Annotated in this window: 56 protein-coding genes and 2 pseudogenes (1 of these 58 cut by a window edge); 36 read left to right on the top strand and 22 right to left on the bottom strand. The window is 50.4% G+C overall.

The window, feature by feature from the left end; translation table 11 throughout:
- On the bottom strand, positions 1–286 hold the beginning of the coding sequence (gene carA, locus C1752_RS21735; protein WP_110988151.1) for a glutamine-hydrolyzing carbamoyl-phosphate synthase small subunit. It extends 878 nt beyond the left edge of the window; 286 of the gene's 1164 nt are visible here — the first part of the coding sequence; it begins with the start codon at positions 284–286; the stop codon falls past the left edge of the window.
- A gap of 238 nt (positions 287–524) precedes the next feature.
- On the opposite strand from carA, the gene C1752_RS21730 reads away from it, so the two are divergent.
- The 8 genes from C1752_RS21730 (at position 525) to C1752_RS21695 (ending at position 5820) form a co-directional block, all read left to right on the top strand.
- The gene (locus C1752_RS21730; RefSeq protein WP_110988188.1) at positions 525–1811 is read left to right on the top strand and encodes an alkaline phosphatase PhoX; all 1287 of its coding nucleotides are present in this window, start codon (positions 525–527) and stop codon (positions 1809–1811) included.
- Positions 1812–1907: 96 nt separating this feature from the next.
- Positions 1908–2177, top strand: coding sequence for a phosphoribosylformylglycinamidine synthase subunit PurS (purS, locus tag C1752_RS21725; protein ID WP_110988187.1), 270 nt, complete (start codon positions 1908–1910; stop codon positions 2175–2177).
- Complete coding sequence (gene purQ / locus C1752_RS21720; RefSeq protein ID WP_110988150.1) at positions 2174–2863, top strand: phosphoribosylformylglycinamidine synthase subunit PurQ; 690 nt, start codon at positions 2174–2176, stop codon at positions 2861–2863. Before purS ends, purQ begins: the two co-directional genes overlap by 4 nt.
- A gap of 84 nt (positions 2864–2947) precedes the next feature.
- Positions 2948–3166: a DUF3285 domain-containing protein gene (locus tag C1752_RS21715; protein WP_110988149.1), complete on the top strand. Its 219-nt coding sequence runs from the start codon at positions 2948–2950 to the stop codon at positions 3164–3166.
- Between the two features lie 2 nt (positions 3167–3168).
- Positions 3169–3666, top strand: coding sequence for an rRNA maturation RNase YbeY (gene ybeY, locus C1752_RS21710; RefSeq protein ID WP_110988148.1), 498 nt, complete (start codon positions 3169–3171; stop codon positions 3664–3666).
- 205 nt (positions 3667–3871) lie between these two features.
- Positions 3872–4327, top strand: coding sequence for a diacylglycerol kinase (locus C1752_RS21705; RefSeq protein WP_110988147.1), 456 nt, complete (start codon positions 3872–3874; stop codon positions 4325–4327).
- 71 nt (positions 4328–4398) lie between these two features.
- Positions 4399–4995 carry an anthranilate synthase component II gene (locus C1752_RS21700; protein ID WP_110988146.1) on the top strand — a complete coding sequence of 199 codons (597 nt, stop codon included), beginning with the start codon at positions 4399–4401 and terminating at the stop codon, positions 4993–4995.
- 39 nt (positions 4996–5034) lie between these two features.
- The gene (locus tag C1752_RS21695; protein ID WP_233501809.1) at positions 5035–5820 is read left to right on the top strand and encodes an MBL fold metallo-hydrolase; all 786 of its coding nucleotides are present in this window, start codon (positions 5035–5037) and stop codon (positions 5818–5820) included.
- Positions 5821–5827: 7 nt separating this feature from the next.
- Here the strand turns inward: C1752_RS21695 and C1752_RS21690 are convergent, their stop codons facing one another.
- Positions 5828–6568: a M15 family metallopeptidase gene (locus C1752_RS21690; protein WP_110988145.1), complete on the bottom strand. Its 741-nt coding sequence runs from the start codon at positions 6566–6568 to the stop codon at positions 5828–5830.
- 90 nt (positions 6569–6658) lie between these two features.
- Here C1752_RS21690 and fabD point away from each other — a divergent pair, with 90 nt between their 5' ends.
- The 3 genes from fabD to C1752_RS21675 all read left to right on the top strand — a co-directional run bounded on the left by fabD (position 6659) and on the right by C1752_RS21675 (position 9492).
- Positions 6659–7540, top strand: a complete 882-nt coding sequence (gene fabD / locus C1752_RS21685; protein WP_110988144.1) for an ACP S-malonyltransferase — start codon at positions 6659–6661, stop codon at positions 7538–7540.
- A gap of 19 nt (positions 7541–7559) precedes the next feature.
- Positions 7560–8198, top strand: a complete 639-nt coding sequence (locus tag C1752_RS21680; RefSeq protein WP_110988185.1) for a lysophospholipid acyltransferase family protein — start codon at positions 7560–7562, stop codon at positions 8196–8198.
- 442 nt (positions 8199–8640) lie between these two features.
- The gene (locus tag C1752_RS21675; RefSeq protein ID WP_199464479.1) at positions 8641–9492 is read left to right on the top strand and encodes a phosphodiester glycosidase family protein; all 852 of its coding nucleotides are present in this window, start codon (positions 8641–8643) and stop codon (positions 9490–9492) included.
- A 29-nt stretch (positions 9493–9521) separates the two neighbouring features.
- Here C1752_RS21675 and lpxD (C1752_RS21670) read toward each other — a convergent pair whose 3' ends face one another.
- The 4 genes from lpxD (C1752_RS21670) to C1752_RS21655 form a co-directional block, all read right to left on the bottom strand.
- Complete coding sequence (lpxD, locus tag C1752_RS21670; RefSeq protein ID WP_233501808.1) at positions 9522–10616, bottom strand: UDP-3-O-(3-hydroxymyristoyl)glucosamine N-acyltransferase; 1095 nt, start codon at positions 10614–10616, stop codon at positions 9522–9524.
- Positions 10559–11575, bottom strand: a complete 1017-nt coding sequence (gene lpxD / locus C1752_RS21665) for a UDP-3-O-(3-hydroxymyristoyl)glucosamine N-acyltransferase (protein ID WP_110988142.1) — start codon at positions 11573–11575, stop codon at positions 10559–10561. The genes lpxD (C1752_RS21670) and lpxD (C1752_RS21665) overlap by 58 nt, the downstream gene beginning before the upstream one ends.
- Positions 11565–12950 carry an NYN domain-containing protein gene (locus tag C1752_RS21660; protein ID WP_110988141.1) on the bottom strand — a complete coding sequence of 462 codons (1386 nt, stop codon included), beginning with the start codon at positions 12948–12950 and terminating at the stop codon, positions 11565–11567. The genes lpxD (C1752_RS21665) and C1752_RS21660 overlap by 11 nt, the downstream gene beginning before the upstream one ends.
- A 74-nt stretch (positions 12951–13024) precedes the next feature.
- Complete coding sequence (locus tag C1752_RS21655) at positions 13025–15166, bottom strand: IMS domain-containing protein (protein ID WP_110988140.1); 2142 nt, start codon at positions 15164–15166, stop codon at positions 13025–13027.
- A 306-nt stretch (positions 15167–15472) separates the two neighbouring features.
- On the opposite strand from C1752_RS21655, the gene pdhA reads away from it, so the two are divergent.
- From pdhA to C1752_RS21630, 5 genes are all read left to right on the top strand, one after another.
- The gene (gene pdhA / locus C1752_RS21650; RefSeq protein WP_110988139.1) at positions 15473–16501 is read left to right on the top strand and encodes a pyruvate dehydrogenase (acetyl-transferring) E1 component subunit alpha; all 1029 of its coding nucleotides are present in this window, start codon (positions 15473–15475) and stop codon (positions 16499–16501) included.
- Between the two features lie 41 nt (positions 16502–16542).
- A complete protein-coding gene (locus tag C1752_RS21645; protein ID WP_110988138.1) occupies positions 16543–17331 on the top strand; it encodes an ABC transporter ATP-binding protein in 789 nt (262 codons plus the stop codon).
- 46 nt (positions 17332–17377) lie between these two features.
- Positions 17378–18631 carry an MlaD family protein gene (locus C1752_RS21640; protein ID WP_110988137.1) on the top strand — a complete coding sequence of 418 codons (1254 nt, stop codon included), beginning with the start codon at positions 17378–17380 and terminating at the stop codon, positions 18629–18631.
- Between the two features lie 45 nt (positions 18632–18676).
- Complete coding sequence (locus tag C1752_RS21635) at positions 18677–18871, top strand: hypothetical protein (protein WP_110988136.1); 195 nt, start codon at positions 18677–18679, stop codon at positions 18869–18871.
- A 134-nt stretch (positions 18872–19005) separates the two neighbouring features.
- Positions 19006–19434: an ATP-binding protein gene (locus C1752_RS21630; RefSeq protein ID WP_110988135.1), complete on the top strand. Its 429-nt coding sequence runs from the start codon at positions 19006–19008 to the stop codon at positions 19432–19434.
- A gap of 16 nt (positions 19435–19450) precedes the next feature.
- Here C1752_RS21630 and C1752_RS21625 read toward each other — a convergent pair whose 3' ends face one another.
- The 3 genes from C1752_RS21625 to C1752_RS21615 form a co-directional block, all read right to left on the bottom strand.
- Positions 19451–20338 carry a M48 family metallopeptidase gene (locus C1752_RS21625; RefSeq protein WP_110988134.1) on the bottom strand — a complete coding sequence of 296 codons (888 nt, stop codon included), beginning with the start codon at positions 20336–20338 and terminating at the stop codon, positions 19451–19453.
- A gap of 144 nt (positions 20339–20482) precedes the next feature.
- Positions 20483–21904 (bottom strand): undecaprenyl-phosphate glucose phosphotransferase, encoded by a 1422-nt coding sequence (locus C1752_RS21620; RefSeq protein WP_233501806.1) that lies wholly within the window; start codon positions 21902–21904, stop codon positions 20483–20485.
- A gap of 404 nt (positions 21905–22308) precedes the next feature.
- The gene (locus C1752_RS21615) at positions 22309–23472 is read right to left on the bottom strand and encodes a SpoIID/LytB domain-containing protein (protein WP_110988133.1); all 1164 of its coding nucleotides are present in this window, start codon (positions 23470–23472) and stop codon (positions 22309–22311) included.
- Between the two features lie 301 nt (positions 23473–23773).
- On the opposite strand from C1752_RS21615, the gene C1752_RS21610 reads away from it, so the two are divergent.
- The 4 genes from C1752_RS21610 to C1752_RS21595 all read left to right on the top strand — a co-directional run bounded on the left by C1752_RS21610 (position 23774) and on the right by C1752_RS21595 (position 26895).
- Positions 23774–24745: a ribonuclease Z gene (locus tag C1752_RS21610; RefSeq protein WP_110988132.1), complete on the top strand. Its 972-nt coding sequence runs from the start codon at positions 23774–23776 to the stop codon at positions 24743–24745.
- A gap of 63 nt (positions 24746–24808) precedes the next feature.
- Positions 24809–25198 (top strand): hypothetical protein, encoded by a 390-nt coding sequence (locus C1752_RS21605; protein ID WP_110988131.1) that lies wholly within the window; start codon positions 24809–24811, stop codon positions 25196–25198.
- Positions 25199–25373: 175 nt separating this feature from the next.
- Positions 25374–26003: a universal stress protein gene (locus C1752_RS21600; RefSeq protein WP_110988130.1), complete on the top strand. Its 630-nt coding sequence runs from the start codon at positions 25374–25376 to the stop codon at positions 26001–26003.
- A 289-nt stretch (positions 26004–26292) separates the two neighbouring features.
- Positions 26293–26895 (top strand): cyclic di-GMP-binding domain-containing protein, MshE-related, encoded by a 603-nt coding sequence (locus C1752_RS21595; RefSeq protein ID WP_110988129.1) that lies wholly within the window; start codon positions 26293–26295, stop codon positions 26893–26895.
- Positions 26896–26917: 22 nt separating this feature from the next.
- On the opposite strand, the gene C1752_RS21590 is transcribed toward C1752_RS21595, so the two are convergent.
- The gene (locus tag C1752_RS21590; RefSeq protein WP_110988128.1) at positions 26918–28486 is read right to left on the bottom strand and encodes a GAF domain-containing protein; all 1569 of its coding nucleotides are present in this window, start codon (positions 28484–28486) and stop codon (positions 26918–26920) included.
- Positions 28487–28700: 214 nt separating this feature from the next.
- A complete protein-coding gene (gene lpdA / locus C1752_RS21585; RefSeq protein WP_110988127.1) occupies positions 28701–30149 on the bottom strand; it encodes a dihydrolipoyl dehydrogenase in 1449 nt (482 codons plus the stop codon).
- A gap of 188 nt (positions 30150–30337) precedes the next feature.
- Between lpdA and C1752_RS21580 the strand changes: the two genes are divergently transcribed.
- Both C1752_RS21580 and C1752_RS21575 read left to right on the top strand, forming a co-directional pair.
- Positions 30338–30916 (top strand): Uma2 family endonuclease, encoded by a 579-nt coding sequence (locus C1752_RS21580; RefSeq protein WP_110988126.1) that lies wholly within the window; start codon positions 30338–30340, stop codon positions 30914–30916.
- A 145-nt stretch (positions 30917–31061) separates the two neighbouring features.
- Complete coding sequence (locus C1752_RS21575; RefSeq protein ID WP_110988125.1) at positions 31062–31736, top strand: hypothetical protein; 675 nt, start codon at positions 31062–31064, stop codon at positions 31734–31736.
- A 15-nt stretch (positions 31737–31751) separates the two neighbouring features.
- Here the strand turns inward: C1752_RS21575 and C1752_RS21570 are convergent, their stop codons facing one another.
- Entirely contained in the window at positions 31752–34013 is a 2262-nt protein-coding gene (locus C1752_RS21570) for a slr1591 family oxidoreductase (protein ID WP_110988124.1), read from the bottom strand.
- Between the two features lie 156 nt (positions 34014–34169).
- On the opposite strand from C1752_RS21570, the gene C1752_RS21565 reads away from it, so the two are divergent.
- Both C1752_RS21565 and C1752_RS30360 read left to right on the top strand, forming a co-directional pair.
- A complete protein-coding gene (locus C1752_RS21565; protein WP_110988123.1) occupies positions 34170–34442 on the top strand; it encodes a type II toxin-antitoxin system HicA family toxin in 273 nt (90 codons plus the stop codon).
- Between the two features lie 2 nt (positions 34443–34444).
- Positions 34445–34787, top strand: a pseudogene (locus C1752_RS30360) (type II toxin-antitoxin system HicB family antitoxin).
- A gap of 203 nt (positions 34788–34990) precedes the next feature.
- Here the strand turns inward: C1752_RS30360 and C1752_RS21555 are convergent.
- The gene (locus tag C1752_RS21555) at positions 34991–35467 is read right to left on the bottom strand and encodes a CRR6 family NdhI maturation factor (RefSeq protein WP_110988122.1); all 477 of its coding nucleotides are present in this window, start codon (positions 35465–35467) and stop codon (positions 34991–34993) included.
- Between the two features lie 262 nt (positions 35468–35729).
- Here C1752_RS21555 and C1752_RS21550 point away from each other — a divergent pair, with 262 nt between their 5' ends.
- Positions 35730–36098, top strand: a complete 369-nt coding sequence (locus tag C1752_RS21550) for a Fur family transcriptional regulator (protein WP_110988182.1) — start codon at positions 35730–35732, stop codon at positions 36096–36098.
- Here C1752_RS21550 and C1752_RS21545 read toward each other — a convergent pair.
- Entirely contained in the window at positions 36087–37442 is a 1356-nt protein-coding gene (locus C1752_RS21545; RefSeq protein WP_110988121.1) for a cobyrinic acid a,c-diamide synthase CobB, read from the bottom strand. The genes C1752_RS21550 and C1752_RS21545 overlap by 12 nt on opposite strands.
- A 217-nt stretch (positions 37443–37659) precedes the next feature.
- Here C1752_RS21545 and C1752_RS21540 point away from each other — a divergent pair, with 217 nt between their 5' ends.
- A complete protein-coding gene (locus C1752_RS21540; protein WP_110988120.1) occupies positions 37660–37980 on the top strand; it encodes a GIY-YIG nuclease family protein in 321 nt (106 codons plus the stop codon).
- A 30-nt stretch (positions 37981–38010) separates the two neighbouring features.
- Here the strand turns inward: C1752_RS21540 and C1752_RS21535 are convergent, their stop codons facing one another.
- The 4 genes from C1752_RS21535 to C1752_RS21525 form a co-directional block, all read right to left on the bottom strand.
- Entirely contained in the window at positions 38011–38844 is an 834-nt protein-coding gene (locus tag C1752_RS21535; protein WP_233501804.1) for a M23 family metallopeptidase, read from the bottom strand.
- Positions 38845–39458: 614 nt separating this feature from the next.
- Positions 39459–39617, bottom strand: coding sequence for a hypothetical protein (locus C1752_RS28560; protein ID WP_158535162.1), 159 nt, complete (start codon positions 39615–39617; stop codon positions 39459–39461).
- Positions 39618–39686: 69 nt separating this feature from the next.
- The gene (locus tag C1752_RS21530) at positions 39687–40484 is read right to left on the bottom strand and encodes an RNA polymerase sigma factor SigF (RefSeq protein WP_110988119.1); all 798 of its coding nucleotides are present in this window, start codon (positions 40482–40484) and stop codon (positions 39687–39689) included.
- A 450-nt stretch (positions 40485–40934) separates the two neighbouring features.
- Positions 40935–41390 carry a peroxiredoxin gene (locus C1752_RS21525; protein ID WP_110988118.1) on the bottom strand — a complete coding sequence of 152 codons (456 nt, stop codon included), beginning with the start codon at positions 41388–41390 and terminating at the stop codon, positions 40935–40937.
- A 140-nt stretch (positions 41391–41530) separates the two neighbouring features.
- On the opposite strand from C1752_RS21525, the gene C1752_RS21520 reads away from it, so the two are divergent.
- Positions 41531–42784 (top strand): MFS transporter, encoded by a 1254-nt coding sequence (locus C1752_RS21520; RefSeq protein ID WP_110988117.1) that lies wholly within the window; start codon positions 41531–41533, stop codon positions 42782–42784.
- Positions 42785–42821: 37 nt separating this feature from the next.
- Here C1752_RS21520 and C1752_RS21515 read toward each other — a convergent pair whose 3' ends face one another.
- Positions 42822–43283: a DUF2808 domain-containing protein gene (locus tag C1752_RS21515; RefSeq protein ID WP_158535161.1), complete on the bottom strand. Its 462-nt coding sequence runs from the start codon at positions 43281–43283 to the stop codon at positions 42822–42824.
- A 303-nt stretch (positions 43284–43586) separates the two neighbouring features.
- Here C1752_RS21515 and C1752_RS21505 point away from each other — a divergent pair, with 303 nt between their 5' ends.
- A complete protein-coding gene (locus C1752_RS21505) occupies positions 43587–46814 on the top strand; it encodes a valine--tRNA ligase (RefSeq protein WP_110988114.1) in 3228 nt (1075 codons plus the stop codon).
- A gap of 217 nt (positions 46815–47031) precedes the next feature.
- On the top strand, positions 47032–48705 hold the full coding sequence (locus C1752_RS21500; protein WP_110988113.1) for an MHYT domain-containing protein: 1674 nt from the start codon (positions 47032–47034) through the stop codon (positions 48703–48705).
- Here the strand turns inward: C1752_RS21500 and C1752_RS21495 are convergent.
- Positions 48692–49021, bottom strand: coding sequence for a transposase family protein (locus tag C1752_RS21495; RefSeq protein ID WP_110988112.1), 330 nt, complete (start codon positions 49019–49021; stop codon positions 48692–48694). The two genes, C1752_RS21500 and C1752_RS21495, sit on opposite strands and share 14 nt — an antisense overlap.
- Before the next feature lie 345 nt (positions 49022–49366).
- Between C1752_RS21495 and C1752_RS21490 the strand changes: the two genes are divergently transcribed.
- From C1752_RS21490 to C1752_RS21480, 3 genes are read left to right on the top strand one after another with little or no spacing between them, the layout of a single operon-like run.
- Positions 49367–50218 carry a diguanylate cyclase domain-containing protein gene (locus tag C1752_RS21490; RefSeq protein ID WP_233501803.1) on the top strand — a complete coding sequence of 284 codons (852 nt, stop codon included), beginning with the start codon at positions 49367–49369 and terminating at the stop codon, positions 50216–50218.
- Positions 50219–50269: 51 nt separating this feature from the next.
- Positions 50270–50860, top strand: a complete 591-nt coding sequence (locus C1752_RS21485; protein ID WP_110988111.1) for a slr1658 family protein — start codon at positions 50270–50272, stop codon at positions 50858–50860.
- A 48-nt stretch (positions 50861–50908) separates the two neighbouring features.
- Entirely contained in the window at positions 50909–51250 is a 342-nt protein-coding gene (locus C1752_RS21480) for a slr1659 superfamily regulator (protein ID WP_110988110.1), read from the top strand.
- A 31-nt stretch (positions 51251–51281) separates the two neighbouring features.
- Here the strand turns inward: C1752_RS21480 and C1752_RS21475 are convergent, their stop codons facing one another.
- A complete protein-coding gene (locus tag C1752_RS21475) occupies positions 51282–51815 on the bottom strand; it encodes a hypothetical protein (RefSeq protein WP_110988109.1) in 534 nt (177 codons plus the stop codon).
- 352 nt (positions 51816–52167) lie between these two features.
- On the opposite strand from C1752_RS21475, the gene C1752_RS21470 reads away from it, so the two are divergent.
- The 4 genes from C1752_RS21470 to C1752_RS21455 all read left to right on the top strand — a co-directional run bounded on the left by C1752_RS21470 (position 52168) and on the right by C1752_RS21455 (position 56404).
- Positions 52168–54222, top strand: coding sequence for a glycosyltransferase family 2 protein (locus C1752_RS21470; RefSeq protein ID WP_110988108.1), 2055 nt, complete (start codon positions 52168–52170; stop codon positions 54220–54222).
- A gap of 88 nt (positions 54223–54310) precedes the next feature.
- Complete coding sequence (locus C1752_RS21465) at positions 54311–55159, top strand: DUF547 domain-containing protein (protein ID WP_110988107.1); 849 nt, start codon at positions 54311–54313, stop codon at positions 55157–55159.
- A 163-nt stretch (positions 55160–55322) separates the two neighbouring features.
- Entirely contained in the window at positions 55323–55976 is a 654-nt protein-coding gene (locus tag C1752_RS21460) for a DUF6940 family protein (protein ID WP_110988106.1), read from the top strand.
- 173 nt (positions 55977–56149) lie between these two features.
- The gene (locus C1752_RS21455) at positions 56150–56404 is read left to right on the top strand and encodes an extracellular matrix/biofilm biosynthesis regulator RemA family protein (RefSeq protein ID WP_110988105.1); all 255 of its coding nucleotides are present in this window, start codon (positions 56150–56152) and stop codon (positions 56402–56404) included.
- 757 nt (positions 56405–57161) lie between these two features.
- Here C1752_RS21455 and C1752_RS21450 read toward each other — a convergent pair.
- Positions 57162–57490 (bottom strand): annotated as a pseudogene (locus C1752_RS21450) (photosystem II q(b) protein); the annotation flags it as partial.

Genomic DNA, 57490 nt, shown 5'->3' with positions numbered 1-57490 from the left:
GCCAGTTGCTCGGATGCTCACAAATATTGCGGGCAATGGCACCGCTGACCTGCGGTCTAGCAGATTCTTCATCTTCTGGATTGACGCCGGTATTGCCCAATTCAGGGTAGGTGAACGTTACTAATTGGCCGCAGTAACTCGGATCGGTGAGCACTTCTTGGTAACCTGTCATTCCAGTGTTGAAGACAACTTCACCAATCGTGGTGCCAACCGCACCGAAGGACCATCCTCGGTAGGATGTACCATCTGCCAACATAAGAAGAGCTGGTTTTGCATCTGCAAGCATGGTGGTTATCGCAAAATTCTTATTTGTGGTGAGCGGAATGCGCTATCAGAAGTTCATTCGAAGCTCTGTAGACTGCTGTGCGACAGCATAGCATCTTCATTTAGCTTCCTAGCGGCAGATGTGTAAATTGGGTTGGAGGGGGGCTGGATCTCCGAGTGAGGAAACATTCAGGTGTGGCAAAATAATTTGCCTTTATATAAAGTAGTTGCAGCCTTTTCATCAATTGCTGGAGTACTCTGTGGCCTTTTCTCGAAGACAATTTTTAACAGTGGCCGGTGTAACCGCAGGAACCGTTGTGGCGGATCCATTGCGCAGATTTCACCTGCGCGCTAGCCATGCTCGGTCACTGCAAGGGAAAGGCTACGGCCCATTGATCCCCGATCCACAAGGGATCCTGGATTTGCCTAAGGGATTTCAATATCGTGCTTTCTCTCGGACAGGTGAACGAATGAACGATGGCAACTTGGTGCCTGCAGATCATGACGGGATGTCGGCATTCTCTGGTCCGAACAATACGATTGTTTTAGTCCGTAACCATGAGCTAAGCCCAAGTGAAACGCCCGGTGCCGTAGGACCGAAGTATGACTCAGCCTGCGCGGGGGGCACGACAACGCTGACTCTCAATGCAGATCGGCGACTGCTGCGCCATCATGTCTCCTTGGCTGGAACCTACCGCAATTGCTCAGGTGGTGCGACACCCTGGGATTCATGGATTAGCTGCGAGGAGGATACGTCTACGCCTAGGAGCAATCCCATCCTTAGCCGGCGGCATGGCTACAACTTTGAGGTACCGGCTTTGCTCACTGAGCCAGTGATCCCGGAGCCTCTGGTGGCAATGGGACGGTTTTACCACGAGGCGATCGCGGTTGATCCCAGCACCGGTATCGTCTACCAAACTGAAGATCGCGGCGACGGCTTGCTCTATCGCTTTATCCCTCATGAGCCAGGGAACTTGAAGGCAGGGGGAGTATTGGAGGCGCTGAAAATCAAGGAAAAACCTCAGGCGAATACTAAAGTCGGCTTCGCGCTCGAACAGTCAATGGCGGTGGAATGGGTGCGGATTGAAGATCCAGATCCGGCTGAGGATACCGTTCGTCAGGAGGGCTTCGCAAAGGGAGCAGCTCAGTTTAGTCGTGGGGAGGGGCTGTGTTTTGACGGTCAAGATCTATATGTCTGCTGCACCAGCGGGGGCAAGGCGGGTCTCGGTCAGGTGTGGCGCTATCGGCCTGAGGAAGATGGAGGGCAGCTCACTTTATTTGTGGAGTCAAGTGGGCGATCGCAACTCGACTACCCGGATAACATCACGGCTTCATCCTTCGGAGATTTATTCGTTTCAGAAGATGGTTGGGGTGAGCAGTTTGTGCGCGGCATTCAAAGAGATGGAAAGGTGTACGATTTTGCTCGTAATGCACTCAACACTAGTGAGTTCGCAGGGGTGTGTTTTGCGACAAATCCTTTGACAATGTTTGTCAATATTCAGTCTCCTGGAATAACATTGGCAATTTGGGGTCCGTTTATTTCATAGATTGATTCCCTGCAATCATCTTTGTTCAACGGGTCGCTTTAGAGGAAAACTGGCTTGATTCGGGTAGAGTCAAAGAGACGTGATCGCAACCCAACCGTGACTCAAACCTATCAGGCCAAAATCTACGTAACTCTCAGACCCTCTGTCCTGGACCCCGCTGGCACAGCAGTGCAGTCGGGCCTCAGCCATATGGGCCACGACAACGTCGAAAAAATTAGAATTGGTAAGTACGTCGAGCTAACGCTCACGGCAGCAGATACCAGGGCCGCAGAGACCCAGCTTGATCAGATGTGTGATCAGCTTTTAGCAAACCCTGTGATTGAGAACTATCGCTTTGAGCTAGAGCCGGTGGGAGTTGCGGCATGAACTTTGGCGTCGTTGTTTTCCCAGGGTCGAATTGCGATCGCGATGTAGCCTGGGTCACTCGAGATATTTTGCAGCAGCCCACCCGCATGGTGTGGCACGAAGAGACAGACATCAGCGATCTAGACGTGATTGTGGTGCCTGGTGGGTTTAGCTACGGCGATTATCTGCGCTGTGGTGCCATCGCTCGCTTTGCCCCCGTCCTGCAGTCGATTAAGGATCATGCCGCTCAGGGAAAGTGGGTGCTAGGAATCTGTAATGGGTTTCAGGTGCTCACCGAATCGGGGCTGTTGCCAGGGGCGCTGGTGCGGAATCGGGATCTGCATTTTATTTGCGATCGCATCCCCTTAAAAATCGAGCGTCACGATTTACCCTGGACCACTGCCTACCAAAAGCAGAACGTCATCACCTTGCCCATTGCCCACGGAGAAGGCTGCTACTACGCAGACTCGCAAACCCTCGCCGACCTAGAAGCCCATCAACAAGTCCTGTTCCGCTATAGTGACGCCCGCGGCACCATCAACGCAGCAGCAAACCCCAACGGCTCCTTGAACAACATTGCCGGGATTTGTAACCGGCAAGGCAATGTTCTCGGGATGATGCCCCACCCCGAACGTGCATCAGATGCCGCCCTGACCTATACAGACGGCCTCAGCCTGTTTAAGGGGCTACTAGGGACAAAGGTTTAGAAAACGGCGGTTAGAAAAAGCCTTTAGAGTCAATCGATGCCGTGGGTTCGCTACACTAAATCTGTACTTGCGTCAGCATTGACTATGACCTCACCAACAGAGTCATCACCAGAGACTCAATCTTCAAATCCCTCAGCGGCTGAAGAGGCGGCACCGGTCGCAGCAGAACCCCCACCCAGTTATGTGAAGCTTGCCATGCGGAACATGGTCAAAAAACGCGCCCAGTCTCTCTTCCACTTCGGCCTGACTGCCACCGGCCTGCTCGCTCTGCTAATTGGTCTGTCCTATCTGACTCGATCGTAAAGATGGAGACAGAGGTTTACGTCCAGTATTCTGGCCCTTCGATTACAAAAGAGGCCGGTCTTATGGGTGAGCAAACCTGGCAGCAGTGGTTCAACCATTGGCTGACACAGCTAGACCCAGCGCTATCACCCATCGACGCCTATTCTCTGTGCTTGCGGTTGACTGACGATGCAGAGATACAGCAGTTGAATGCGACCTATCGCAGCTATAACCAACCCACAGATGTCTTGGCCTTTGCTGCCCTGGAAAACCTTGTCGCCGATACCCCACCCCCCGTCCAGTGGCAGACGGATCCCGTAGAGCTAGGGGATATCATCATCTCCTTAGAGACCGCGTCACGTCAGGCCTCAGAGCATCAGCACTCTCCTGAGCAAGAGCTTGCTTGGCTCGCCAGCCACGGTCTGCTCCACCTGCTCGGCTGGGATCACCCTGACGCCGCATCCCTTGAACAAATGCTGCAGCAGCAGGATAATCTGTTAACCTCAATGAATATTCTCTAGATTAACTTTTATATCATTCACGGTTGCTGCTGTTGTTCAGCCCTGGAGATCAGCACAGTCGAGGAGAAACTTATCATGAGCGTCATGCTGAAATATTTCTTAGGCAAAAGCGTTGCGAACCCCGTATTCCCGTCCACTCACTTTGGACCTTCGTTCGCTAAATGCCTCGTTCCGTCAGCTTGCGTAGAGTGAGTCAAGATCTGCCGTGAAGAAAGAACTTCCCTCAGCAATCCCGCTGGATCAAGAGTCGCAGTCCCCTCTACGTCGGGCACTCTCTTTCCAGGTTGCCGACAACCTGTTTGCCAGCTTTCGATATGCCTGGGCCGGTGTAAGCTATGCCTTCGTTACGCAGCGTAATTTCAGAATTCATACGCTGATTGGCTCCATTGCCCTGGGGCTGGGAGTCTACTTGAAGCTTCCCTCTGTTGAGCTAGCCGTGGTCGGTCTCACGTCCGGCTTGGTGCTGGTCATGGAACTGCTGAATACTGCGCTAGAAGCCGTCGTCGATCTGACCGTGCAGCAGACCTATCACGAACTTGCCAAGATTGCTAAGGATTGCGCGGCTGCCTCTGTCTTGATCTCAGCGCTGGCCGCCGTAATTGTGGCGAGTCTACTCTTACTGCCGCCGCTTTGGGCTGTTCTATCTGCCACAATGGGGTAGCTTGGCACGGTCTAGCCGTGGTTACCATTCAATTTCTGCCACCGTGGAGACATCAATGAGGGAGCAAGCCATTGATCATCGTCGTTGACAACTACGACAGCTTTACCTACAACCTCGTACAGTATCTCGGGGAACTGGCCTCAGACTTCCCTGTAGCAGAGGACCTGCAGGTTTATCGCAATGACAAAATTTCTCTAGCACAGGTCAAGGCATTAGCACCTGACGCCATCGTGATTTCTCCCGGTCCCGGTCGACCCGAGGATGCAGGAGTCTCAATGGAGCTGATTCAGGAGCTGGGCAGCAGCACCCCCATTCTGGGCGTTTGTTTGGGACATCAAAGCATTGGAGAGGTGTTCGGCGGCAATATCGTCTCAGCTCCGGTGCTCATGCACGGCAAGACCTCAAACGTTGAGCATGCTGCAGTGGGGGTGTTTGAGGGACTCGACAATCCGTTTACGGCGACGCGATATCACAGTCTCGTGATCGAGAAGGACACTTGCCCCGAAGTTCTAGAGGTGACGGCCTGGACTGCTGACGGCACGATTATGGGAGTCCGGCATCGGAACTATCCTAAAGTTGAGGGCGTCCAGTTTCATCCAGAGAGTATTCTCACAACATCGGGGAAGCTGCTGCTAAAGAATTTTCTGCGTCACTTGACTCAGGATTGAGCAGGTAGCTGCTAAAGTCATAGCGTTACTGAGTAAAGAATGAAGAAGATGGTCAATCGGCGACAGTTCATGCGCTATGCGCAGGCAGGATTAATTGCGAGTCTCGGCACAGGGTTGGTGTCTAAATGGCAACAGCCGTCTCAGGCGCAGTCCGGCTCTCTGGGCATTCGCTGGTTGGGACACACCTGCTTTCTGTTCACCGGTAGCGGGCAGACGGTGCTGGTGAACCCTTTCCGCTCAGCGGGCTGCACGGCTAATTATCGAGAGCCCAACGTCAGCGCCAACTTAGTCATGATTAGCAGTCGCCTTTTAGATGAGGGAGCCGTTGAGGGCCTCAAAGGGAAGCCCAAGCTACTCTCTGAACCCGGCAGTTACCAAACCAATGGTTTAGCAATTCAGGGGATTCGCACCCTCCACGATCGCGTCAATGGGTATCGATATGGCACCAATGTGGCCTGGAAATGGACACAGGGGGGCGTCAACGTGGTGCATCTGGGCGGTATTGCGTCACCCATTACGATTGAGCAGAAAATTCTGATGGGCACCCCGGACGTGCTCATGATCCCGGTGGGGGGCAGCGATAAAGCTTATACGCCAGAAGAGGCAAAGGTTGCGATCGCAACCCTAGAACCGAAGCGCGTCATTCCAACCCACTACCGAATTGCCAGCACCATCACCGAAGGCTGCTCGCTGCAGCCCATTGAAGATTTCTTATCGATTATGCAGGGCAGCACCATTCGCCGCGTCGGCAGCAACAGCCTTTCAGTCAGCAAAAGCAATACACCCAGCACTGGCCCCGTGATTGAAGTGCTTAGCTATAGCTAGCTGCAGCTCAAATCCTTCCGTAACGAGCAACGACTGTCGAGCCAGCCTGTTGCTGACGCGTCAACCAAGCCCACATCTGGTCTCCGAGACAAAAGTGCCACCACTCGCCCAGATGGCGCTGAAAACCTGCGCTTTGCATAGCATCGTAGAGAATTTGACGATGATGAGCTGCAGTTTGGGCTAGTGTACGCTCGGCCTCGCTGAGGTGGGGAGCTTGAGCTAGTTCTGCAAAATGTTGGGGTTGCGATCTCATCGACATTTCATCAATGGGCGACCCCATTTCAATGAGCTGCTGAGCATTGCGGTCGTAGAGTGTTACGTCTACCGCCCCGCCTGTACTATGGGGCGGTGGCGTTTTCGGGTCTAGACTGGGCAAGGCCCAAATCTGCAGCACCTGCTCCCAAAGCGATTCTTTCTTGAGAGGCGTCAGCTGTTCCAGCTTCAGATTTTGCTGTGCCAGTGCCTCTTGAAACGCATAATTCACCATAAATTCCTGCACTGCCACGGGGCGATAGGCATCAAAGAGAAAAATCTGCCAGTGGGGCCGCTGTTCCTGAAGCCCTTTCTGCGCCTTAACTAAAGCGTCGAGAACCTGCTCCCGGACAAAATAGGGAGAGGCTTCACCATAGGGGGCCCCCAATGCTTCGTAGGCGTGTGGTGTTTGGTGGGCAAACTGCACCTTCGGAACCGGCAGCAATGTCTCCCCCGACTCGACGATGGGGATCTTTAGGTAGGGCTTCGTGACCATCGCATCACTATGAACAGCAAGATTAAAGTACCTAAGGTTACCATTCGATGCCAAACTGGTTTGTGGAACCAATGACCACCAAGATCAGCAATGACAAAAACCGCATGGGTATTTCCGGGGCAAGGGTCCCAGGCTCTGGGAATGGGGCTAGATTTGACGGAGACAGAGCACGGCCAAAAACGCTTTCAAGAGGCGGCTGAGATTTTGGGCTGGTCCGTTGTTGATGTTTGCAAGGGGGATGAAGAACGTCTTTCTCAAACAAACTATACTCAGCCTTGCCTATACGTTATTTCAGCAATCTTGGCCGATTTACTACAGGAGCAGGGAATTAGACCTGCGGTGGTGGCGGGCCACAGCCTAGGGGAATACGTGGCGCTCTATGTTGCTGGGGTCTTTGACTTTGCGGCGGGCCTATCACTAGTGAAGCGTCGATCTGAGCTGATGAGTCAAGCCTCTGACGGCAAGATGGCGGCTCTGATGGGATTCGACCGTGAACAGCTCGATCTCCATGCCCAAAAAATTGACGATGTTGTGCTGGCCAATGACAACCATAGCGGACAGGTGGTTATTTCTGGCTCCCCCGCTGCGGTGGATGAGCTTTTGAGCAATATTAAGGTCAAACGCGCAATGACACTCAAGGTCGGCGGTGCCTTCCACTCGCCCCTAATGGCCGCCGCCGCCACAGAGTATAAGGCCGATTTAGATGCGGTCGCATTTCAACCGGCTCAAATCCCCGTGATCTCCAACGTAGAGCCAGCCCCGGAGACAGATCCTGAAGTGCTAAAAGACCGCCTAATGAAGCAAATCACAGGTCCAGTCCGCTGGCGTGAGACCTGTCTGCAGTTTAACGATCTCGGCATCGAGCAGGTCACGGAAGTCGGCCCCGGCAAAGTGTTAACGGGACTCGCCAAGCGCACCTGTAAAGGTGTGGACCTCGTCAACGTGAATTCGGTTGCTGACTTGCCAGCGTAAGTACATGACAGCGGAGAGCATGACGAAAGAGCGAGAACCCGCGATCAGCCTAGCGCTTTACCACCTTTTTAAATGGTCGGTGGTGAACCCGATGCTTCATACCTATTTCCGAGGCCGAATTTATGGCGCAGAGAACGTTCCTCGGGTCGGCCCGCTGCTGGTGGTCAGCAATCATGCGAGTGACTTTGATCCGCCCATTGTCTCTAACTGTGTGCGGCGTCCGGTAGCTTTTATGGCTAAGCGAGAGCTGTTCGAAATTCCAGTATTTGCAACGCTAATCCGCTGGTACGGAGCCTATCCCGTCAATCGGCAAGGTGGGGCTAGGAGCGCTATCCGAGCCGCAATCGCATCCCTTGAATCAGGCTGGGCCACAGGAGTCTTTCTGCAGGGCACACGCACTAAAGACGGCCGCATTACTAGCCCTAAACTGGGAGCTGCCATGATCGCGAGCAAAACCCAAGCGCCTCTATTGCCAGTTTCTCTCTGGGGCACAGAGAAGGTCATCGTCAAGGGGAAGAAGCTACCGCAAATCACCCCAATCACCGTGCGGATCGGCCACCCCATTGCGCCACCCACCTCAGGCAATCGAGATCAGCTCAATGCAGTCACAGAACATTGTGCAGAAGTCATCAACGCCATGCACGACTTGGGTCGCTAAATTCTCAAACAGGCTGGTAAGGACTACCTCGTGATTTCAAGGTAGTGCCCAGATTCTAGCCAATCCGTTGACTCTATATCTGAATCAATCCATAGCTTTGACACAATCGCAAAGGCTCTGATTCTCCGTATCAGTAACACGACTGCAAAAAAGATTGAAATTGCTAAAGAAATAGCAATCGTTCCGACCATAAACAGCATTTATTCACCCTCCCCCAGATACTAAATATTGATGCTTACGGAAAAAGTAACGGGCGCAGCTAATATCGACGCCCCTTGTAACAAAATCGGATAAACCCACCGCACTGATTTATCATCTTACGTCTGTACTTCACTTGTCAGTCTTTTGAATCATATTTATGCAAAAATTTAAAAAACAGTGAGATTGTAAAGCGTTGCGACAAAAAATACTCCATCACCTCTGTTTTTTAGGGATTTTTCTTTTGACAGCCTGCCGAGATGCTCCTCCCCATGCAGCTCCCGTCCCTAAGATAGCAAGTACCGAGGCCCAAGAGCTTGAATATCGAGTCTACGAACAACCTCAGGCCATTATCCATACGCTTAAAGTTCCCAACAATCGCCGCTATCGTATGAATACTGCCGCTTCAGATCAACTGGTAACGGTTGAGGGCTTTGCTCAAAAATATCAGGCGGTTGCTGTTATCAATGGTGGCTTTTTCGACCCCGTTAATCAACAGACGACATCCTATATTCTCGTTAACGGCGAGACGGTTGAAGACCCAAGTCAAAATAAACGTCTGACTAAAAATCCCGATCTGAGTCCCTATCTTGCGAAAATCCTCAATCGCTCGGAATTGAGACAGTATCAGTGTGGTGACGTCACTCGCTACGAAATTACATTTCATGATTCGGCAGTATCAGAAGGCTGTAATCTGAAGTTTGCGTTGGGGGGCGGACCCCAGCTTTTACCGCAACAAACCCTGATAGAAGAAGGATTTCTTGACTACGCTGACGGCGCGGTAACGCGTGACCCTTTAGGAAGTCGTCAGCGCAATGCCCGCAGCGCCGTTGGGCTGACAGAAAAGGGGCTCCTATGGGTAATGGTGGCTCAAAAACAGCAGTCGTCTGCCGCCACAGGAATGTCTTTTGACGAGCTCTCTACGTTTATGAAGCAGCTAGGCGCCACTCAAGCGATCAATCTAGATGGAGGGACTTCTTCATCTTTGTTCTATCAGAACAAAGTTTACACAGGGAAATCAGACTCGTCGGGGGAGCCTATTCTGCGGCCTGTTAAGTCGGTGTTGATGCTGCAAGACAATCGTTCAAGCTTCTAATCGCTTTGCCCTCAATTGGGTGAAATCGTTCACAAACCAATTTTTTTCTCAACCTCGCGCAGTCTTTTGAACAGTTGAGGTAGTTTCTTAATCTCAGAAATCACCCTCAGCCACAGGCTATGATCAATTGCCGGATATCCACAGACCTGTGTACTAGGCTCTACCGACTGCAACACTGTGCCGTGGAAGCCCACTGCCGCCCGATCGCCAATGGTTAAATGCCCCGCTGCAGAAGAGCGTCCCCCCATCATCACGTGGTTCCCCACTTTCGTAGAACCGGCCAGCCCCACCATGCCGCAGAGCAAAGTATGTTGGCCAATCTCACAGCCGTGTCCCACCTGGACTAAGTTATCGATTTTTGTTCCTCGCCCCACTCGGGTCACTCCGATCGTGCCTCGATCGACGGCGGTTAAGCTTTGAACTTCAACATCATCGTCCAAGATCACAGTACCGGCCTGCATGATTTTGTAGAGGGTGCCGTCTGCACAGGGAACGAAGCCAAACCCATCAGCTCCGATCACGGCCTGATTCTGCAGGATAACGCGATCGCCAATCTTGACTTCTTCTCTCACCACAGCATGACTGTGGAGAACAGCATGGGCGCCAATAATTGCTCGGTCGTAGACGACGCAGTGGGGATACAGCGTCGCATGATCGCCAATGGTGACCTGATCTCCCACCACTGTATAGGCCCCAATCGACACATTTTCCCCCAGCGTGACGCCCTCTCCCAAAATGGCGGTGGGGTGAATGCGGCGCTCTGGCAGGGGCTTGTGATGGAACAGCTCAATGGCCTTGGCAAAGGCGAGATAAGGTTCTGCCACTCGCAAGCAGGGCATTGGAGTGCTGCCGGTGAAGTCAGAGGCAACTAAAATCGCAGCGGCCTGACTATCTTGGAGCTGAGCAACATATTTGGGGTTAGACAGAAATGTAATCTCACTGGTGGTAGCCTCAGCCATTCCAGCAACTCCAGTAATCTCTAGCTCTAAGTGAGGCGCAACGTCGGCATCAAGGGCTTGGGCGAGGGCTTGAATCTGCATAGGAGCTGGTGATAGGAGGACAGCGACTAAATTTTTGGCTTTGAGACTGGCAGCTTCCGTAGGGCGGCCATCATTTTCAACCATAGTTTGGTGGGCATGGCCGGGAAGCCGGAAACCATCGTGCCTGCTGCCACATTTTTAGTAATACCGGCTTGGGCCGTTGCGATCGCACCTTCTCCAATCTGCAAATAATCTGCAACCCCCACCTGGCCCCCCAGCACAACACCCGCACCCAGCTCAACATGACCGGCCAGCCCCACCTGCCCCACCAACACGCAGTGGGGGCCAATCTGACAGCCGTGGGCCACCTGCACTAGATTGTCGATTTTTGTTCCTTGCCCAATGCGCGTTTCTCCCACCGCAGGCCGGTCAATGGTAGAGTTGCAGCCCACCTCCACCTGATCTTCGAGGACAGTGACCCCAGACTGAGGCACCTTATACCAGCCGTTGTCAGTGGGTACAAAGCCAAATCCCTCGGCTCCGATTACCGCTCCACTATGGATGACGCAGTTTTTGCCAATCTGGCTGCGTTCGTGAATGACGCAGTTAGCGTGGAGGGTGGTGAGATCGCCAATCTGAACCTCTGGGTAAACGACCCCATTGGCATGAATACAGACGCCCTCTCCCACCTGTACCTGCTCATGAATCACCACATGGGGACCAATGCTGACCCCTGCGCCGATACGGGCAGTTGGATGAATGACGGCAGTTGTATCAATCGCGGGAGCAGCCTGCCAGGGTTGATAGAAGTGCGAGAGCGCTTGAGCAAACAGAAGGCGTGGTTGGGCCGTGGCAATCCAGGCGATGTTGCGGGCCGTTGCGATCGCCTGTCGTTCGGGGTCTGACGACAGAATTAAACCGCTGGCCTCGGTGTTATGGATCCACTGAGCGAAGCGATCTCCTTCCATAAAGCTAAGAGCACCTGTCGCAGCCTGATCGATGGCCGCAATGCCGACTAGCGCTGGATCTAAGTCAGGACGTATGGCTAGACTTGTGTCAATCGTTGCCACACCCAACTGTTGTGTTAATTCACTAAACTTCATGCACATCCTTGATCTTCTGTGGCTCAGGCAAAACCGGCGTCTCCGGCAGGGGCGCATCCTCTATCGTCAGCTGATCTAAAAAAGCTTCCCTTTGCTCCGCTAAGGTATCCACCAAACAGAAGCCACCATCCTCTTGACTAATTAAAATACCCACGTCAATCAAGCGCTGTAGCGATTTCCGCAGACTCCCGTGGCTGAGGAAGGCGAGAACACCGCTGGTTTTAGCCCGTGTCACTGACCGCAGCAGCGGTACGAAACTGGGGAGCGGCCTCAGTTCCTGGAAGGCTGTTTCCACTTCACTGACAAACAGAGACCACTGCTGGCGATCCATCTTGCGAGTGGGGGGTGGATTAAATTCTGATTCGTCCTGGGGGTCTTCTTCAATCAGAAATAGCTCTTTGAAACCTTCCGATGTGGTGCGTACACGAATACGCTTTTCTTCCTCAGCGGTCCGAATCAAGTCACTAAAGCGGGCAAAGACGCCGCCGTCATTACGGAGAACCGATGATGCCCCTTCATAGGCTGGATTGATATCCCGCATCATTTTGCTGATCGTTGAGAACTGGGTGCTTTTCTGCTGCTCTAGGGCTTTGCCAATGGCTTCTGCTAGACATGCGATCGCATCTTCATAGCTCAGTACAGCGGAGCGTCCATCGGCAGAAACCTGAGGCTCTTGAGCCTGCAGTCGCTCCGCCGCATCCTTCACCAACCGCTTGAGCGGTATAAACTCATCCGCGCTGAGCAAAAGCTGCTCACTGACATTCTCCGTCCGACCGATCACCGTCACCTGTCGCTCCAGATCTTTCAAAGCATTCACCAACGGGATAAAGTCCTTATCCCCCGTCACAATAATGAACTGAGAGAGAGCCGGATCGCGGTAGGCAGCCTCCAAGCAATCCACCACCAGCTTCACATCAACGCTGTTCGCCTTTCCCATCGAAACGTGAATAGGCTCGAAACCAAGGCTGTATAAAGTCTGGACAATCCGCTCATCCTTCCGCCGCCAGTTTGAATACACCGTCTTCACCCGCAGATGTCCCAAAGACTTTGCATACTCAATCAAAGATTCCGCGAGCGGCGCACTGGCCGCCCCCGCCGGGAACTTCACATTTTCATAATCCCAAAAAACAGCAACCTGTGACGCTGAACTCGGAAGACTCAAGCTGTTCCTCGACGCACCACTTTCCAACATCGAATGCTCAGTTAGCCGTTTTCCTCTGCGCCGGTCTTCAGCCACGGCAACACCAATTGATGCCGATGACAGCGTAATTAAACTCGTCGATACAGCCTGCTTAAGGTCTCTTGTGGTCAGGTAACTGACGCCAAAGCTCATCCCCGTCACCACCGAAGCCAGGATCAGCCACTGTTGCGCCATAATCACAGTCTTGCTCAGAAAATAATGAGGTCCACCAATACTTCACCACGATAGAGAAGTTCAGTCAAAAGAGACTAAGGCAGAACCTTCGCATTCTTGATCCGCCATTCATCATTCTGGCGTATCACATCATACTTAGCGCGATAGGGATCTTGGTAGGAGTACTCGACTTGATCCTGAGCAACAATTTTAGCGTCCTCCTTAATTTGCACGTAGATACTCGCCTGATCTTCGCCCTGAGGCTCTACCTTTTCGACACTAATAGTATCGAGCTGATATTGCCAGTGAGCCGATCGAGCCTTCTCCTGCTGGGCTTTCTGGGTCCACTCTGACAGCATTGGGTCCACCAACACCTGGCTGAGCTGATCAATTTGATGCTCTTCTCCCTTTGCCTTCGCCTTAATAGATTGCCATGACTCAATGACCTGCCGCGCGCTTTCCGTAGAGAGCGGACCGCTAACTGACGGCTCTGGAAGACCTGGGCTGGGAGCAACAGGCTCCACGGTCGTACCTCCGCCCGTGCCGGGGACATCGGTAGAAGCCTCAGGCGAAGGCGCTTCAGAATCAGTTGAGCCGACAACCGCTGGCCGACGTGAGATCAAAGCCCACAGTCCTCCTACTGCTAGCAACCCCAACAACAGGGCACCCACCCAAGGAAGCCAACTTCGCTGGTGATTGCGAGAGGTTCCCGGACGCCTTACGGGTCCTGTGGGGTTACTCTGTCGCACCGCAGGCGCTGCTGTCGTAGCACCTGCGGTGCGCGTTCCAGGATTGACCGCTACCTTGCCAGCGGCCGGGAAGGCTGGTGAGGAGACCGGCACTGCGGCTGTTTCAGGGATAGGGGCCTCTCGCACTTCTGGCGACTTGAGTTCCCTAACATCAACAGACTGCAGTGTCTGCAGCTCCTGTGTAGTGGAAGGTGCTGTGGCCTTTGCCGGAGAGGATCGCTTCCGATCCGATGGCCCCGGTAATCGGACGGCAGTCTTTCCCTGAGACTCTGGCTCAACATTCGGTTCTAACGCACAGAGAGCCGCCTGGATTTTTTTGTCATTAAAGTACCCCTGCAGCAGCACCGGCTGCTCCACTAAATTGCGAAAGTAGGGATAAACTTCTTGCTGAAGCCAGTGTTCGGTATAGAGAAAGAGGCCTGGAATTTCATCTTCCGCCCCTTCTGAATATTGACGAATAAAAGCCAAGGACTCCTCATCTTGGCTCAGGGGAAGTGTCTGAGTCGCAACGTTTGGGTGCCCTAAGAGCAGGGAACACATTGCCTGTTCAACATAGGTGTCCTGGCGATCAGCCAAATGACTCAACCGCGCCTGCGCCTGCTGAATTTTAGCTGGCTGTCCCTCCGAAAATCCCCCAGCAACCAGAGCATAACTTGCTAGGTAAGAGGCCACCGCTGAGGGGCGCTGCGCTTCTCTCTCGAACAGCTCCTGCTGCTCAACAACAGTCAAGTGACTCCGAAGCTGCTGCACAAATCGCAAAAAGTCATCAATGCCTAAGCCCGACAGATCATCTCGCCGACCGTCAATTCCACCCCGCTGATCTAACATTTCCTGCAGCAGCAGCAGACCCTGCTGACGTTCTGGATCATCTGTGGGTAAGGACAGTCGCTCTAGAACTTGGTAGGGACGCAGCTTGTCTAAATCTGTCTGAATTTCCTGCTGCAGCTCTGGGAAACATTGCTCTTGACTCAACAAATTCTTGCCCTTCAGCAGTGCCTCTGAGGCCGGCTCAAAATGCTGCTGCTGCCAGAGTTCTCGTCCTGATTCAAGATGTGCTAAGGCCATGGTTAACACCACATCTTCTTCAGAAACGGGGGCTTGTGTGGGCAACTGATTAAGGTCAATGGAGCGATTAAGGTAAGTACCGCCCAGTTCTAAGATTGTGCTGTATTCACCCAAGTCCTGTAGTAGCAATAGTGCGCCTACGAGCTGACTCTCCTCAAGTTCCATAGCGCTTTCAGCGGGTTTAGCTTCTAATGAGGAGCCACTCTCTGCCAAAATCTTTTGATCATAAGCTGCGCGCAGATCTTCATCGGCAAGTACAGCGTAGGCTTGGTCTAGAAGCTGATTGCGCGTTTTAATCGCAGCTTCAGTATATTGCTGGCGAGGGAGCTGCTGTTTCCGATCTACAAACGCCTGCTCTACCTGTTCTGGCGTGGCCTGAATCGGCACACCCAAAATTTGATAGAGATCGAGGGGGATACGCACAGCTAGTGTCCTTGTGGGCGAAGAAGTCATTAATTCATTTAGGTGGGCAGCAAGTCAATACAGCGATGCAGTTTGGACTATCATAACCTGCGACTTGACAAGGTAAGAACTTGTCTAACTAAGCCATGCGGACGGACAGTAGCAAGCTGTGATCAGCAAACAACAAGAGAAGAGTCGTTCCCAGCCACATTTATCTACTCATTCAAGAGATCCTGATAGACTGGGGGCATCAATCAACAAATCTCTAGGATCTATTCCTACCCCCGAATTCATACCGCATCGTCACCAAGGACATTCTGTATATCAATGGTTCAGGATCGCGTTCTCCCCAAAATTTCAACGACTCCGGTGCAGATCACCCGAGAAGAAGGGCTCAAAATCTATGAAGATATGGTTTTGGGGCGACTTTTCGAAGATAAATGCGCTGAGATGTACTACCGAGGCAAAATGTTCGGTTTTGTTCATCTCTATAACGGCCAAGAGGCTGTCTCTAGCGGCATTGTCAAGGCCATGCGGCCGGACGACTACGTTTGCAGCACCTATCGCGATCACGTCCACGCCTTGAGTGCGGGAGTACCCCCCAACCAGGTGATGGCGGAACTCTTTGGCAAGGCCACGGGCTGCAGCAAGGGACGCGGCGGCTCTATGCACCTGTTTTCCTCAGAGCATAACTTGCTAGGGGGATTTGCCTTTGTTGCAGAGGGCATTCCTGTCGCGACTGGGGCTGCATTCCAAAGTAAGTACCGTCGTGAAGCAATGGGCGATCAGTCGGCAGATCAGGTCACAGCCTGCTTCTTCGGGGATGGGGCCAGCAACAACGGCCAATTTTTTGAGTGTTTGAATATGGCTGTTCTATGGAAGCTGCCAATTCTATTTGTGGTTGAGAATAATAAGTGGGCGATTGGTATGGCCCACGATCGCGCGACGTCTGATACTGAAATCTACAAGAAAGGCAAAGCCTTTGGGATGCCAGGAGTCGAGGTGGACGGCATGGATGTGATGGCTGTGCACACCGTTGCGCAAGAAGCCGTGGCCAGGGCAAGAGCGGGCGAAGGTCCAACACTGATTGAGGCCCTTACCTATCGATTCCGAGGACATTCACTCGCGGATCCAGACGAACTGAGAGATCCGGCAGAGAAAGAGGCGTGGCTAGCCCGCGATCCGATCAAGCAGTTTCAGGCCTATCTAGTTGAGCAAAATCTAGTCGATCAAGCAGAATTGACGGACATTGATCAGAAAATTCAGGCAACGGTCGATGCTTCTGTTCAGTTTGCAGAGGAAAGCCCAGAGCCGGACCCCAGTGAACTGCATCGATATATTTTTGTCGATGATTAAGTCAGTGTGATCGTAGGTTTGATGACCTAAGGTGCAATGTTATGCCTGAGCCACTGATTGAACTCAGAGGCATCTGCCAATCTTTTGATGGGCACGTTGTTCTCAACGACGCAAACCTAACCATCTGTCCTGGTGATGCTGTGGCGATTTTAGGGCCATCAGGAACAGGTAAGTCAACGATTTTGCGGATTATTGCCGGTCTGCAGGTGCCGGATGCTGGCGAGGTCTACATCAACGGCAAGCTTCGAGAGGGACCCGTCGATGATATTGAACATACAATCCGCATGAGCATGGTGTTTCAGCAGGCCGCACTTTTTGATTCTTTGACGGTTTCTGAAAATGTAGGGTTTTTCCTGTTCCAGAATTCGCGGCTGCCAAGTTCGCGGATCTGCCAGCTGGTGAATGAGAAGCTAGAGATGGTAGGACTGCCTGGAACGGGTGATCTATACCCTGCACAGCTTTCGGGTGGCATGCGCAAGCGGGTTAGCTTTGCTCGGGCCATTCTTGATGATCCAGACGATCCGGCAGATGATCCCCAAATTCTCCTGTACGATGAGCCGACGGCAGGGCTGGATCCAATAGCCTCTACCGTGATTGAAGAGCTGATATTGGAGCTGCAGAAAACGTCTGGCTGTGAGACCTATGCGATTGTGACGCATCAACACAGCACGATTCGACGGACGGGACAACGCCTAGTGCTGTTCTACAATGGCAAGGTTCAGTGGGAGGGGAAAGCGGAGGATCTTGATAACCCGACGGATCCCTATGTTCGTCAATTTCTGAGCGGTGAGATTCACGGTCCGATGGAAATTGTAGACCACCAGTTCTAGACTGTTATTTGAAGACCATTGATGTGACGTTCTGAAGAGGTCAACTATGCGATCGCGGGTCGTCCGAGAGGGATCAGTAGGGCTACTAATTCTATCGGGGCTAGGGGTATTCGTTGGCCTATTTGCCTGGATTCGAGGGATAACCTTTGGCGGTAGCTCCTACGCCTTAAAGGTTCAGCTACCTGAGACCCTAGGGCTAGATGTCGGAAGTCCGGTTCGATTCCGGGGTGTCAAAGTGGGCGAAATTACGTCACTGAAGGCACAGACAAATGGTGTTCTGGTCGGGATGGATATTGAACCTGCAACGTTGCTAATTCCGAAGGAGAGCCGTATAGAGGCCAGTCAGTCTGGCTTTATTGGTCAGATTGCCCTTGATTTCAGGCCTCAGCCTGAGGCTGAGCCTCTAAAGGTGACAGATGCTCTGACACCGTTTGAACCGAATTGCGATCGCAACCTTATTCTCTGCGACGGCGATCAACTTGATGGCGAAGTCGGTGCTAATTTTGACGCACTGATTCGAGCCACGACCAACATCGCCAATCAGCTAGGTGAGAATGATCTACAGCAAACGCTAGCCAATCTTTCGACCGCATCTCGCAGCGTCACCCAACTGAGCAGAAGCGCAAGAGTCACCCTAAGGGACGTATCAGGTGCAGCAACAGGACTCAGCCAGCTTAGCCAAGAGACACGTCAGCAGCTACAGGCCGTTGACGGCATTACCGCCTCCGTGACAAAAGCCGCCAATCAAGTGGGTGAACTAGGTCCGAAATTTAGCCGCACCGCCGACCAGTTGAGCGGTGCGGCCACAGAAGTAACGTCTCTCATCCAAGCGAACCGAGGCACACTCGTAGCGACATTAAATAACTTAAGAGACACCAGTCAAGACTTGAAGACTGTTGTCAACGACCTAGAACCCATCATTGGTCGTGTTGAGCAAGGAAAACTGATTGAGAATCTAGAGACGCTGGCTGCGAACGGTGCTCAAGCTTCAGAAACCCTCAACAAACTCACCACATCGCTTGACGACCCGGCAGCATTGCTGGGCGTTGCTCAGACCCTCGACTCCGCCAGAGTCACTTTCCAAAATACGCAGAAAATTACAACCGATCTCGAACAGTTAACCGGCAATCAGGAATTTCGGGAGAATTTGATCCGACTGATCAACGGCCTAAGCAAGCTGCTGTCCTCAACGCAAAGTTTAGAACAGCAGCTCTATGCGACAAGGAATGGCTCGCAACCCACACCTCAGCATCAAGCTAATTCTCCAAAGGTGAAGCCTCGAGTCACCATTCAGAACTAAGCCTCTCGCCTCCTAACTGCTTGCTCTCTACACAAGGAATTTTCCATGTCATTTGACCGTTCTAAGGCAATTGCAGTGCTGACAGGTATTGTCTCGCTTGTTTTAGGCATCGCGTACCTTATCTTGGTGCAGGTTCTTGATTCTCGAGGTGAAATGATACCTGCCCCCACTGGCACAATGACCAGAAGCATTTCCATCGTTCACTCGCAGCCACAGCTTAAAGATGTCTTAATCTTGTAAGAACAAGGCTAATTTGTTACAATGAATTGATACAAAATAGATAAAATTTAGTCTTCAATAAGCTCCCTTGAGCCCAAATTTATATTTTCTACCATCAACTTTTTCTGTTCTAAAAGCTCTGTGAGATTGTTTGTGTGGTTGCTCTCTCACCCTCAAAAAAAAGCTGCCAGTACTGGCAAACGATTAGCTTTGCTTCAACGCTTTACTTGCAACCTGTTCTAGACTGCATATTGGCAGACATTCCAGAACGGTTTCTAGGAGATTTACGTTTAGGGTTGCAGGAAGCACTGGTCAACGCCGCCAAACATGGCAATAATCTTGATCCGGCGAAAATCGTTTTGGTCCAATTTACGCAGGCTCAGCGTGAAGGCTGGTGGGTCATTACAGATCAGGGCGGTGGGTTTATACCACCCAATTTTTGCTCCTTGGCTTTAGGACAAGCATCGCCCAGTACCCGAGAGGAATGTGGACGGGGTCTCTATATCCTTTACCACATCTTTGACGACGTGTATTGGAACGGGGTCGGCAACGAGCTTCGACTCTACAAAAGCCTAAGCCGTTAGTCCTATCACTTCGTCATTAGAGTCTATTACTAACACTTTGCTGATAAGACTGGGCATCCAGTCCGCAGCTCTGAAGACTGGGGTTGAGATCGCACTTATGCGTACGGCCCTTCTCGATTGCATCCTGAAGAGCCTTAAGGCGATCAGGCACAGCAGGATGCGTACTCAAGAACGTTGGTGTTCGTCTATTTGACAGCAATTTTTTCATAAAAGCGGGTGCCGCAGAAGGAGCGTAGCCGGCCTGACGCAAAATTTCTAAGCCCACCTGATCGGCTTCATACTCGTCTCCACGACCTTGTGGGCGATTGACCAACAGCTCGACACCAATATTAGCAGCCTGACTTTGGCTCAACCCTGTTGCCGTGCCAATCAACCCGGTCGTCAAAGTACGCTGGCGGATTTGTTTGACGAGGTGTCGCTCCTTCACATGGCCAATCTCGTGGCCCAAGACACTCGCCAACTCAGCCTCATTGTCTGCAGCCTTCAGAAGGCCTGTCGTCACGTAAACCCGGCCTCCCATCGTGGCAAACGCATTCACGCGAGAATCCAAAGCCACCTGAAAGACGTAGGGATAATCCCGATGCCCTTGACTACGAGAAACCAAGCGTTGCCCCACTCGATTGACATAGGCATTCACCGCTTGATTTTGATACAGCTTCATCCCCTGACTCATTAGATTATTGTGGATCTGGTTGCCCAGCGCCACCTCATTGCGAGTCGATAAATTAGAGAACTGTAGAACCTGAACTCCCTGACGGATAAAATCTCCCCAGGGGAACGCCTGCGCTGGAGATGCAGGTAAACTGACTGCGACGGCTGCCAGGGCAGCAAGAAAGCGGACAGATCTCAGACCTTGCCGACCCCGAACATCAGTAGAGGATTGAGAGAGAGTCGAATTCAGCATCGTTATTCTTATGAGAGAAACAATCTGGAAGAGAAAAACTAGGGCCTTATCATAGCAATCATCCAAGATAACTGCAGAATAGCGCCTACTAAACAGACGAAGATCTCTAACGTGGAGTTTCCCTCACATTGAAACGAGGTTCAACTAATAGGCATTCTGATCTTTTAAGAACACAAAGAAAGTCTGCAAAATAATCTGGATATCTAACTGCAGCGACCAGTTCTTCAAATAGTCAAGATCGTAGTCAATACGCTTCTGCATTTTCTCCAGCGTTTCTGTCTCACCCCGACAGCCGTTGACCTGTGCCCATCCCGTAATGCCCGGCCTCACCTTATGACGCAGCATATAGCCGTCAATCAACTTACGGTACATCTCGTTATGGGCTACGGCGTGGGGCCTAGGGCCAACAAGACTCATGCGCCCCTGCAGAACATTAATAAACTGAGGCAGCTCATCCAGAGAGGTCTTACGTAAAAAGGCACCTACCCTCGTGATCCGGCTGTCTCCCCGCGTTGCCTGCTTTACAACCGCACCATCCTCTTGAACGAGCATGGATCGGAATTTATACACCGTGATTTCTTGACCATGTAAACCATAACGGCGCTGCCGGAAGAAAATTGGGCCGACAGAAGAGAGTTTCACTGCGATCGCAATACACAGCATGATTGGGAACAGCAGCAGTAACGCCAGTCCCGAAACAAGAACATCAATGCTGCGCTTGAATAAATATTGGACGTCTGTAAACGGTACTTCCCAAATTGCCATCAGCGGGATGCCATTGATCTCGTAGGGACGACCATGCATCAAATGAAACGTCAGTACGTCCGGCACATAGTACACACAGGCAGTGGTATCCAATAAATCCTGTAGGAGCGTCGTCACCCGATCTTTCTGATTGGTAGAACAGGTCACATAGACAACATCAATGTAGTGCTCACGAACGTATTCCGCCACCTGAGGCAGACCACCAATTAGCAGAGAACGATCATAGCCCTGCAGCTGCTCACTGGGATCATCTGCATCATCAAATACACCGTAGAGACGGATACCCAGTTCTGGTGAGTGGGAGACCTCGGCCATCAACTGCTGACTGACGGCGTTGATGCCCACAACCACAGCAGAACGAGAATTATGACCAGACTTACGCAGTCCCTGCAGTAATCTCCATGCGGCAACGTGGACGCTAAGAAGCAGCACAGGAACACAAACAGACCAAGTTAGAAGTAGACTGCGGGCATAATAATGAGAGGTTTTAGTGATATATCCCAAAACCAGCAGGGCACCCAACAGCACAATCCAGCCTAACAATATACGTCCGCCCAACATCTGTACAGACAGGTTGCGGTAGGGCCGATACAGGCCAACCGCCTTGAAGATCGGAAGAATGAGCAAAAAAGAGATAATCGCCAGGGAGGGAATATCAAACCGCTCAAAGTTAATACCGTACAGTTGAGCCAAAATAAGCAACAAAGCAACGACAATTGTAGGATCAAGAATCCGCTGCAAAAAAGTAATCGCCGAAGAGTGATTGCGCAAAATTCCGGGGCTGTTATGGAGCATCGTCATGTTATTTATCTCCCATCAAAGCACCGATGTTCTGGAAAAACTGCATTTCATTACTAGGCAATCTTTGACTTAGTAATAATTTGAGGCATAAATCCCTCAGACAGGGGGAAGAAGGCGTTTCCAAAAGATAGAGCCTCTGACACACCCTGAAATAGTGCTGTATAAACATGATGTTTTCAACCGTAAAGTCTTGCGAACTTTCGCCGACACCCTACTGAAAAAAATAGATCATTGAGCTAGGTATAACCCCCAAGTGATTGCTAGTTTCTCGATTAGAATACTGTCAAGCTTCCAATCTATTAGCAATATGTCGATACCCGCGTATACACTACCTATACTACTAGGTGATAGAACGAGACAGTGTGATAAATCACATTTTTTCAGTGATCCACATTAACACTGAGTCAAGACTCGCCCTTAGAAAGAGCTGTTCCCTGATAATAGTGCTGCAAAATTTGATCGTAAGTCTTTCCCTGCTTTGCTAGACCTAGAGCACCCCATTGGCTCATCCCTAGGCCATGCCCATGTCCTTTACCCGTGATCTGAAAGCCTGTAGGAGCTGTCGAACCTGACTGACTCGCAACCAATCCAGGCTGAGGAGTTACTTCAAATAAAGTGCTGTTGAGCCCCAGAGCTGTCCGCATCTCTCGTCCTGTCATTGTGCGTGAACCACGATCACCCACCACTTCAACGTTTGTGATCCGTCCGGTAAAAGTCTTGCCCAGGGGCTTGATTGCGATGATATTGCCAAGACCTGAGAGCTTCTGCTTAGCCTCCATTGCCGTTAATGTTTTAGTCCACTGATATTTAGGGGCGGCTTGATCAAAATCCTCGACCCCTCTGAGATAGGGTAGCGCTCCGCTCCAGACATTTTCAGAGTTTTCAGTATGGCCGCCGGAACTCGCATGAAAAGAAGCATTAATAATTTTGCCCCCATAGGTCAAAACTTGACCTGCAGTCGCCTGAACAGCAGCATGAGTGCTGGGTGCTTCACCGTTGACACCCCCATAAACCTGATAGGTTTGACTGTCCCCAAGATCAAAAAAAGAACTTTTACTACTCTGGCTTTTATAGAGTGCATAGGAACGAGCTGCGACGGCTTGAGCCTTGAGTACTTCCGCAGGCCAGTCTTTATAAACCTCTTTACCCACAACACTGGCGAGGTAGTCTTCTAAATCAACATTGTTAACGGCTGTAACACCTTTGCTGGTATGAATCAGTGAAACAGTCCCTCGATACCATTGGTCATCAATGTAGACAAAGCCGCCGTCCGTAGGTTTTACAATAAGCCGCCATGCTTGCTGATCGGCAAGAGTAATGGCACCGTTTGCAGGACTAGCAAAATACCCCTGCAAAGCTGGCAACTGCCCTAATTGCTTACCAGAACCATCTAATATCTGAGCTGTAGTAGAGCTGCCGACAGCGACCTGAGACTTACCTTGCTGCACCGCAATCCTCAGGTCACGAGCTGCAGCTGGGGCAATGCACGCCAACCAACAAAGCAAGGTTACTAATCCTATTTTTCGATTCAGCAGTCGGCGAAGTGAAGGGTTTGAAGTTGAAATCATAGGTCTAGAGAGGGGAGCGGCAAAATGGGGGGAAGCTATGTATATGATGCCCAAGGCTAGTCTTGTTTGAGGCCAGCGAACAATTCACTTTCCCCTCAGCAAATTCAAGGATTGGACACCATTCGAGCAAGACGGAATAGCGGGAGAAAAGTTTCAGGTACCTTGATATCACAAAATGATACGTCCTACTGTCAGCGGCGTCAGCGGCCTATCTTTACGGATAGATCATGGAAAGACTTCGGAATCAAAGCGTATGATCTATAAAGGTGAAGTCCTTCTATAGCTTGAGGTCAATGTTGTTTTGCAGATTACCTTTCTAGGAACCAGCTCTGGGGTACCAACGCGATCGCGGAATGTTTCTAGCATTGCTCTCCGTTTACCTCAACGAGCAGAGGTTTGGCTCTTTGACTGTGGTGAAGGGACCCAGCATCAACTCCTACGCAGTGATGTCAAAATCAGTCAGATTCGGCGCATTTTTGTCACACACATGCATGGGGATCACATTTTTGGGTTGATGGGTCTGCTGGCCAGCTGTGGTTTAGCGGCCAATCCTGAGAAAATCGACATCTACGGGCCTCCAGGGCTTAATGCTTACCTACAGGCTTGTCGAAAATACTCGCAAACGCACTTTTCCTATCCGATTGAGGTTCATACGGTTCAGCCAGGTCTCGTGGTTGAAGAAGAAGATTTTTCAGTATCCTGCGCGGTTTTAGAGCATCGAGTGACCGCCTTCGGCTATCGGATTCAGGAGCGCGACCGAGTTGGACACTTCGATGTCAAAAAAGCTGCTGCTCTGGGCATTCCCTCAGGGCCACTATATGGAAAGCTTAAGCGGGGCGGAACGGTAACGCTACCGAATGGTCAGGTGGTTAGAGGGGCTGATTTATGCGGCCCCACGGAAGTGGGTCGTAAAATCGCCTATTGCACCGATACCATCTATTGCGAAAATGCGGTGGAATTAGCACAGGATGCAGACGTTGTGGTTCATGAATCAACATTTGCCCACCAAGATGCCGAATTAGCCTACCAACGACTGCATTCTACTTCAACAATGGCCGCTCAAGTGGCGCTCAATGCATCTGCCCGACAACTCTTTCTGAGCCACTTTAGCCCTCGTTACGCTGTAGGCAGCCCGATTCAGCTAAAGGACTTATTGGCTGAGGCTCGCGCTATTTTTCCGCAGACAGAATTGGCCCATGACTTTCTAACCTATGAGGTACCCCGTCGCTCTCTCACGGCCTCCGAAATAGCACCTGCAATTGTTGGAGGCTAGAGGAAACTCTTAAAATAGGAAGATACTCTTAAAAACACTCTGCAGGTCAAGACTTTACCGCATATGTTTGGCAACTATCAGCACAGTGAGCTGCGAATTGAAGTTGATGCGACTAAAAATGGACTTAGAGAAAGTCTAACGGAGACAGCTCAGCTCAGGCAGTGGTTGTGGCCGCAACGATTATCGTCAGGCATGCCAGGACAGTTGCAGATTGACACGTCATTTAGTAGCTGGAGTGGCCCGATTGAAGTCCAGCATCGTGTGAGTCGATTGAGTTCTAGCGGCATCCAGTTTGTTCTTAGCAAAGGCATTGATGGATTCCATGAATGGTCTTGGGGAGAGGGATGGGTTCAGTCGCGCCTTGAAGGGATTACGCTTTTGCCACTCAGCTTAGGCCAGACGCTGGCATTGGTACGTCTACAATTTTTCTTGAATCATAAAGGCGATTCTTGATCCCCATAATCCGGTTACTGTTCGTCAATGATTGCTGAGAGTTTGGCACAAACTTCTATACAGCAATTTTGTGCCCATCAAGAGACGCTCAGCAGTCTTGCAAGTTTTCCTCACAGGTTCCTCAAACTATTGTTCTATAACCGGAACTGAGATACACGGGACTTAGGAGGTTGGTATGTACCAGAAAATTCTTGTCGCTATCGATAGTTCGACTCTGACAGAACAGGTTTTTGAGCAAGCATTGGCTCTGGCCAACTCCCTACAGGCTAAGCTTATGCTTCTCCATGTCTTATCGATGGAGGAAGAGGGATATCCTGAATTCCCTGCAATTCCTAGTCTTCACTACTATCCAGGCTTGTCTGACCTGCCGCTAGAGACCTATCGTCACCAATGGGAGTCCTATGAAAAACGCGAGCTGAATCGCCTGCAAACCTTTGCAGAGCAGGCACGACAAGCAGGTGTACAGGCTGAAGTAACCCAAACTTCTGGGGCCGCAGGGCATCTGATCTGTGAAATCGGCCAGTCTTGGGGCGCTGATTTAATCTGTATGGGGAGTCGAGGACGTGCGGGCCTCAGTGAGCTACTGCTGGGCAGCGTCAGTAACTTCGTCATGCATCACGCCCCCTGCTCAGTTTTGGTTATGAAAGGAGAAGGTCTACATATGTCTGTGGAGGAATCCTTACCGTCAAGTCAAGCTATTGATGGCGATCTTCCACGATCATCTCCCAACAGCGCTCCCGCAGTGCGAACAATTTCTCAGGCGGAACAGGAGCGGGCACTGACTCATTTGTCCGGGTGGCAGTAGCCTGCGGCAGGTCGACATGCATCAGGTTGATGAGCTTTGTTCAAGCCTATACAGGAGCGGGCGACTTGGGTTGGGGGCTTATAGCAGTCCCCGGCTGAATCAGGACAGTCCTTTCCTTCGCACAAATGGGTTTCAGCCGTTTTCATGTCCTAATCAGTACGTATATTGCTATATTTTTAGGCCTGATAGCTCGATGCTAGAGGATAGGAAGGATTTGGTATAGTAAGAGGCGGACGATCTCATTTCGTTTCATGCTTTAGCTACAGTCCATTACACTTGCTTTTGGTCTATGTCAAAGTCTGCCACGCTTGTTCCCCGCTTGCTGCTACATCAAAGATTGGGCGAACTCTTGCACAAAGCTCATCTTATTTCTCAGTCTCAGATTGAGGTTGCTTTGCACGATCAGCAACAACATATGGAGTTGCGATTTGGCGAGATTCTTGCTCTCAGAGGTTGGCTAAAGCAGGAGACGGCCGATTTCTTTGCTGAGCAGTGGCAAGTGCTGATAAAAGAGTCTTCCAAGGATGCGCTGGGTAGCTACCTGCAGCAAGCAAGGCTTTTAGACGAAGCTCAGGTTGCATCTATTCTCAAAGAGCAACAGCAAAGTGGGTATCGGTTTGGTTCGCTAGCCGTTCTGCATGGATGGCTTAAGCAGCAAACACTAGATTTCTTCTTAGAATCTCTGTATCCAGGGAAGGAATCAGAGCAGCCCTTCATTCGGCGCCCACGCAGCCAGTCTCAGAGAAAGCAGGTTAAACGGGGCAAACAGAAACAGGCTCTGGAGCAGAACGGACAACCTGCACCTTTGTTCATTCATGTCGCTGACTCTGCTGATCAATCATCTCAAGAAAAGGCAGCACCGAAAGATTCCACAATTCCCTGGATTAATTGAGGCTGCAATATCTCACTACCTTTTAGACCCAATCAGTGACAGGATATTGTTCTGTCGGACGGACTGCTAGGTTTTGAGCTTTGTCGAGAGCTAGACCGACCTGGGCAGCAATTTGTGTAAACCACTGAATCTCAAATTCTTGCCAAGCCCGCGCACCGTAGCACTGATGAGCAATTAAGAGGCCCACTAACTGATCCTGCTGGACGATCGGTGCAGTCAAAAGTGCTTTGACTTTTAATGAAGCAAGCTGCTCAATATAGCAGGGAGACAGATTGGCCTTGTAAATATCTTCAATGGCCTTAACGCGCCCCTTTTGATATCTCTCAAGATATCTGGCTTGAAAGCAAGGATCGGGAATATGAGTGCTGAGGGCGCTGGGCCAATCTGGAACGATAGATTCGGCAATCACAACTTCTTGTGCTTGTTCGCTCAATCCGTAAACAATCACGCGGTCAGCATCAAGCACATTACGAACGTGACGAACGGTTGTATTAAAGATTTCGTTGGGTTCGTCCAGGGTCCAGATTTTTTGGACGGTTTCTGTAAACAACTGCATCCACTTGACTTGGGTGTTGGCCTGCTGTTGCAGACTTTCGTGCTTGGCGGAAAGTTTGAGATTCGCAATCGTGAATCCGACTTGGGCTGCAATTTGTTTAAACCACTGCACTTCAAAATCTTGCCAAGTTCTAGAGGCTGCACATTGATGACCGATCAGGAGACCCTGGAGGTTATCATTGCTGACAATGGGAGCAACGACGAGCCCTCTAACGTCTAGGGCTTCGAGCTGCTCGATGTAGCAAGGAGATAGGCCTTCAGTATAGATATCGTTGATGGCCTTAACTCGACCGTTGCGATATCGCTCTATGTAGCGAGTCTCGAAGCATGGGTCTGGAATATAGGCACCTATGGATGGGGTCCAATCGGGGGAAACGTCTTCAGAAACGACGACTTCTTTGAGACTTTCATTGAGGCCATAAACAATGACGCGGTCAAGCTCTAGAACCTGACGCACGTCTTTGACAGTACTGGCGTAGATCTCTTCTTCGCTGAGCTTGTCATAGATGTTGTCAAAGGTGGTAGTTGCAACCTGGAGGCGCTCTGACAGGGTTTCTTGTACTGTTTGGGAAAGATTCGGGCGGGAGGTATCGATTGCTGAACGCATTGAACGTTGGGCAAGATAGGCGACAATCGCACCGGTTAACAGCGCGAGGGCACCGGTGCCGGTAATCAGAGTGAACAACAGCTTTTGCTTCTGTCGTTCTGTGGCGGGGTCTGATGTTCTCGTATCGCTGGTTTGACGGGTGCGGCTGGCAAGCTCTTGAGCGCCAAAGTTGTAGGTGGCGGCCCCAATCGCTAAGATCGGCAACATGCTTGCGATCGCAAGTAAAACCACCTTAGTCCACAGCCCTGAGTCGCGGACAGAAGGAGGAGCTTGAGGGGTGTGTGGACTTCTTGGACGTTCCTGTTCCAACATAGGCGAATCTGTCGTTTCCTCCAGAAGGGCCAGATCAGCATCTGTCTCTGAGGGGAATAAGTCTTCGTAGGATAAATCGAATCCGTCAGAATTGGTAGAGGATGAACGTTGAATCATCAATCAGCCTTCTATGATGATGTTGAACTGAAGTAATCGCGATTGCACACAAGCATCAGGAGGATTTGCTTCACAATCAGTGAGCATCTCTATACAGCGCAGAGGAACATTCGCAAGAATATACTTCTGTCAGTTTTTATTATGTTAGTACGCATCCTGACAGGCGTGCAGCCATAACAGCTTCATTCAAGAAGTTCACTCAGCCAATGAAAAGCTAGGCGTGGGCCAGCCCTGCAGCAGCCCGCTTATAGGCTTCATCAATGACTTCTGAGATGGTGGGATGGGTATGAACCAAGTTGGCTAACGCCTGAACCGGTTCACCCTGAGCGACAGCATTTGAGACCTCATGGATCAAATCTGCTGCATGGAGACCAATAATGTGACCCCCTAAAATTTCGCCAGTATCTTCTCGAAAGATGATTTTAGCGATGCCGTCGGACTCACTTTCAGCGAGCGCCTTAGAGTTAGCTTTGAAATAGGAGCGCACCGTTTTGATTTTGAATCCTTCGGCATCAGCTTTCTCTTTCGCCTGCGGTTCGGTCATACCGACGAAGCTGATCTCTGGGTGGGTAAAGGCAGCCGCAGGGATACTGTTGTAATTAGCCTCCCGATGACGACCGCACATGTTCTCAACGGCAACAATGCCCTGAGCAGAGGCAGCATGGGCCAGCATCATTTTGCCTGTGGCGTCACCAATGGCGTACAGATTAGGAACAGGTTCACCTTGGTTGAGGACTTCCATGCGATCGTTGACGGGGATAAATCCACGTTTGTCGGTTTCGACACTGACGGCATCAAAGCCAAGATTCTTCGTTGCGGGGATCCGACCCGTCGCAACTAGACAGGCATCGACTTCCAATACATCTACAACTTCTTTTGTTTTAGCATCGGCTAATTCAATCACGACGGGGGAACCAGGCGTCACTTTCATGGCGAGGGTGCCGGTGTGGGTATCGATATCACGGGGATCGATCAGCATCCGTTTGGCAAGCTTGGCGATATCGGGGTCGAAGGTCGGCATTAGCTTGTCCATCGCTTCAATGATGGTGACCTCTGACCCAAGGGCCGTGTAGACATCTGAGAATTCAAGACCAATGTAGCCGCTACCGATAATCGCAACCCAGTCTGGAAGCCAGTCGAGCTTGATAGCGTCATCGCTGGTGAAAACGGTTTTGCCATCGACTTCTACTCCGGGCGGTACCCAAGGGATTGAACCACTGGCAACGATGATATTTTGGGCGGTAATGGTTTTCTCGCCATCGTTCGTTTTGACGGAGACCTTTTGATGCCCCGCGACTTTGCCCCAGCCTTCGATGATATCTACCTTGAGACGTGTGAGACTGTTGGTGAGGTTGCCGCGTAGCGTATCGACAAGGTTGCTGGCGTGAGATGCGATCGCATCTCGGTCAAAATTCACCTGTCCCAATTGGATGCCAAGGGACTTGAGATGATGCTGATCGCGCAGTTCTCGCACTCGACCGGAGGCTGCAAGTAGCGCCTTAGACGGAATGCAGCCACGATTAACGCAGGTACCACCCATATCAGCCGCTTCAATAATGGCTGTTTTGAGGCCACACTCAACGGCATGGAGGGCTGCTCCGTGGCCACCAACGCCTGCTCCAATAATTACTAAGTCATAGTCAAAGCTTTGATTCTGCGCCACCGTGCTCTCCTAATCTGGGTTGGCCTCATGCCCGACAGCACCTGCTGTGGCAATCGACTTTATCTTATCCATTTTTCACTGTAAGCCGTGAATTAAGCAAGCTTCACAAGAGTCACGATATCAAGACGATCTGAAGAGAGATCCGAAACAAGCGCTAAGATACCCTTAAGTTCCAGATAGATTCTGCCATGCCCCTATCCACTCTTAAAATGCCTGCCACAGCGACTCTCACCTCCGATCAGTTCTATGATCTCTGTCGGGCTAATCCTCAATGGCAGCTTGAACGCACTGCGCAGGGAGACTTAGTTGTCTGCGACCCGACGGATGAAGCGATAGGAAGGCGGAAAGCCCATCTCTTGATTCAGATCGGCATTTGGAATGAACGCCATCAGTTAGGAACCGTTTTTGATTCCTCTACTAGCTTTCACTTGCCTAACGGTGCAGCTCGTTCCCCTGGTTTGGCATGGATTCATGGAGAACGGTGGAATCAGCTCCCTCTCTCAGAACGTCAAAATTTTCCCTCTCTGGCTCCTGATTTTGTGATGGAACTGATCTCGCGCAAAGAAGATATGGCCGAGGTGCAAGCCAAGATGCAAGAGTATGCAGACAATGGCGTGCAGTTGGGCTGGCTCATGAATTTCTGCACCAGACAGGTTGAAGTTTATCGACCGGGTCTGCACAAGCAAGTTTTACGACAGCCCAACCAGCTTTCTGGCGATCCTCTTTTGCCGGGTTTTGTGCTGAAACTTTCTGGTTTCTGGTACTAACGCCGTCTTGATGTCAGACAGTTAATAGAAAATAGCGCTCCTTCTGCACTATGGTGAGAATCGATTAGATAGCTCTGGTACGTGTTCACCTCCCCCAAAATTCATAAGGCTATGATGGGTACAGGGGAAAAGCGAGGTTGATAGGGTGTCAGGCTTTAAATGTAGTAGTGGTGAACGCTCCAATATTTATTCCGAATCTAAATTCACGAACTGGTCTAGATATAACCCTTTTGATTTAGAGATTTCTACTCTCCCTAAATACTCGAAGCCTAAGCTCAGATTTGAAACGGGTTCAGGAGCCATTTCAGTCTACGTCCAAAAGTTGCATCCTAAATTTATTCATCCTGTCTGTGCTGAAGATATTCAGAATGTGTTGAACAGAGTGCCTGCCAAGTTTTTGGTGCATTTGCATGCCATTTATCTTTTGGGTGGAACGTCTAGGCAGCTTAAAGCCTCTAAGAAGAGCTTCCGGTATGGTTGCTATGAATCTGGAACCATTTATCTCTATGCATTTCCTGAATGGATGCTAAGGAATTGTTGGGGGAATCTGCCAAAACCGACAGTCGTTGAAGAATATAAACGCATGGGCGCTGATTGGAGAAAAGACGAAGCAGGATGGTGGCTGGAGTTTGACCAAGGCAGTCTGGAGCGATTTTATTTATTCGATGTCTTACTGCACGAATTGGGGCATCACGTAGATAAAAGAGTTTGGGAACGAGATACGCCATCAGCCGAACGTTATGCAGAATGGTTTGCCTTGGAGACGGCTCGTGCAATTAGAGAGCCGTCTACTCATTACTTCACAGAGGCTCTGCCATGAAGAGGGTTTAGGGCATCAGCGACGCCGTGATATCACACAGCGTACAGGCTGCGCTAGTGGCCTAGAGGGAATCACCCAGCCAATTTGTCGGCTGTGCAAGTAGCCCAAGGCTTGAAGATCGGCCAGACAGTCGAGGACGTGTTCGGCGGGAACAGCCCCCAGCAATCCGCCAGAGGTTTGGGGATCAAACAAGAGGTGCCAGTGGGGGTGGGTTTGAGATTCGTTGACGTTCTCGATCTGTTGACCTGCACGCAGATTCTGCGGATGGAGTGAGCTAAAAATACCTCGTTCGAGACAGGTCATTGCGCCAGGTAAAGGTGAGAGGGCATCAAGGTCGAGATCGACTGAGACAGGAGCGGCCTTGACCATTTCTAATAAATGTCCGAGGAGGCCAAACCCGGTGATATCGGTGCAGGCGCTAGCCTGATGCTTGATCAAGCAGGTCGCCGCTGCCTGATTCGACTGCAGCATGGATTCAACGGCTGTATCTATCCAGCGGCCCCTGGCTTGCAGGCGCATATCTGCTGCGAAGAGAGTGCCGGTGCCTAAGGGTTTCGTCATTATCAGTGCCTGATCAGGCTTGAGATCGCTTTTTCGGAGGATGCGATCGCGTTTCAAAACGCCATTACAGGACAATCCAAAAGCCAACTCGTTGCCCTCAGTGGTGTGGCCTCCTACCAATAACGCCCCCGCCTCATGCAACACCTGCGTTGCCCCAGACAAAAGCTGAAACAGCGTTTCCTCTAGCTTGGCATCGCTAGCATAGGGGAGTGAAGCCAGCGCCAAAACCGTTTGCGGGGTGGCTCCCATCGCAAATAAATCACTGAGGCTATGGTGGGTGCAGATTTGCCCAAAGATAAACGGGTCGCTAATCAAGCTACGAAAATAATCTAGCGTGTGGGCCATCACCTGTCCGTCTGGAACGCTGACGATGGCGGCATCATCGGCGGCATCCAGTCCAATGATCACCTCTCCCTCAATTGCGATAGAGGGCTGAGCTTTTTGGACCCGCTGTAGCGTCCGCTCTAGGACAGAGCCTCCAACTTTGGAGCCGCATCCGGCACAGTACATAACAGGTTCAGCAGCAACGGGGGTTGGAGCCATGCTCGGCATTGCCAGATTTTTAAACTGATCCATGAACTTGCGATCAATCTTGTCTTTCCAGCGCCAGAGCCAAGGGGACTCCCAGCCCCAGGGGAGCGGTCCCCAGGAGAGAACAGCGTTACGATCGCCGGTGCTAATCAATCCTAAAATCTGGCGCTGAGGTCGATATTTCTCTAAGGTTTCACCGCCCAGGAATCGTCTGAGATTTTCCGCTAGAGGGCGGCCCTGACGGACGGCAAATACGCCTGCTTTGGGGCGCGGGGACTGAACCATGGCGGCGATATCCCCGGCGGCAAATACCTGCGGGTGGGAGAGGGACTGCAGCGTTGGTGAGACTTGGATAAAGCCTTGATCGTCAGTGGCGAGTCCTGAGGTGCGGGGCCAGAGGGGGGCCGAAGCGCGAGTCACCCAGAAGATGCGATCGCAAGTCAATTTAAACCCAGACCGACAGTAAACAATCCCGGCGTGGACTTCCTGCACATCTTCTTCGAGGTGAAGGTGGACGCCCTTATGCGTCAAAATGCGATGAAATCGATTTCGAACCCAGCCGTTGTGGCCGGTCATCACCTGATCGCCGCGATGAAACAAATGAATCTGAACGTTATCGAGCGGCTGCTCAGCCCTCTGCAAAATCTGCTGGATCTGATATTGAATCGTGAGGGCCAGTTCTACGCCTCCGGCCCCCCCTCCGACAATTGCAAGACAGATGGGCTGGGTGGGGGCCAGCTTCACTTGAGCAATCAAACGCTGCCACTGGGCAAGGAACTGGTCCCAGGGTTTTACGGGAATGCTGTACTCGGCGGCTCCTGGTACATCGGGTAGCGCGGGGGTGCTGCCAATATCGATGGAGACAGCGTCGAAACCCACTGGAGGGTGGTTTGCACAAAGCACACGCTGATTTTCTAGGTCTAGACCGATGACCTGATCGAGATAAAACTGAGCTTGGGCTGCTTTCGCTAAGGGACGTAGGTCAATATGGCATTCGTCATAGCTGTAGAGACCGGCGACGTGACCGGGCAGCATCCCTGAGTAAGGCGTATTGGAGCCAGCACTGATCAGGGTAAGGCGGACTCCTGGCAGGGGCTGCATGATGAATTGGTGAGTTGCGATCGCATGGCTATGTCCACCACCAATGAGAACAAGATCTTGAGTAATAGGTTGTTGATTGAACACAGACTCAGTCACAAAGATGGGGCTATCGTAAGGTTCGCAATCGTTAACAGTCTCCTGCTGAAGATTGCAGGCCCCTAAACGACTTGAAGCCTATGACTTAGTATCGATCAACTTTGCTAGACTTGCTTTGATATCATTGATTGATATCACGAATAAATGAACAACAAGCAGAAGAAAACGCTTCGGTTAATTTTTACCGATCCTGTCCCAGCGAATCTTCCGTGGGCAGATATTGCCAAGTTGTTTGAGTCACTCGGAGCCTCTGTTACTCAAGGTCGAGGCAGTCGGGTTCGAGTATTGCTCAATGGACAGCGCGCGGTCTTTCATGAACCTCATCCACAGCGAGTGACAGATAAGGGCACGATCAAATCAGTCAGAGAATTTTTGGTCAATGCTGGCATTGAGCCAGAGTCAGAGTCAGAATATTAAAAATGCTGAACTACAAAGGCTATACCGGACAACTGAATATTGATATAGAAGCAGGATTAATTTTCGGCAGAGTTTTAGGCATCCGCGATGTAGTGACTTTTAAGGGCGATACCGTTGTTGAAGCCAAGCAAGCTTTTCAAGACTCAGTTGATGACTATCTAGAATTTTGTCAGGAATTGGGGCAGGAGCCAGATTAAGTCTTTTTCGGGCAAGTTACCCTTGAGAACCACTCCAGACCGGCACCGCAAACTTTTTGTCGCTGCAGCTAAGACTGGGAAAAGCATTAATGCCTGGATGGATGAAGCACTAGAAAAAGCTGCGGACGAAGTGATCAACGCATCTTGAATCAATCTGAAGATGCTTTAGCCTTCTGAGATGCGTGACGTCGGAACTGCCCAACACGACTAGGTGGACAATCTGGATCAGAAAGTGCTGCTGCTTCTATGTCTTCATCTGTCATTGCATCTACACGTTCCCAGTCAGTTTGACTCTCCAAAATCCTCTCAGAGCCATCCGCTAAAACCTGAATAACAGTGCAGAAACCATCACTAACGCAGCAGCGAAAACAGCTCTGAGTTCAACTCATATCCGAACATCTCTGCCATTTGTTTGAGCTTGCTTTCCCCTTCAATATTTTGATTCTTCAACCACCGGAAGCTCACAAAGATCTTTTGCATGACAAAAATATCCAGGGCCTGGGGGTTAAATTGAATCCCTTCTTTTGGATTAAACTCATGGGGAACCAGCATCGCGGCGTAGCGCACTAGCTCACCGGATTGCCAATCTAACAGCCAAGGAAACCAGGGATAATAGCTGTCAAGGCGCATAAACCAGAGTCGTACCTCAGGAATCTCAGGAAACTCAAGCGTTTGATCGGCCTCTTGAGGATAATCAATCTGAAACTTGATCTCTTGGGTCTGGCTTGCCAGAGTGCCCGTCTGCAGCCACGGATCAATCACAGCCTGAGCAGGAGATAGATCTAGAGCATCTATATGCTCTGCCGTTAGCGCAATTGTCGTCGTCATTGAATTTAAGTCACCTGTTTGCAAGAGCAGCGGTAGCCCCAGGTTCTATCATAGACTTGCCTTGGAACGATGATTTTCTTTCAAGCCCCAGTCCAAAAGACATCAAGGCTAAGCCTGTAATGCGGAAGCGGTTTGACTTTAGTTATCATTAAAGTAATGCATTGAGTGGGAAAACATTGTGGTTAAGTCTCAGGGTGGTCTGATTATTGAGCAGGCAGGGGTGTCTCTTGAGGATGCACTAGAGAAGTGTCAGTCGCTAGGTATGCGCCTCAGTCGCCAGCGACGAGCCATTTTAGAGCTGCTGTGGAATGCGAAGGAGCACCTATCTGCTCGCCACATTTACGATCGCCTCAACCGCCAGGGAACAGATATCGGTCACACCTCGGTTTATCAAAATCTAGAAGCGCTCTCGCAACAGGGGATTATTGAGTGTCTAGATCGGGCAGATGGTCGCCTTTATGGTCACGTGAGCGCTTCCCACAGCCACGTCAACTGTATCGATACCGATCAAATCCTTGATATCCACGTTCAGCTCCCCACAGATTTACTTGAGCAAATTGAGCAGCACACCGGTATCAAGATTACCGACTATCGCATCGATTTCTTTGGGCACAGGGCTTCAGAGACCTGACTGCTGCTCAGCTTGATGCACAAACCGCTGGGGAATTTCGGGATGAACGCCCCAATGCAGGTGAACATAGGAAGCGTGCAGATTGAAGAGGCTCCAGCCCTCACGGGCCGATAGCGTTGAAGCGCCATAGCCAGACAGATCATAAATGGGGTGGGCCGAAGTTTGACTCAGTTGAGAGTGATGAAACTCATGGCCCCAGACTTGAACGCCTTTGCTGAGCAAAGGCGTGTTCTGCTGCACCGTTGCTTGGCGATAGCCCAGCGTTAGCTTAGCCCCCATCGAGACAGTGGTAGGCAGGACACCGACCATCGGATAGGTTTGACCTTCTAGATCCTGTAGGGATTCGCAAAGATACATAAGACCGCCACATTCAGCATAGGTGGGTAACCCTGCTTGAACAGCGGCTTTTACAGACTGCCGCGCTTGTTCATTCTCTGCCAGCGCTGCTGCAAACATTTCAGGAAAACCGCCGCCCAAATACATTCCTTGAATATCTGCAGGGAGGGCTGAATCTTTAAGAGGACTCCAGAAAACTAACTCTGCTCCTGATTGTTCTAGTAGCTCTAAGTTGTCGGGATAGTAGAAGTTAAAGGCGGGATCTTTTGCGATCGCAACCCGAACCCTCCTCTCCTTTGCCTGCAATGGTTTAGGTTTAGCATCCAGCGTCTTTTTAGGACTCATCAATAGCGGCATCAGCCTCTCCCAGTCAAAACACTGGTCCCCCACATCCGCCAACTGCGTCACAATTTTCTCCATCCCCTGCAGCTCATCCGTGGGCACCAGCCCCAAATGGCGATCAGGAATCTTGATCCCCGCATTGCGATGGAGAACCCCCAGCACCGGAAGATTAAGCGGGGCCAATGCGCCTTTCAACACCTCAAGGTGGCGATCGCTGGCCACTCGATTCAAGACCACGCCCGCCAGCCTCAAACGCGGATCAAAGGACCGATACCCGTGGACGATCGCCGCGACAGATCGTGAAAGATGGCTGCAGTCGATTACCAACAAAATCGGGACCGCTAGCAGACGGGCGATGTGGGCCGTACTGGCCCAGTCGCTATCCCCCGCGCCATCGAAGAGACCCATAACGCCTTCAATTAAGCTCAGGTCTGCCGTTGCGCTGTGCCGAGCAAAGCACTGCTGTACATACTGCTCTGACGTGAGTACGGGATCGAGATTTCGGCAGGATCGCCCCGTTACCGCCTCATGAAACATGGGATCGATATAGTCCGGCCCCACCTTGAAGGACTGTACCTGCCGCTGGCGATTGAGACTTGCCAGCAGCGCCAAAGTCACTGTAGTTTTGCCAACCCCGCTCCGTTCTCCCGCAACAATGAGGGTCATGAGGCAAAAACTTGACGGATCTCGCTAAGCCCAAATTTGATTGTTCTGTTGATAGCCATCAATCTGCTTGTCTTTAAAGTCCTGATTAATTCCTAATCTTCGGTGCGCCTTGGTTCAAAGATCAAGGATGAAAGCGAGCCATACCAATATCACTGACCCGCGAAAAGCTAGGGGTAAGGGTGTAGGATATCACTGACTTTCACAGGTTGAATACCCTATGCCTCAGTGGCATCTTTACTTAATCAGAACGCGGTTGGGAACGCTCTACACGGGAATCACGACCGATGTACAGCGTCGTCTAGCCGAACATGCGGGTAAAGGAAATCGAGGGGCCAAGTATTTGCGAGCAAAAGGGCCACTAACGCTTGTCTATCAAGTTGAGATCGGCAATCAGTCGCTAGCGCTACAGGCAGAAAAGCGCATCAAGACGTTAGCCAAGCCTCAGAAAGAAAAAATTATCGCGGCGCAGCTCGATAGCAAGAGATTATTGGCAATGATTGACCTTCAACCTCATCCCTCACCTTCGACTGGCTTGTAGATCAGAGATAAGATGCCGCTTTATTAACCTTTAGCCCTGCGCGATGTGGCCAGCATCACATTGACTTGCGATCGCAAACGGCACAGTAGTCGTAAATCGTCGGGGTGAATCACCCGGCTGCTGCACCTCGACATGCAGATGGGGACCGCCGCTCCAGCCAGAATTACCGCTGAGACCAATCAAGTCCCCCACCTCAACCCAATCCCCCACGGCTAACGTGATTGCTTTTCTAAACTCCTGCTGTAGGTGAACATAAACGGAGCGATAGCCATCATCATGCTCCAGGTAAACATAGTTAAATTTATTGCTTTTTTCACGGCCACCACCGGTGTCAGGGTAGCGATCATAAATACCAATCACTCGCCCAGACTGCATCGCGTAAACCGGTGTCCCAATCGGACTAGCGAGATCATAGGCGTAGTACATTCGCCCTTGGTGGGTCAACCCGCCATTTCCCTGCGTCAGCTCCCCTAAACCACCAAGAGGATGACAAAATTGCCTGACTGCCGACCCCACATCAGGGCCGACTGCAAGTGCAGCCTGGTGGGCGGCAACCTTCTGAATCGGTTGAGAGAGCAGCAGGGACGTTTGCTTCGATATCCCTTTTTTGGGCACCGAGGCACCGCCTAAGTCATCAGCAGATGTCTCTGGCGAAGACGTTGAACGTGATTGATTGGCCAGAACCGTTGGCGATAAGCTTGACGGCTGAAACATAAGAGGCATCGCCGTGCCTATCGAAATTAAAGCCAGTAACACAGAGCCGCGCCAAGATGTCCGATTAAGTCGCTGAGGAGAGAACTGGTGCCGGAGTGAGCGACCGTTTACATGAACATTTTTGCGTGACTGACCAAGTCGGGGTAACATTTCTAAGCCTCAATTGCCAAGGGTGATAAAGCTTTGGTGAACCGGCAAGAGTACAGATTGCGTCACAAAAATTCAGCAGCGACTTCACGCCCCTGCTTTAACGCATCATTAAAATCTGTCTTTTGCGTCCCCCACCATCAGGGTGCCCATTATTGAGTGAGCAAATTGCTTTATTGCAAAAGTAATTTCAAACTGCTGCTAGAAAATTCCCCAGTGAACACAAAAAAGCACAGGAAAATGGGGGCGAAATGATAACGCACCGAACAACAAATGTACTGAGAACTCAATTAGAATCAATTGCTCACAGCCAAGGAATGACGGCGAACAGCTCTGCTAAGGCATTTACGGTGTAATAACCCCTAAATGCTACACAGTGAGCCTTAATTTGATTTTTCGAGATTCTTAGTAATGCTGAAGAATATATTTACTAAAGAATTTACTTACCCCACTTAACCTATTTATAGCACGGCAGACAAGGTCTGAGATGTTCTATTTGAACAAATAAGTCAACTGTAATCTTTTGTTAGAGAACATGAACAAAAGCTAGACATCAGAGGTCATTTTCTCAAATTGGCCTTGCCTAAAGCTGCAAGATCGCAGAGGAAACAAACGGCTTAACCGACAGAGCCTTCTGACCGTTGTTGCGATCGCAACAACGGGAACAAAACTTTCCCTTGCCAATTGTCCCCCCCCCACATCAAGGAAGGCAGCCGGGAGCAGCCCATGCCCTCAGAAGCGACGCGATTATCGGCCAGCTCTAACATCCGGCCCATAGCTCTTCTTCCCGTTAGGACAGAAGTAGGACTCAGTGGCATATTGTCAAAAACAGGCGCGCCAGCCGCCTAACCGTAGATTTCTGCTGGCATCGGCTGCTGCAGTAAATCCTTCAATTCCTCTAGCCCTCGATTAATGCGGCGAGTGACAGTAACCGGGCTAACGCCGATGTGCTCAGCCACTTCTTTTCGTGATAGCTGATTAAAAAAGACGAGCTGAATGACCTCACGGGTTGTCTCTTCTATTTGCGCCAAAGCATACTGAAGTTCAGCGCTATCTTCTTCATTGATTTGCTGCATCTGGTCCCGTGCATCGACGAGCGCATCCCCTAGCGTCAGGGCTGAATCAGACTGTAGCTGTTGGTTCGGAGAGATACGGGCATTGAGGCTCAAGGGAACGCGATTGCAGGCCGCTAGCTGCACAGAGCGCCATTCGTTCATCGATAAATCTAGGGCGTTGGCCAATTCTTGATCGCGGGGCTGACGACCTAGCTCCATCGTGAGAGCTTGCCGAACTTTTTGCCCATGGCGGTGCAGTGCCTGCCAGCGACGGGGCAGGCGAACGGTGTTGCCGCGATCACGCAGAAAGTGAAGAATATCACCCCGAATATAGGGTACGGCAAAGGAGCTAAAGGCATATCCTTGCGTCGGGTCAAAGCGTTCGATCGCTGTAATCAGGCCCAGAGATCCACACTGCTCAAGATCTTCGTAGGGCTCAGCGCATTGGCGAGCGAGTCGATGAGCAATAGTGCGCACAAGGCCCATATTCAGGCGAACGAGTCGATTGCGCAGCCGTATAGAGGGCTGATTTTGATAAGCAACCAGCAATTCCATCGTTTGAGACTGCAGGGAAGTTTGATACGCCAATGCTTGTACTCCTGATTAGTAGTGGGACATTAGAGAGTCGCGTTTATCAACGGCCAACAAAAGAATAGGTGGCGAACCTCTTATTTTTTACTTTTTGGAAGTAATAGTCAGTAAAGATGCTTATTTATTAGAATTACCGATTTTTATCTGCATTTACTCCCCCAAGTGGATAGTTTTGCCCTTATCCATTTGGATATCAATATGGATTAATGGTGATGAAGATAAGGCTCTATTGCTTGTATTCCACACACCACAGTGCTTTTACGCAATGACACAAACACAGTGGCTTTTCCAATGGCTCGTTAATGGTGTAAGCCTATTTTTCGCTGTTCTGCCGACAGAGTTGATGACGAATGATACGTAAACACAAAAATCGCGACAGCCTTTAGCCGTCGCGATTTTAGAAAAGAAAGAGGGAGTCTGATTATCCTTCAGCCATTACCGAGGAGACTATTGCAGTTCCTCTAAGGTCTTAATGGCGGTTTTGATGTGCCCATTCACGTTCAGCTGTGAGTTAAAGACCTTTTGGACAATACCCTTTTTATCAATAATGTAGGTGACTCGACCCGGTAAAATCCCTAACGTTGAAGGCACACCGTATAGCTTGCGAACCTGATCATCTTCGTCACTAAGCAACTGAAACGGCAAATTGTTCGATGTCGCAAACTCTTTGTGAGAGTCTACCGAATCAGAACTAATGCCTACGACCTCTGCCCCTAACTTTTGGAACACTTCATAACTATCGCGGAACCCACAGGCTTCCTTTGTGCATCCGGGGGTGTCGTCTTTGGGATAGAAATACAGCACAACGGGTTTGCGTTTATATAGACTCTGCAGTTTTACAGCCTTCCCTTTGTTCGATTTTAAAGTGAAATCAGGTGCAGAATCCCCTACTTTGACAGCCATCAAGCCTATCTCTCTAACAGTACGTCTCTAAATGTAACGAAAAGTGAAGTACTTCGTTAGACTGTTGAGGAACGAGCGTCGACAACCTTGGCAGAGATGAACAGCTCCCTACCGTTGTCCGCAATCTGAAGGGTATATCTGTGAAGATTTTTTGGACCCTAGCCCCCCGTGTCAGAAGGAGTCTGGTGGTTCTTTTGATATCTGGTTTTTGCTTCTGGGCTAGTCTCGGCTCTCAATTGCCGACGCTGCCGCTGTACATCGGCGATCTGGGGGCTACTGAGCAGCAGTTAGGGGTGGTGATGGGTGCTTTTGCTCTGGGTTTGCTGGGGTCTCGCGCTTGGCTAGGACGGATCGCCGATCAGCGTAGCCGCAAAGTTGTGCTTCAGATTGGGTTAGTGGTCGCTGCGATCGCACCTCTTCTCTATCTCGGGGTGAAAACGCTGCCGATACTGTTCGCTGTGCGGGCTTTCCACGGGGTGAGTTTGGCGGCTTTTACCACCGCTTATACAGCTTTGGTGGTGGATCTCTCACCACGAGAACAGCGGGGAGAATTGATTGGCTACATGAGTCTGATCAACCCTATTGGTGTGATGCTCGGTCCAACGGTGGGCGGACTCTTACAGGCTTGGGCAGGTTATCTGCCTCTCTTTTTGTTGGCATCAGGCTTAGCCATTGTCGGTCTGCTGGCAGCTTCCACGATTGATGAGGGGTTAGCTCAAGGTGAGGTCCAGCCGCAGGTCTCAAAAAAACAGAAATTTTGGGGATTGCTGCAGGCTCCGCGCCTCAAGATTCCAGCAACGGTCATGCTTTTGATCGGTCTCACCTTTGGAACGCTATCAACCTTTGTGCCGCTGTTGATTCGTGAGACGGCAGTAGATTTGAATGCAGGACTGTTTTATTCGGTCGCTGCGATCGCAAGTTTCGTGATCCGCGTCTTGACGGGTAAAGCCTCCGATCGACTGGGTCGGGGACGATTTATTTCCATGAGCCTTTGCTGCTACGGCCTCGCAATGATTCTGCTTTGGCTTGCTCATACAGAACTAACCTTTTTGCTAGCTGGCATCTTCCAAGGCTGTGGGAGTGGAACTCTCATTCCCATGATCGCAGCCCTTATGGCAGATCGCTCGGAACCCCACGAACGCGCACGGGTTTTAAGTCTTTGCATTAGCGGGTTTGATGTCGGCATTGCGCTAGCGGGGCCTTGCTTAGGCACGGTGGCAACGCTGGTAGGCATTCGACCGATGTTTGGCCTTGCCTGCGGGTTTGCAGGAGTGGCTCTCCTGTTATTTGCCACAAGCAACAGCAAAGATTTCTCCCATTCCATTGCATTCGCGCTAGGTAATGGCCGTGATATCTACGCCCTAGATTCGGTTGTACCTAATGTTGCTCAATGACGCCTAGAGCCATCGCATGTGCTCAATAGCCCATGCCTTACTTCTCAGGAGAAATATTGAGCTGGCCGTAACCTAAAAAACGTCCCGTGAGATCAGAGGGTTTGGCAAAGGCAATTACACCAAACCGGTAAATCCCGCTTACCCTGGGCTTTTGCTGAGGCTTCACCATAATCGTCACTGTTTCACCGGGTCGCACTGGCTCAGCAAAAGCAACCGTCACGGCTCCAGCTTTAGACCGTCCGCCCATTGGGATGAGCGATCTCGTCTTATTCTTCTGAGCTTTTACCCCTGTAAATGCCCGCAGAGAAAGATTCTCAAACTTGACCCTCTCAATATTCTCTGTTTGCACAATACTAACGGCCTTAATGGGTCGCGCCTGCTTGGGGTTCTTGAGTGTGAAATAGTAGGTAGGCTGATCCTCTTTGGTCTTTGAATTCGACCGGAATTGCACCAATCCTGAGCCAGTTGCATCTTGAGCCGCCGCTACGGGATGAATCATTGTAGTGCACGCCAGCAAGGAAATACCGACCAGTACGGCTGTTGATTGAATGCTGAGGTTTCTCATCACTTCTGTTTCCCAAGCTTTGATATCTACGCCATAGAGTCGCTGGCTGAGCCAACTATAAACCCAATGTGTAAATAATCCGCCAGTTTCCTGAATCTTGGCAGAGCGTTTCCTGAGAGAAAAATAAACAAACTAGACTCACCGCTGTTGGCGATCTGATCGAGAAGGTCTCTATCCGTTTTCATCAGCGTGAATATGGCAAAATCAATAGAATACGCCTCACCCAAAGCCAACTTTATGATTGCTAGTGCGCCCGCCCTCTCAAGCCAATATGATCCCGCCAGCACTGAAGCCAAGTGGCAGGAGAACTGGGAAAGCAAAGGAGTATTCACAGCCGACCCTAACCACGGAGGGGAACCCTACTGTGTCGTGATTCCGCCGCCTAATGTCACGGGCAGTCTGCACATGGGCCATGCCTTTGAAAGCGCTTTGATCGATGTGTTAGTGCGCTACCACCGAATGCTCGGCTGCAACACCCTCTGGCTGCCCGGAACCGATCACGCCAGTATTGCGGTGCACTCCATCCTTGAGAAGCAACTCCAGGCAGAAGGAAAAACGCGTGATGAGATTGGTCGTGATGCTTTTTTAGAGAGAGCGACAAAATGGAAGGCTGAATCGGGCGGCAAGATCGTGAATCAGCAGCGTCGTTTAGGCGTTTCTGTGGACTGGTCACGGGAACGGTTCACGATGGATGAGGGACTCTCAAAGGCTGTGCGGGAAGCCTTTGTCAGCATGTATGACGAGGGACTCATCTATCGGGGTAATTATATGGTCAACTGGTGCCCTGCCAGTCAGTCAGCCGTCTCGGATCAAGAGGTCGAGAAGCAAGAAGTAGACGGCCATCTATGGCACTTTCGCTATCCGCTTGCCGATGGTTCAGGTGCAGTGGAAGTCGCCACCACACGACCCGAGACGATGCTAGGCGACACGGCAGTGGCGGTCAATCCCAATGACGAGCGCTACAGGGAACTAATTGGCAAAACCCTGAAGCTGCCGATTATGGACCGGGAGATTCCGGTGATTGCTGACGAGCACGTTGACCCTGAATTTGGGACAGGTTGCGTCAAGGTAACCCCTGCCCATGACCGGAATGACTTTGCGATGGGGCAGCGCCACGATCTGCCGCTGATCAACATCATGCATAAGGACGGCAGGCTGAATGAAAACGCGGGGCCATTTGAAGGGCAAGATCGTTTTGAAGCCCGCAAGAATGTAATCAAGCGGCTAGAAGAAGACGGCTGCTTGGTGAAGATCGAAGAATATCGCCACAGCGTGCCCTACAGCGATCGGGGCAAAGTCCCTGTTGAGCCATTGATTTCAACCCAGTGGTTTGTGAAAACTGGGCCGATGGCCGCCGATACGCTCAAGTTTCTCAATGAGCAGCAGTCCCCCAACTTCGTGCCGGACCGCTGGACAAAGGTCTATCGTGACTGGCTCGAGAATTTACGCGACTGGTGCATCTCTCGCCAGCTTTGGTGGGGACATCAGATTCCGGCCTGGTATGCCGTGAGCGAAACAGAGGGTGAGATCCGCGAGAATACGCCCTTCATTGTGGCCCACGATGAATCAGAGGCTTGGAACAAAGCAAAAGAACAGTTTGGAGATCAGGTCCAGCTCAGCCAGGATCCTGACGTATTAGATACCTGGTTCTCTTCAGGGCTATGGCCGTTCTCGACAATGGGATGGCCAGAAGAGACGGCAGACCTATCCACCTATTATCCCACCAGTACCCTGGTGACCGGCTTTGACATCATCTTTTTCTGGGTAGCTCGCATGACGTTGATGTCGGGTCATTTCACCCAGCAGATGCCTTTTAAAGATGTCTACATTCATGGTCTTGTCCGGGATGAAAAGGGCCAGAAAATGTCAAAGTCAAAGAACAACGGCATTGACCCATTGGTGTTAATCGATAAATACGGAACCGATGCACTGCGATATACGCTCATTCGCGAAGTCGCAGGGGCTGGCCAGGATATCCGCTTAGACTACGATCGCAAAACGGATGAATCATCGTCGGTCGAAGCCTCTCGAAATTTCGCCAACAAGCTCTGGAATGCATCTCGGTTTGTGCTGATCAACTTAGAGAATCAGACGCCAGCTCAACTGGGCTATCCCGCATTAAAAGATCTTGAACTCGCCGACCGCTGGATTCTTTCAAAGTTTCATCGGCTAGTGGCCCAAACGCGTCAGCAGATTGACGCCTATGGTCTAGGTGAAGCCTCTAAATCACTCTATGAATTTATCTGGGGTGATTTCTGTGACTGGTACATCGAGCTGGTGAAGCCTCGACTCCGCGAAAAGGGCACAGGCTCTCATCGGGTAGCCCAACAGACGCTAGCGTTTGTCTTAGAAGGGACGCTGAAACTGCTGCATCCATTTATGCCTCATATCACAGAGGAAATTTGGCAGACACTCACCCAGGCAGAGGCGGAGCAATATCTTGCCTGTCAGCTTTATCCTGAGATAGCAACGACACATTTAGATATCGAAGTCGCACCTCCTGCAGCAGCATTTGAGCCCACCACGACGAGTCTAGTGACCCACAGCTCTTCTGGTTTAGCGACGCCGAGCGGGGCAGGCGAAGAAGACTGGCGGGTGGTTGCCGAACGTATCTTAGAGATTCCAGAGCAGATTGCTACGTTTATTGGCAAGCATCGGAGAGGCATGATTACGCTGCTTCTATTTGGTTCCGGGTTAGTGGGAGTTGAAGTTGCAAGCTCAGTCCTAACAACGGTTAACCACCTCCCTCTAGCAAAGCCGCTCTTTCAGCTTGTGGGACTGTTTGCCATTGTTCAGTTTGCTTACCAAAAATTGCTCTGGAAAGAAAATCGTAAGGAAACGATTCAGACCGTCAACCAGTGGAGAAAGAAAGTCGCCCCCCCTCCGGTAATTATTGATACTCCTGCCCTGCCTGTTGCCGAAGAATCTGAATCTGTAGAGTCTGCTGCACAATCATCGACCAAGGAGATAATGCAGTTTACTGATGATGCCACTGAAGAACAGTTCGAGCTGTTGATTGGCATTATTCGTACGATTCGGAATCTGCGAGCCGAGGCCAATATTAAGCCTAGTTTGCCGATTAAGGTGATCTTGCAAAGTGAGAGCGATCGCGAACGTCAAGCCCTGACGACAGGCCAGGCCTATATTAAGGATGTTGGTAGGGTCGAGTCTTTAAGCATTACGCCGGTTCTCGAAGGAGAACTGGCGCAAACCATTGTCGGCGTTGAAGGAACGGTTCAAGTTCTAATTCCCCTGAGTGGTGTAGTGGATGTGGGTGCACTCAAGGCCAAAATCGAAAAGGGTCTCAAGAAAGCTGAAGGGGAAGTCAAGTCGTTTTCTGGGCGATTGAAGAACGCTAAGTTTGTCGATCAGGCTCCAGCAGAGGTCGTGCAGGGTGCTCGAGACGCTTTGGCTGAAGCCGAAAAGCAAGTGGAAATATTGCGAGATCGCCTCATCCGCCTTTAGGAACTCACTAGTTTTACTTGCTCTTGAAAAGGATTATAAATATTGCTCTATCACTTGTGCAGATGTGCAAGTCAGAACAGACATGGGAACTTTATGCTTAGCACCACCTGTTCAAGCCTAGTCAGGTCTTCTTCAGGCTGTGCATTTACTGAAGTATTCATGCAGAAAAATCCAGTGTGGGATAGCAATCTCACATTGAGTTAGGAGAAATAACAACATGATCACACTGATAGGCGAATATAGCTGGCCCTTAGTTCTCTTCTCATTTGTGATTGCTCTACTTGCCTCCTACACAACACTAGAGCTAACGGGCAGAATAACGTCTGAAGAGGATAACCAAATTCGCCCTGGGTGGCTACTGGGCGGCTCCGTCACCATGGGGACAGGGATTTGGTCTATGCACTTTGTGGCTATGCTGGCATATCGTTTGCCAATTCCAATGTCCTATGACCTACTCACCGTTGTCGTTTCTTGGCTGGCAGCAATCATCGCTTCCGGCATAGCATTTTATAGTCTGCACCGAGGGTTCGCGAATTGGCTAGCGCTGATTGTTCCAGGGGTTCTGATGGGAGGGGGCATTGGCACAATGCACTACATCGGGATGGCCGCAATGCGTGTCCCTGCCCAGATGCATTACAATCCCTGGATTGTTGCGCTATCGGTAGTCATCGCAGTCCTCGCCTCCAGCACAGCCTTGTTGATCGCCAGCTATGTACAAAAGCGCAATGATCAGGAAATACTAAAGCTAGGGGGAGCGCTCCTCATGGGAGCCGCCATTTGTGGATTACATTACACCGGAATGGAAGCAGTTCGCTTCATCCGCGTTGAAGATGCCTCAGTTTCAATGCTGGCTTTGAACAATACTACGCTTGCTTACACAATTGGGGTCGTCACGCTAGTTATTTTGGGCGTTGCTTTAATTACCTCTCTCTCTGATCAGAAAAAGCAGCTATTTACTGCAATCAAAACACTTGAGCATACACAGATCAGGCTACAGAAATCTGAGAAAGCAACGCTACAATTTGCGGAGAAGCTCAAAGAGACTAATCTTACCCTTGAAGATAAGGTTTCAGAGCGGACCTCGCAGCTAGCCCAGGCAAATAAATCCATTAATACTCTGAACCAGAGACTTCAGTCTGAGAATCAGCGAATGGAGACAGAGCTGGATCTTTTGCGTCAGATGCAGCAAATGATTTTGCCCAAGCCCCAGGAATTAAAGGCGATTGAAGAATTAGATATTGCAGGATTTATGGAGTCAGCTGACGAAGTTGGTGGGGATTACTATGATGTTCTCGATCATGATGGAGTAGTCACTATCGGGATCGGTGATGTGACAGGACATGGACTAGAAAGTGGCATTCTCATGGTGATGACCCAAGCTGCTATTCGTACACTCAAAGAGGTGCGAGAGATGAACCCAGTTCAGTTCTTGGAAACGCTAAATCGCACCATTTATCAGAATGTGCAGCGGATGGATTCAACGAAGAATCTGACCCTATCAGTTTTGACCTACGCCGATAAAAAGCTCAGCATCAGCGGCCAGCATGAAGAAGTCATTGTGATGCGTTCAGATGGAAACATCGAACGTATTGATACGATTGATTTAGGTTTTCCAATCGGCATAGTCGATGAGATTGGTGAGTTTATTAGTCATGCCTCTGTGCAGCTAAACCGTGGCGATGGCATTGTCCTTTACACCGACGGCATTACTGAGGCTAGTGACATTGACAATAGGCTATATGGGCCTGACCAGCTCTGCAAAGTGGTGTGCCAGAATTGGCATCATCCTGTTGATGATATCAAGCAGGCAGTCATCAACGATGTGCGACGACATATCGGGACACAGAAAGTATTTGATGACATCACACTGGTGGTGATCAAACAAAGGTGATCGCGGCGTTGAGAGTGATCAGGGCTATTTCAAAGAAACGGGTTAGGGATTGAGCGAAGTGCGATTCATCGGTGCCCAACAGCACTCGACGAATGGTGCTGTAGGACGGCAAGCGATGCTTGGGGGGATTGAACAACTCCAATAAAGCATCATGATAGGATTTGAGCCAATCGCCAATGGAAAGGAAGCCTCGATTACCGGCTGCAATAGAAAGAGTGAATAAGGCTAAACAGAATGCTTTTTGATGGCGAAGACCTGCGGTGCGACGGACATCGGGCAGAGCTGAAAAGGCATCTATGATGGCGAGTGAAGACATAAATAGCGAACAAAGATGACTTGCACATCATCGGTCTTTTTGGAATGAAATAGCCCTGGAGAGTGATTATGTTGCCAATATTGCTGAACAGCCTCAGCTTTTTGATGTAGCTCAACATCATTTAAGCATTATTTAAATAACGGTTGTTAGTTCCCATATTGGAAAGGGTACCCTAATCTCGGTAAGGCGCTTCAGGGTGAAAAGTTTAGCCAAAAGATCGCTGATACCAATTACCCAGCGGAATGACCTAGATATAAGCTCAGGATCCTTGCAGAATGAGCAATCTCAAAAATAAAGCAGTTCACATCTACAGGAAATTGGTATAAGACGGGGGGGATTGGGTTGTTGATAGACTCTGCTGAGATTAAACAAGACCAGCAAGCGATACAACTGACTGCATTGCAGCGAGAAGTTGAGCAGCTTAGGCAAGAGAATACAGATTTGCAGATTGCATTATCGACCACGGCTGAGCATGGCGATCTCATTGAAGCTCAAATCCATGCTGTCAACATACAGCTCAAGGCTAAGTCTGCAGAGCAACAGCGCACTGCAGCTCAACTGGCCAAGCTGCTAGAGATACTATCGCAGGAGAAAGATGACTTAGAAACAACCCTGCGAACTCTAGTAGATCACGGGGATGCAGTGGATGAGCAGTGGGAAGCCAAGCTGGACGAGGCAATCAGTTTAGCAAGTCTAGATAGCTTGACCCAAATCGCGAATCGTCGCCGCTTTGATGAGCATTTGACTCAGCAATGGAAGCAGATGGCTAGGGAAAAAGCACCTATCGCGGTGATTTTAGGCGACATCGACTACTTTAAGCAGTACAACGATCTCTACGGCCATCTGGCAGGAGACGCCTGCCTTAAGCAAATTGCTCTGACCCTTAGGAAATCGGCTTTGCGCCCCATTGATTTAGTGGCCCGCTACGGAGGGGAAGAATTTGGGGTTATTCTACCTCAAACCGATCTTCAGGGTGCGGTCGAGGTCGCTGAGCGAATGCGAGCTTCCATTGAAAAACTCCAAATTCCCCATGCTCGTTCACAGAACAGTGCTGTTGTCACTCTCAGTTTAGGGGTGGCCTGTACGGTGCCCTTGCCGAGTCAATTATGGATAGATCATCTAGAGCAAGCAGATCAACAGCTCTATCAGGCGAAGGAGGGTGGTCGCAATCGATTTGCAGCGATCAATTCGAAGTAAAAGTATTTTCTGTCCCAAACGTTTGACCTAGAGTATTTTAGAAGGTGATTTATGTCTCAGGTTTCTATTCCTCAACAGTTTGGTATTACTTCCGAGAATATTCCTCGCTCTGAAGAGTATCTGACCCTACATTTCTCTCCAACCGCAATTCCCCGGCAGGAGCGTTGGAGAAACTATGGCTTATCTGCAGATTTCTTGGGTGACTATTTCTCAACTTTTTTCCCAGGCGATGAAAATGCAGAGCAACCGATTAGTCGCCGAGAAACAATCAAAGCCTCTATCAGCTACATCGCGAATGAACTACTTGAGAATGCTGTTAAATATAGTGATATCGAGACGGACCGAGCGATTCACATCACGCTATTTCTATATGAGCAAGAAATTATCTTTCAGGTGGTGAACTATGCCAATCAATCAAGGGTCGAAAAGTATCAAAGTTTCATTCAAAAATTGCTGAATTCAGATCTTGATGACCTTTATGTGCAGCAGCTAGAGCAGTCTGCCCTTGGAAGTGGAGAATCCAATTTAGGAATGCTGACGATGCTCCAAGACTATTCCGCTAAATTTGGCTGGTATTTTGAGCCTGTGGCCGAGTCCCCAAACCTAACTCAGGTTAAAGTAACGGTGCGATTGGGCGTTTAAGCATGACAGCAATTGACGTGAAAAAAATCAGACTTTTGGGAGTGGCCAGTGGAAATTAAGACAGATGACTATACAATTTGGCGTGATGCAGAGTCTGCAACCGTTCACATTCAAGGAATCTTGCGGTTGTCAGGGATGAAAGAATATGACCCAATCATGGAGTTTATGCTTGAGGCCCTGGGGGGTGCTGAACAATTCACCCTTAACCTACAGGGGCTTGAATTCCTGAACAGTTCTGGAATCAGTATGTTGACGATGTTCGTTATCAAGGTGAGGCAGCAGGGAAATGTGAAGCTGCAGATTCAAGGCTCTGAAACGACACTGTGGCAAACAAAATCTCTCAAGAACCTGAAACGGTTGATGCCCAGTCTCAGCTTGGAGTTCGCTTAGTTTTTTGTGCCGTATAGGCTTGCTTCAAGCGCTAAAAGGCCTCGTTCTGGGCCTGCTGTTGTTTCCACTGCAAAGCCTGGATTTGGACCTCTGGGTAGAGCAGGCTGTGGGTGGGAATTAGGGTAAGGGTTGCGATCGCAACATCCAGCTCTCCTCTTTGTTCCGCTATCTGTCTAGCTCTCGCTAGAATATCTGCGCCCTGTCCCTTAGACGAGAATGTCTCAACGGGAACAACACCAGAGGATTCAGATCGCGCCCTCAAAGGAAGTGCCTGCCGACTTGCGACCGGCGTCTGCAGTAACAGAGTCATCGTCCCAAGCCCCAGTATAAAGAGGCTGAGCACCCCCAATCGTGTCGCCTGCGCCTGACGGGTAGACCGCCTGACCTCAGCTTCAATATCGCGGGCTTCTGCAGGACTGAGCTGGAGCCTACGCCGTTCGATCTCTAAAAGCATAATCTCGGCAGTGGTGAGCTTGCCTTTGAATAAATAGGCCTGTATTTTCGTCTGATACGCCCGTTGGCAAGGTGTGATGGAAGCTGGGCGGTTGTCATTAAGGAGTGCCATTGGTTTCACCAATCACTGTAGATGAATGCTTGGCGTTCCCCCGCAAAAGCGATCTCAGCCAAGTTTTGAAATGGAGACAAGAACAAAGTGGATCTGAGTAGACAAATATCCGCTTTGCCCTCACTAATCTCAAGTCCTACTTTCTTAGATCTCCCACCCTAATGCAGTGATCCAGTCAGCGGTTGGCGGTAATTTGAATCACAGGGAAGTCTTATCTCATACTCATTTAGGGCACTTCAGGAGAGCATTTTCTTCATATCTAGTCTTCATTTGCTCGGTTTCTCAGCAAAAAATAAGACACTGCGCCTCTGCGGCGTTTAGTCTATCAAATACAAATGAAATGACTTCAGCTATGTCCTCGGATCAGAACAATCTCAATAATATTCTGGTCATTATTCCAGTTCTAAATGAAGAAGCCACCATCAAAGGGGTGATCCACGATCTGCAGTCCCACGGTCTCTACAACCTGCGCGTGGTAGATAACGGCAGTACCGATCAGAGCGTTGCGATCGCAACCCAGACCGGGGCCGAAGTCGTGCGAGAGCCCACTCCTGGCTACGGGCAAGCCTGCTGGCAAGGACTACAAAATCTTCCCCATCACATCGACTGGATTTTTTTCTGTGACGGTGATGGCAGTGATGATCTCAGTAAACTATCCAAATTTCTCGACCAGCGAGAGCAGTATGACCTAATTTTGGGCAATCGCCGCGCCACTCCCACCGGACGAGCGGCCATGACAGCAACCCAAGGCTTTGGCAACCAGCTCGCCACCCGTCTGATCGCCCTCGGCTGGAAGCATCGATATCACGACCTTGGCCCCTTACGCCTGATTCGGCGCTCAGCGCTAGACACAATCCAAATGCAAGATCGCGGCTTCGGTTGGACCGTTGAGATGCAGGTCCGCGCCGTTGAGTGCGGCTTACGGATCAGCGAACTGCCCGTTGGGTATCGCCGTCGTTTGGGCGGACGTTCAAAAATCTCTGGCACCCTGTCCGGCAGCATCCAAGCCGGAATTGTAATTCTCAGTACCCTCGGCCAGCTTTACAGCCGTCGCTGGCGCGTTCTGCCCCTTCAGCAATCGGACCCCGTTCCTCAAAAAGTGCATTGGCTGTGGCTGAGCACCCTCTTGCTCATGGCAGGCTGCGCCCTGATTGCTCCCTACGGCGACTTTTCTTCCATAGACTCCTTTAATCGCTTCTATTTAGGCACTGCGGTTCTAGGACTGGGCTTTGTCCTCTCTTGGCTGGTGCAGCGTCTCAGCGCGGTTTGGTTTTGGGCCGTCTCTATTGCAGCTCGCCTGCTGCTGCTGCCCATGCAGCCCGGAGACGATATCTGGCGCTATCTCTGGGAAGGCCGTATTCAAAACCTAGGGTTTAGTCCCTTCCATCTTGCCCCCAATGCCGAAGCCCTGATTGAGTATCGAACCGATTGGTGGTCTCAGATCAACCATCTAGATGTCTCAGCCATTTATCCCCCTTTAACCCAGTGGGGATTTCGTGGATTAGCAGCCCTTTCTACCTCCGTATTGCTGTTTAAAGTTGGCTTTGTAGTCGCCGACCTCTTAATCTGCGGTTTGCTTAGTCATCGCTTCGGCCACGCAAAAACCTTACTCTATGCCTGGAACCCAATTGTTCTGTACTCTTTTGCCGGTGGCGGCCACTACGATAGCTGGTTTTTGCTCCCCCTCGTCGCCGCCTGGCTCTGGCTTGACTCACCCAGCCGACCCAAAACGCCAAAGCAGATTACCATCAGCAGCCTCCTGCTCGGCATCAGCGTTGCCGTCAAGTGGATCTCTCTGCCGATTTTGAGTTTCTTAGTGTGGCGAACGGTACGACAAAAGTGGCTGAAGTGGGTGCCTGTCATACTCCTGTGTGTCTGCTTGCCGATGGTAATCACCGCCCTTCCTTTTTGCCTTGAAGGTTCCTGCCCCCTTGTGCCCACCAGCTCTACCTTCGTCACCCACGGTCGCAGCGCCGAACTGATCCCCCACCTTCTCGGGAATATTGATGTCCTCCGCTGGAATAACTGGACCTATCTCATCCCTCTAGGCGGTGTAGGACTGTGGCTGATCTTAAAATCCCGTACCCTGGGTCAATTTACGGAAGCATTTTTGGGGCTATTACTGATTCTTTCGCCCATTATTCATGCCTGGTATTTTACCTGGTTAGTCCCTTTCTCAGTCATGAGTCGCAATTGGGGAACTCGCCTAGTCAGTCTGTCCGTCTTTGTCTATTTTGTCCTGCCCTTTCGTATTTTGACCCAGGATGATTTCTCCTGGTATCTCTCTAATAGCGAACGAACCGTACTTTGGCTGCCCTACGTACTAGGCTGGCTATGGACCCTTAAACAGCAATCATTTGAGACAGAAATGCCCGCAATAGGTTCGACTCATCCACAAAAGGTTTAACCACAGCCCAGTATTCTTTCACTAAAAACTCAGGTACATCTAGTTCTATGGTGAGTAGGTATTCTTCAACTGCTTCGGAAAACAGATTATGAAACGGCGTTTATCCCTTATCCTTTTGCCCAGCCTATTCCTAATGGGCTGCACTGTGCCTGTGTTGGAAAATCAACTGCAGCAGCCCGCCTCTTCACAGATTGTCAGCAACATCAAGGAAGGGAAGCCTTTTTCCTATGAAGATTATGCGACAGTTCTGACGGCCCATGTTGATGACGAAGGCTTAGTTGACTACGAAGCTCTGCAGCAGGACCGGGAAGCCTTAGATCGGTTCAATGCCACGCTGGCTGCTGTCCCCGCTGACATATATGGCGGCTGGAGTGAACCTGAGAAACTAGCCTTTTTGATGAATGCCTATAACTCGTTTACGCTGCAGGCCATTATTGATCAGGAACCCCTTAAAGGCAGCATCCGAAATATTACAGGTGTTTGGGACATTACCAAATATGATATTGCCGGCGAGAAGAAAACACTCGACAATATTGAGCACGACACCATTCGCAAGGAATTTGACGAGCCTCGCATCCATGCGGCCCTTGTCTGTGCCGCAATGAGTTGTCCCATCCTTCGCAATGAACCCTACACCAGCGAAGAGGTAGAGGCGCAACTTGAAGATCAAACAAACATTTGGATAGCCCGTCCTGACACGGGTTTCAAGATTGATCGCGAGCAGAAGCAAGTCTTTTTATCTAAGATTTTTGATTGGTACGGTGACGACTGGAAGGCCAGCTACGCTGTTGAAGGCAAGTTTAGCGGCAGTGACAAGGAACGAGCTGTACTCAACTTCGTTAGTAATTATGTCAGCCCAGAAGATAAAGCATATCTAGAACAAGGCGACTATGAGGTTAAGTACCTTGACTACGATTGGGGACTTAATAAGCAGTAGATTCGCGGAAAGGTTTGAGGCAACCGCCCATTAAAACACGGGCCTGCATCCCTTAAACCTCACAACCTCGATGCTGAGAAGGGGCAGTCTCGAAGTTCACGCTCGGAGAAGAAAAGCTGATAGCTTTGGAACATCACGATCGTTCTTCGGAACTATTAACGGAATGTCACTGCAGCATGAGCTTTTTCTTCAGTCTCCCGAGGGTCGTTTTGTCGCCTACAGCCAACGCTTAGATCGGGGTCAAACACTACGGCTACAGTTTGCTGCTCACAGCAAACCCAATCTGCGCCTCACTTGGCAACAGGTGATTGATTTTTGGCAAAATGACTCAGATTTCCGTGATTTGACGACGAACGTGTTCGTTCAGTCTCCCTACGCTGCCTTTTTTTGGGAAACACCCCCAATTACCAAAAGCACACGACTGAAGGCATGGGAATGCGTGATCGTGAACGCCCCTGCATTAACCGGCATGGTGGCGAATCCACGCCCTTTTTCTCAGCAGTTCGAGCGCCAGGAAGCTGGGACAGAGATCTGTCTTTTTTCCAATCTTGGGGGTGATGCTTTACTGATGGCTCCCTGCCCTGCAGAACCACTCTCTACCCACGCACACCTGGCAATTTTTGTTCGTAATGCCCCTCATCTACGCACAGACATTTTATGGCAAAGCCTGAGTGAAGCAATTTCGTACCACCTAGAGACAATCGACGGCGAGCCTCTCTGGATCAGCACTTCAGGATTAGGCGTCTCTTGGCTACATATTCGCCTTGATTCGTGCCCAAAGTACTACACACACCGACCCTATCGCCACGTTTCATAGGTTGATGGGCATTATCCTGCGCCTTACTCCGTATATGCGCTTCACTGTTTTTTATCTTCATCAAGCTTAATCTATCTCTCGGTAATCTCACTGAGAGAGATGCGGTTTTTATTTGTTAAAAGAATTAGTGGTGGGGTTGTTTAGGGGCCTATTGGGCCTGTGAGACAGGGGTTATGGGGAATTCGTTATTTAATCTGGGATTCAACAAGATGATTCGCGGTAATTCGATCATCGCGATTATCAGTCCTGAGTCGATGCCGGTTAAACGGCTGATCGCTGCGGCGAAAGAGAATGGGCGACTGCATGATTTCACTCGCGGACGACGCGTCCGTGCGGTTGTCATTGATACTTCAGGGACCGTGATTCTTTCATCGTTTCAACCCCAAACGATTAGCAATTCTCGAGCAAAAGTGCTGGGGTCGGCTTAGGTATTGAGACAAACGAGCCTAAGGCTCACAGACTCTCCGCTCTCCTCGGGGACAGACGATGGAGACAAGAATAGTGCTCGTTGACTTCGGCAAACTTGGGCTTGTCGCGGTACAAGTACTGATTAGGACACAAAACTGGCTCAAACTCATCTATGCCAAAGAAGAACTGTTTTAACTCAGCCGGGTACTGCTATACCTGTTGCGATCGCAAAGCAAGAAACGAACGAAAGCCCAAGCTAAGGTCTTAAGGAAGCAGATTATTGGAATAGCTTGCCACTCTTCACGCTCCGCTATCGTCACAGTCTCCAGCAAAAAAATTTCTCCAATCTGTTAGATCGGAGATCAAAGTGGGAACACTGATGATGTAACGCAGATTTAAGGACAACTCAAGCGCTTTCTAGAGCTTCCATCTCAAAGATGCGATTGAGTCAGACTAAATCCCAGCGTTCCCCAAATAACTAGATCTCCCCTGGCCTCACCGCTAGGGGTTTTTATTAGCTTAACCTCTGCTTTAGCACTCCCCCTGAGTAGATCCACGGAACTTTACAAGCTTCGCGCTCGGCCTTGAGCCTGTAACTCACTGCCTTATTCACCAACTCGCCAGCCTTCTTTCGGAGTGGAAGCCATATCGGACTCCGACTAAAGCGTGGGGATTTATAATCAACGGAAAAATCCCGCCCTCAATTGAGGGCGGGATTTCATTAATCACTTATCTAATTGTCGAGAGAACTAAAGTTGTCCCATTAGAAGGTCGTGATTAGCCGTTGATGACTGGAGCAGTCAGAGCAACAGTTGTAGATTCCATGGAAGCTAGGTCCAGAGGGAAGTTGTGAGCATTGCGCTCGTGCATGACTTCAAAACCAAGGTTAGCTCTGTTCAGAACATCGGCCCAAGTGTTGATCACGTTGCCGCTTGAATCAACGATGGAGTGGTTGAAGTTGAAACCATTCAGGTTAAACGCCATGGTGCTGATGCCCATTGCTGTGAACCAGATTCCAATCACTGGCCATGCACCCAAGAAGAAGTGTAGTGCGCGGCTGTTGTTGAAAGAAGCATATTGGAAGATCAACCGACCGAAGTAGCCGT

Origin of the sequence: Acaryochloris thomasi RCC1774 (assembly GCF_003231495.1) — a bacterium.
In the GTDB taxonomy this organism is placed as follows: Bacteria; Cyanobacteriota; Cyanobacteriia; order Thermosynechococcales; family Thermosynechococcaceae; genus RCC1774.
The sequence above is the reverse complement of the archived record's forward strand: the minus strand, read 5'-3'. Positions and strand labels throughout refer to the sequence as shown.

Bases quoted from the DNA above. Each gene is read 5' to 3' on its own strand.
- purQ (WP_110988150.1), top strand. From the start codon at position 2,174: ATGAACTTTGGCGTCGTTGTTTTCCCAGGGTCGAATTGCGATCGCGAT.
- C1752_RS21715 (WP_110988149.1), top strand. From the start codon at position 2,948: ATGACCTCACCAACAGAGTCATCACCAGAGACTCAATCTTCAAATCCC.
- ybeY (WP_110988148.1), top strand. From the start codon at position 3,169: ATGGAGACAGAGGTTTACGTCCAGTATTCTGGCCCTTCGATTACAAAA.
- C1752_RS21695 (WP_233501809.1), top strand. From the start codon at position 5,035: ATGAAGAAGATGGTCAATCGGCGACAGTTCATGCGCTATGCGCAGGCA.
- C1752_RS21690 (WP_110988145.1), bottom strand. From the start codon at position 6,568: ATGGTCACGAAGCCCTACCTAAAGATCCCCATCGTCGAGTCGGGGGAG.
- fabD (WP_110988144.1), top strand. From the start codon at position 6,659: ATGACAAAAACCGCATGGGTATTTCCGGGGCAAGGGTCCCAGGCTCTG.
- C1752_RS21680 (WP_110988185.1), top strand. From the start codon at position 7,560: ATGACGAAAGAGCGAGAACCCGCGATCAGCCTAGCGCTTTACCACCTT.
- lpxD (WP_233501808.1), bottom strand. From the start codon at position 10,616: ATGGTTGAAAATGATGGCCGCCCTACGGAAGCTGCCAGTCTCAAAGCC.
- lpxD (WP_110988142.1), bottom strand. From the start codon at position 11,575: ATGAAGTTTAGTGAATTAACACAACAGTTGGGTGTGGCAACGATTGAC.
- C1752_RS21660 (WP_110988141.1), bottom strand. From the start codon at position 12,950: ATGGCGCAACAGTGGCTGATCCTGGCTTCGGTGGTGACGGGGATGAGC.
- pdhA (WP_110988139.1), top strand. From the start codon at position 15,473: ATGGTTCAGGATCGCGTTCTCCCCAAAATTTCAACGACTCCGGTGCAG.
- C1752_RS21645 (WP_110988138.1), top strand. From the start codon at position 16,543: ATGCCTGAGCCACTGATTGAACTCAGAGGCATCTGCCAATCTTTTGAT.
- C1752_RS21640 (WP_110988137.1), top strand. From the start codon at position 17,378: ATGCGATCGCGGGTCGTCCGAGAGGGATCAGTAGGGCTACTAATTCTA.
- C1752_RS21635 (WP_110988136.1), top strand. From the start codon at position 18,677: ATGTCATTTGACCGTTCTAAGGCAATTGCAGTGCTGACAGGTATTGTC.
- C1752_RS21625 (WP_110988134.1), bottom strand. From the start codon at position 20,338: ATGCTGAATTCGACTCTCTCTCAATCCTCTACTGATGTTCGGGGTCGG.
- C1752_RS21620 (WP_233501806.1), bottom strand. From the start codon at position 21,904: ATGACGATGCTCCATAACAGCCCCGGAATTTTGCGCAATCACTCTTCG.
- C1752_RS21615 (WP_110988133.1), bottom strand. From the start codon at position 23,472: ATGATTTCAACTTCAAACCCTTCACTTCGCCGACTGCTGAATCGAAAA.
- C1752_RS21605 (WP_110988131.1), top strand. From the start codon at position 24,809: ATGTTTGGCAACTATCAGCACAGTGAGCTGCGAATTGAAGTTGATGCG.
- C1752_RS21600 (WP_110988130.1), top strand. From the start codon at position 25,374: ATGTACCAGAAAATTCTTGTCGCTATCGATAGTTCGACTCTGACAGAA.
- C1752_RS21595 (WP_110988129.1), top strand. From the start codon at position 26,293: ATGTCAAAGTCTGCCACGCTTGTTCCCCGCTTGCTGCTACATCAAAGA.
- C1752_RS21590 (WP_110988128.1), bottom strand. From the start codon at position 28,486: ATGATTCAACGTTCATCCTCTACCAATTCTGACGGATTCGATTTATCC.
- C1752_RS21580 (WP_110988126.1), top strand. From the start codon at position 30,338: ATGCCCCTATCCACTCTTAAAATGCCTGCCACAGCGACTCTCACCTCC.
- C1752_RS21565 (WP_110988123.1), top strand. From the start codon at position 34,170: ATGAACAACAAGCAGAAGAAAACGCTTCGGTTAATTTTTACCGATCCT.
- C1752_RS21555 (WP_110988122.1), bottom strand. From the start codon at position 35,467: ATGACGACGACAATTGCGCTAACGGCAGAGCATATAGATGCTCTAGAT.
- C1752_RS21550 (WP_110988182.1), top strand. From the start codon at position 35,730: ATGCGCCTCAGTCGCCAGCGACGAGCCATTTTAGAGCTGCTGTGGAAT.
- C1752_RS21545 (WP_110988121.1), bottom strand. From the start codon at position 37,442: ATGACCCTCATTGTTGCGGGAGAACGGAGCGGGGTTGGCAAAACTACA.
- C1752_RS21540 (WP_110988120.1), top strand. From the start codon at position 37,660: ATGCCTCAGTGGCATCTTTACTTAATCAGAACGCGGTTGGGAACGCTC.
- C1752_RS21535 (WP_233501804.1), bottom strand. From the start codon at position 38,844: ATGTTACCCCGACTTGGTCAGTCACGCAAAAATGTTCATGTAAACGGT.
- C1752_RS28560 (WP_158535162.1), bottom strand. From the start codon at position 39,617: ATGGGCCGGATGTTAGAGCTGGCCGATAATCGCGTCGCTTCTGAGGGC.
- C1752_RS21525 (WP_110988118.1), bottom strand. From the start codon at position 41,390: ATGGCTGTCAAAGTAGGGGATTCTGCACCTGATTTCACTTTAAAATCG.
- C1752_RS21515 (WP_158535161.1), bottom strand. From the start codon at position 43,283: ATGATTCATCCCGTAGCGGCGGCTCAAGATGCAACTGGCTCAGGATTG.
- C1752_RS21505 (WP_110988114.1), top strand. From the start codon at position 43,587: ATGATTGCTAGTGCGCCCGCCCTCTCAAGCCAATATGATCCCGCCAGC.
- C1752_RS21500 (WP_110988113.1), top strand. From the start codon at position 47,032: ATGATCACACTGATAGGCGAATATAGCTGGCCCTTAGTTCTCTTCTCA.
- C1752_RS21495 (WP_110988112.1), bottom strand. From the start codon at position 49,021: ATGTCTTCACTCGCCATCATAGATGCCTTTTCAGCTCTGCCCGATGTC.
- C1752_RS21485 (WP_110988111.1), top strand. From the start codon at position 50,270: ATGTCTCAGGTTTCTATTCCTCAACAGTTTGGTATTACTTCCGAGAAT.
- C1752_RS21475 (WP_110988109.1), bottom strand. From the start codon at position 51,815: ATGGCACTCCTTAATGACAACCGCCCAGCTTCCATCACACCTTGCCAA.
- C1752_RS21470 (WP_110988108.1), top strand. From the start codon at position 52,168: ATGTCCTCGGATCAGAACAATCTCAATAATATTCTGGTCATTATTCCA.
- C1752_RS21465 (WP_110988107.1), top strand. From the start codon at position 54,311: ATGAAACGGCGTTTATCCCTTATCCTTTTGCCCAGCCTATTCCTAATG.
- C1752_RS21460 (WP_110988106.1), top strand. From the start codon at position 55,323: ATGTCACTGCAGCATGAGCTTTTTCTTCAGTCTCCCGAGGGTCGTTTT.
- C1752_RS21455 (WP_110988105.1), top strand. From the start codon at position 56,150: ATGGGGAATTCGTTATTTAATCTGGGATTCAACAAGATGATTCGCGGT.